At 69.3% G+C, this 56,694-nt stretch carries 54 protein-coding genes (2 of these 54 cut by a window edge); 13 read left to right on the forward strand and 41 right to left on the reverse strand.

Going from position 1 to position 56,694, the window contains the following annotated elements; genetic code table 11:
- Positions 1-304 carry the 5' portion of a Gfo/Idh/MocA family protein gene (locus OG371_RS13170; protein ID WP_329068955.1) on the reverse strand. It extends 671 nt beyond the left edge of the window, so the window shows 304 of its 975 coding nt (coding positions 1-304); the start codon lies at positions 302-304; its stop codon lies beyond the left edge, outside the window.
- A gap of 202 nt (positions 305-506) precedes the next feature.
- On the opposite strand from OG371_RS13170, the gene OG371_RS13175 reads away from it, so the two are divergent.
- Genes OG371_RS13175 through dusB form a run of 3 tightly spaced genes read left to right on the forward strand, consistent with a single transcriptional unit; the run spans position 507 to position 2,279 of the window.
- Complete coding sequence (locus tag OG371_RS13175; RefSeq protein WP_329068957.1) at positions 507-722, forward strand: hypothetical protein; 216 nt, start codon at positions 507-509, stop codon at positions 720-722.
- Positions 719-1,096 (forward strand): hypothetical protein, encoded by a 378-nt coding sequence (locus OG371_RS13180; RefSeq protein WP_329068960.1) that lies wholly within the window; start codon positions 719-721, stop codon positions 1,094-1,096. Before OG371_RS13175 ends, OG371_RS13180 begins: the two co-directional genes overlap by 4 nt.
- 19 nt (positions 1,097-1,115) lie before the next feature.
- Positions 1,116-2,279: a tRNA dihydrouridine synthase DusB gene (gene dusB, locus OG371_RS13185; RefSeq protein WP_329068962.1), complete on the forward strand. Its 1,164-nt coding sequence runs from the start codon at positions 1,116-1,118 to the stop codon at positions 2,277-2,279.
- Between the two features lie 891 nt (positions 2,280-3,170).
- On the opposite strand, the gene OG371_RS13190 is transcribed toward dusB, so the two are convergent.
- Positions 3,171-3,596 carry an Hsp20/alpha crystallin family protein gene (locus OG371_RS13190; protein ID WP_329068964.1) on the reverse strand — a complete coding sequence of 142 codons (426 nt, stop codon included), beginning with the start codon at positions 3,594-3,596 and terminating at the stop codon, positions 3,171-3,173.
- 183 nt (positions 3,597-3,779) lie between these two features.
- Between OG371_RS13190 and OG371_RS13195 the strand changes: the two genes are divergently transcribed.
- Both OG371_RS13195 and OG371_RS13200 read left to right on the forward strand, forming a co-directional pair.
- On the forward strand, positions 3,780-4,247 hold the full coding sequence (locus OG371_RS13195; protein WP_329068966.1) for a cytosine permease: 468 nt from the start codon (positions 3,780-3,782) through the stop codon (positions 4,245-4,247).
- 197 nt (positions 4,248-4,444) lie between these two features.
- The gene (locus OG371_RS13200; RefSeq protein WP_329068968.1) at positions 4,445-4,726 is read left to right on the forward strand and encodes a DUF2510 domain-containing protein; all 282 of its coding nucleotides are present in this window, start codon (positions 4,445-4,447) and stop codon (positions 4,724-4,726) included.
- A 58-nt stretch (positions 4,727-4,784) separates the two neighbouring features.
- Here the strand turns inward: OG371_RS13200 and OG371_RS13205 are convergent, their stop codons facing one another.
- Positions 4,785-5,936: a helix-turn-helix domain-containing protein gene (locus OG371_RS13205; RefSeq protein WP_329068970.1), complete on the reverse strand. Its 1,152-nt coding sequence runs from the start codon at positions 5,934-5,936 to the stop codon at positions 4,785-4,787.
- 72 nt (positions 5,937-6,008) lie between these two features.
- Here OG371_RS13205 and OG371_RS13210 point away from each other — a divergent pair, with 72 nt between their 5' ends.
- From OG371_RS13210 to OG371_RS13220, 3 genes are all read left to right on the forward strand, one after another.
- Positions 6,009-6,236 carry a hypothetical protein gene (locus tag OG371_RS13210; RefSeq protein WP_329068972.1) on the forward strand — a complete coding sequence of 76 codons (228 nt, stop codon included), beginning with the start codon at positions 6,009-6,011 and terminating at the stop codon, positions 6,234-6,236.
- Complete coding sequence (locus OG371_RS13215; protein ID WP_329068973.1) at positions 6,233-6,514, forward strand: hypothetical protein; 282 nt, start codon at positions 6,233-6,235, stop codon at positions 6,512-6,514. Before OG371_RS13210 ends, OG371_RS13215 begins: the two co-directional genes overlap by 4 nt.
- Before the next feature lie 278 nt (positions 6,515-6,792).
- Positions 6,793-7,152, forward strand: a complete 360-nt coding sequence (locus tag OG371_RS13220) for a hypothetical protein (protein ID WP_329068975.1) — start codon at positions 6,793-6,795, stop codon at positions 7,150-7,152.
- 133 nt (positions 7,153-7,285) lie between these two features.
- Here OG371_RS13220 and OG371_RS13225 read toward each other — a convergent pair whose 3' ends face one another.
- The 5 genes from OG371_RS13225 to OG371_RS13245 form a co-directional block, all read right to left on the reverse strand.
- Entirely contained in the window at positions 7,286-8,026 is a 741-nt protein-coding gene (locus OG371_RS13225) for an ESX secretion-associated protein EspG (protein WP_329068977.1), read from the reverse strand.
- A 9-nt stretch (positions 8,027-8,035) separates the two neighbouring features.
- A complete protein-coding gene (locus OG371_RS13230) occupies positions 8,036-9,421 on the reverse strand; it encodes a hypothetical protein (protein ID WP_329068979.1) in 1,386 nt (461 codons plus the stop codon).
- Positions 9,422-9,424: 3 nt separating this feature from the next.
- Positions 9,425-10,063 carry a DUF3558 domain-containing protein gene (locus OG371_RS13235; protein ID WP_329068981.1) on the reverse strand — a complete coding sequence of 213 codons (639 nt, stop codon included), beginning with the start codon at positions 10,061-10,063 and terminating at the stop codon, positions 9,425-9,427.
- Positions 10,060-10,515, reverse strand: coding sequence for a hypothetical protein (locus OG371_RS13240; RefSeq protein WP_329068983.1), 456 nt, complete (start codon positions 10,513-10,515; stop codon positions 10,060-10,062). Before OG371_RS13240 ends, OG371_RS13235 begins: the two co-directional genes overlap by 4 nt.
- A 365-nt stretch (positions 10,516-10,880) precedes the next feature.
- Positions 10,881-11,195 carry a hypothetical protein gene (locus OG371_RS13245; RefSeq protein WP_329068985.1) on the reverse strand — a complete coding sequence of 105 codons (315 nt, stop codon included), beginning with the start codon at positions 11,193-11,195 and terminating at the stop codon, positions 10,881-10,883.
- 207 nt (positions 11,196-11,402) lie between these two features.
- On the opposite strand from OG371_RS13245, the gene OG371_RS13250 reads away from it, so the two are divergent.
- Complete coding sequence (locus OG371_RS13250; protein WP_329068987.1) at positions 11,403-12,119, forward strand: hypothetical protein; 717 nt, start codon at positions 11,403-11,405, stop codon at positions 12,117-12,119.
- A gap of 63 nt (positions 12,120-12,182) precedes the next feature.
- Here OG371_RS13250 and OG371_RS13255 read toward each other — a convergent pair whose 3' ends face one another.
- From OG371_RS13255 to OG371_RS13400, 30 genes are all read right to left on the reverse strand, one after another.
- On the reverse strand, positions 12,183-13,178 hold the full coding sequence (locus tag OG371_RS13255) for a glycoside hydrolase family 25 protein (RefSeq protein ID WP_329068989.1): 996 nt from the start codon (positions 13,176-13,178) through the stop codon (positions 12,183-12,185).
- A 3-nt stretch (positions 13,179-13,181) separates the two neighbouring features.
- Positions 13,182-13,904, reverse strand: a complete 723-nt coding sequence (locus tag OG371_RS13260; RefSeq protein WP_329068990.1) for a hypothetical protein — start codon at positions 13,902-13,904, stop codon at positions 13,182-13,184.
- 254 nt (positions 13,905-14,158) lie between these two features.
- Complete coding sequence (locus OG371_RS13265) at positions 14,159-14,374, reverse strand: hypothetical protein (RefSeq protein WP_329068991.1); 216 nt, start codon at positions 14,372-14,374, stop codon at positions 14,159-14,161.
- A 35-nt stretch (positions 14,375-14,409) separates the two neighbouring features.
- On the reverse strand, positions 14,410-14,928 hold the full coding sequence (locus OG371_RS13270; protein WP_329068992.1) for a hypothetical protein: 519 nt from the start codon (positions 14,926-14,928) through the stop codon (positions 14,410-14,412).
- A gap of 14 nt (positions 14,929-14,942) precedes the next feature.
- Positions 14,943-15,596, reverse strand: coding sequence for a hypothetical protein (locus OG371_RS13275; RefSeq protein WP_329068994.1), 654 nt, complete (start codon positions 15,594-15,596; stop codon positions 14,943-14,945).
- A 26-nt stretch (positions 15,597-15,622) separates the two neighbouring features.
- Complete coding sequence (locus OG371_RS13280; RefSeq protein WP_329068995.1) at positions 15,623-16,762, reverse strand: DUF5047 domain-containing protein; 1,140 nt, start codon at positions 16,760-16,762, stop codon at positions 15,623-15,625.
- Positions 16,759-18,153 (reverse strand): hypothetical protein, encoded by a 1,395-nt coding sequence (locus tag OG371_RS13285; protein ID WP_329068997.1) that lies wholly within the window; start codon positions 18,151-18,153, stop codon positions 16,759-16,761. The genes OG371_RS13280 and OG371_RS13285 overlap by 4 nt, the downstream gene beginning before the upstream one ends.
- Positions 18,150-20,654, reverse strand: coding sequence for a hypothetical protein (locus OG371_RS13290; protein WP_329068999.1), 2,505 nt, complete (start codon positions 20,652-20,654; stop codon positions 18,150-18,152). Before OG371_RS13290 ends, OG371_RS13285 begins: the two co-directional genes overlap by 4 nt.
- Positions 20,654-21,151: a hypothetical protein gene (locus OG371_RS13295; protein ID WP_329069001.1), complete on the reverse strand. Its 498-nt coding sequence runs from the start codon at positions 21,149-21,151 to the stop codon at positions 20,654-20,656. Before OG371_RS13295 ends, OG371_RS13290 begins: the two co-directional genes overlap by 1 nt.
- A 183-nt stretch (positions 21,152-21,334) precedes the next feature.
- On the reverse strand, positions 21,335-21,616 hold the full coding sequence (locus tag OG371_RS13300) for a hypothetical protein (protein ID WP_329069003.1): 282 nt from the start codon (positions 21,614-21,616) through the stop codon (positions 21,335-21,337).
- A 7-nt stretch (positions 21,617-21,623) separates the two neighbouring features.
- The gene (locus OG371_RS13305) at positions 21,624-21,974 is read right to left on the reverse strand and encodes a hypothetical protein (protein ID WP_329069005.1); all 351 of its coding nucleotides are present in this window, start codon (positions 21,972-21,974) and stop codon (positions 21,624-21,626) included.
- A gap of 41 nt (positions 21,975-22,015) precedes the next feature.
- Positions 22,016-22,426, reverse strand: coding sequence for a hypothetical protein (locus OG371_RS13310; protein WP_329069007.1), 411 nt, complete (start codon positions 22,424-22,426; stop codon positions 22,016-22,018).
- Between the two features lie 12 nt (positions 22,427-22,438).
- Positions 22,439-22,801, reverse strand: a complete 363-nt coding sequence (locus OG371_RS13315) for a hypothetical protein (protein WP_329069009.1) — start codon at positions 22,799-22,801, stop codon at positions 22,439-22,441.
- Positions 22,798-23,148, reverse strand: coding sequence for a hypothetical protein (locus OG371_RS13320; protein WP_329069010.1), 351 nt, complete (start codon positions 23,146-23,148; stop codon positions 22,798-22,800). Before OG371_RS13320 ends, OG371_RS13315 begins: the two co-directional genes overlap by 4 nt.
- Positions 23,145-23,366, reverse strand: a complete 222-nt coding sequence (locus tag OG371_RS13325) for a hypothetical protein (protein WP_329069012.1) — start codon at positions 23,364-23,366, stop codon at positions 23,145-23,147. The genes OG371_RS13320 and OG371_RS13325 overlap by 4 nt, the downstream gene beginning before the upstream one ends.
- Positions 23,366-26,443 (reverse strand): phage portal protein, encoded by a 3,078-nt coding sequence (locus tag OG371_RS13330; protein WP_329069014.1) that lies wholly within the window; start codon positions 26,441-26,443, stop codon positions 23,366-23,368. The genes OG371_RS13325 and OG371_RS13330 overlap by 1 nt, the downstream gene beginning before the upstream one ends.
- 57 nt (positions 26,444-26,500) lie before the next feature.
- Complete coding sequence (locus tag OG371_RS13335) at positions 26,501-28,045, reverse strand: terminase (protein ID WP_329069016.1); 1,545 nt, start codon at positions 28,043-28,045, stop codon at positions 26,501-26,503.
- Entirely contained in the window at positions 28,042-28,365 is a 324-nt protein-coding gene (locus tag OG371_RS13340) for a terminase small subunit (RefSeq protein WP_329069018.1), read from the reverse strand. The genes OG371_RS13335 and OG371_RS13340 overlap by 4 nt, the downstream gene beginning before the upstream one ends.
- A gap of 145 nt (positions 28,366-28,510) precedes the next feature.
- Positions 28,511-28,801, reverse strand: a complete 291-nt coding sequence (locus OG371_RS13345) for a hypothetical protein (protein ID WP_329069020.1) — start codon at positions 28,799-28,801, stop codon at positions 28,511-28,513.
- A 10-nt stretch (positions 28,802-28,811) separates the two neighbouring features.
- Entirely contained in the window at positions 28,812-29,072 is a 261-nt protein-coding gene (locus OG371_RS13350) for a helix-turn-helix domain-containing protein (protein ID WP_329069022.1), read from the reverse strand.
- A 138-nt stretch (positions 29,073-29,210) separates the two neighbouring features.
- A complete protein-coding gene (locus OG371_RS13355) occupies positions 29,211-30,608 on the reverse strand; it encodes a DNA primase family protein (RefSeq protein ID WP_329069024.1) in 1,398 nt (465 codons plus the stop codon).
- A complete protein-coding gene (locus OG371_RS13360; RefSeq protein WP_329069026.1) occupies positions 30,605-30,943 on the reverse strand; it encodes a hypothetical protein in 339 nt (112 codons plus the stop codon). Before OG371_RS13360 ends, OG371_RS13355 begins: the two co-directional genes overlap by 4 nt.
- The gene (locus OG371_RS13365) at positions 30,940-31,293 is read right to left on the reverse strand and encodes a hypothetical protein (protein WP_329069027.1); all 354 of its coding nucleotides are present in this window, start codon (positions 31,291-31,293) and stop codon (positions 30,940-30,942) included. The genes OG371_RS13360 and OG371_RS13365 overlap by 4 nt, the downstream gene beginning before the upstream one ends.
- A complete protein-coding gene (locus OG371_RS13370) occupies positions 31,290-31,868 on the reverse strand; it encodes a hypothetical protein (protein WP_329069029.1) in 579 nt (192 codons plus the stop codon). The genes OG371_RS13365 and OG371_RS13370 overlap by 4 nt, the downstream gene beginning before the upstream one ends.
- Complete coding sequence (gene bet, locus OG371_RS13375; protein ID WP_329069031.1) at positions 31,865-32,971, reverse strand: phage recombination protein Bet; 1,107 nt, start codon at positions 32,969-32,971, stop codon at positions 31,865-31,867. The genes OG371_RS13370 and bet overlap by 4 nt, the downstream gene beginning before the upstream one ends.
- A complete protein-coding gene (locus tag OG371_RS13380; protein ID WP_329069032.1) occupies positions 32,968-33,906 on the reverse strand; it encodes a YqaJ viral recombinase family nuclease in 939 nt (312 codons plus the stop codon). The genes bet and OG371_RS13380 overlap by 4 nt, the downstream gene beginning before the upstream one ends.
- Positions 33,903-34,088, reverse strand: coding sequence for a hypothetical protein (locus tag OG371_RS13385; protein ID WP_329069034.1), 186 nt, complete (start codon positions 34,086-34,088; stop codon positions 33,903-33,905). Before OG371_RS13385 ends, OG371_RS13380 begins: the two co-directional genes overlap by 4 nt.
- A complete protein-coding gene (locus OG371_RS13390; RefSeq protein WP_329069036.1) occupies positions 34,085-34,588 on the reverse strand; it encodes a hypothetical protein in 504 nt (167 codons plus the stop codon). Before OG371_RS13390 ends, OG371_RS13385 begins: the two co-directional genes overlap by 4 nt.
- Positions 34,585-34,806 (reverse strand): hypothetical protein, encoded by a 222-nt coding sequence (locus OG371_RS13395; protein ID WP_329069038.1) that lies wholly within the window; start codon positions 34,804-34,806, stop codon positions 34,585-34,587. The genes OG371_RS13390 and OG371_RS13395 overlap by 4 nt, the downstream gene beginning before the upstream one ends.
- Before the next feature lie 318 nt (positions 34,807-35,124).
- Positions 35,125-35,352 carry a helix-turn-helix domain-containing protein gene (locus OG371_RS13400; RefSeq protein ID WP_329069041.1) on the reverse strand — a complete coding sequence of 76 codons (228 nt, stop codon included), beginning with the start codon at positions 35,350-35,352 and terminating at the stop codon, positions 35,125-35,127.
- Between the two features lie 172 nt (positions 35,353-35,524).
- Here OG371_RS13400 and OG371_RS13405 point away from each other — a divergent pair, with 172 nt between their 5' ends.
- Complete coding sequence (locus OG371_RS13405) at positions 35,525-35,962, forward strand: hypothetical protein (RefSeq protein ID WP_329069043.1); 438 nt, start codon at positions 35,525-35,527, stop codon at positions 35,960-35,962.
- Positions 35,963-36,068: 106 nt separating this feature from the next.
- On the forward strand, positions 36,069-36,359 hold the full coding sequence (locus OG371_RS13410) for a hypothetical protein (protein ID WP_329069045.1): 291 nt from the start codon (positions 36,069-36,071) through the stop codon (positions 36,357-36,359).
- On the opposite strand, the gene OG371_RS13415 is transcribed toward OG371_RS13410, so the two are convergent.
- Positions 36,356-37,813, reverse strand: a complete 1,458-nt coding sequence (locus OG371_RS13415; RefSeq protein WP_329069047.1) for a recombinase family protein — start codon at positions 37,811-37,813, stop codon at positions 36,356-36,358. The genes OG371_RS13410 and OG371_RS13415 overlap by 4 nt on opposite strands.
- 48 nt (positions 37,814-37,861) lie before the next feature.
- Between OG371_RS13415 and OG371_RS13420 the strand changes: the two genes are divergently transcribed.
- Positions 37,862-39,001, forward strand: a complete 1,140-nt coding sequence (locus OG371_RS13420; protein WP_329069048.1) for a purine-cytosine permease family protein — start codon at positions 37,862-37,864, stop codon at positions 38,999-39,001.
- Positions 39,002-39,115: 114 nt separating this feature from the next.
- Here the strand turns inward: OG371_RS13420 and OG371_RS13425 are convergent, their stop codons facing one another.
- Positions 39,116-39,712 carry a type VII secretion system-associated protein gene (locus OG371_RS13425; protein WP_329069049.1) on the reverse strand — a complete coding sequence of 199 codons (597 nt, stop codon included), beginning with the start codon at positions 39,710-39,712 and terminating at the stop codon, positions 39,116-39,118.
- On the reverse strand, positions 39,702-56,633 hold the full coding sequence (locus tag OG371_RS13430) for a TcdA/TcdB catalytic glycosyltransferase domain-containing protein (protein ID WP_329069051.1): 16,932 nt from the start codon (positions 56,631-56,633) through the stop codon (positions 39,702-39,704). Before OG371_RS13430 ends, OG371_RS13425 begins: the two co-directional genes overlap by 11 nt.
- A 7-nt stretch (positions 56,634-56,640) precedes the next feature.
- On the opposite strand from OG371_RS13430, the gene OG371_RS13435 reads away from it, so the two are divergent.
- On the forward strand, positions 56,641-56,694 hold the 5' portion of the coding sequence (locus OG371_RS13435) for a hypothetical protein (RefSeq protein ID WP_329069053.1). It continues 558 nt past the right edge of the window; only the first 54 of its 612 coding nucleotides appear in the window; its start codon is at positions 56,641-56,643; its stop codon lies beyond the right edge, outside the window.

Below are 56,694 nucleotides of genomic sequence, written 5' to 3' on the forward strand. Positions count from 1 at the left end.
TCGTGAACGGCTTCTCCACCAGCACGGGCTTGCCCGCCTCGAGCGCCAGCAGGGCGTTCGCGTGGTGCAGGGGATGCGGGGTGGCGACGTAGACGACGTCAATATCGGGATCGTTCGCCAATTCCTCGTAACTGCCGTGCCGCTTGCTGATGCCGAGCCGGTCCGCAAACCGGTCCGCACTGTCCCGGCTCCGCGAGCCGACGGCCGCGACCGTGCCGGAGTCCGTGAGTCTGAGGTCTTCGGCGAAGGACCCGGCAATGCCGCCCGTGCCCATAATCCCCCACCGCACCGGCTTCTCGACCACGTCAAGCTCCTCGACTCTCGGCTGTGTCCTGCCCATCATGCCGCGACCCGAATTGGCTAGTCTTCGACGCCACCGGGCCAGGCCCGTGGTCACTGCCCACTTCTGTCGCCCTGTCGCCGACACGGCGACAGCCCCACTCCATCGAGTCAAACGTCTAGTCCACCATTGACGGTTGCGTCTAGCCCTGGCTAGACATAGAATCGTGAAGAGACGTGAGGTCATCAAGAAGATCGCAGCTAGGGCCAGAAAACACGGAGCGGAGTGGAGCTTGGCACGAGAAGGCGCCAACCACACCGTTTACACGTTGAACGGCGTGCTGGTCCCCATCCCGCGCCACACCGAGCTGGGCGAGGTCTTCGCGGTTGACATCTTCAAGGAGTGCGAGGGAGTCCTGGGAAAGGGATGGTGGAAGCAGTGAAGACTTACCACGCCGACGTCACCCGTGACGGAAAGTTCTGGCTCATCAGAGTCCGCGAGATCGACCGATCCACCCAGGCTCTCCGTTACAAGGACGTCGCAGCGATGGCCGGCGACCTCATCGAGATCATGGAAGATCTCCGCAGCGACGAGTATGACCTGCACCTCACGGTGCAGTTGCCGAACTCGGTGAAGGATCACCAGGCTCGCGCCGAAGTTCTCCGCGAACAAGCCCAGCGCAAGCAGGCGGAGGCGGCGGCCGAAAGCCGCGCCGCGGTGCAAGAACTGCTCGCACTGGGGCTCTCCCAGCGCGAGGCCGGAGACATACTCGGCGTGTCGTTCCAGCGCGTCAGCCAGTTGGCAAAGTCATCATGAAGCCACCCAGTCGCTCGTGATGGAAATCCTCAGCGACAATGGAGGCGTGACCGCGACCCTGAGCAAGCCCGCCCTGAAGATCGGCCCCTACGAGGTCGATCCGCCGGTCGTGCTCGCGCCCATGGCCGGGATCACCAACGTCGCCTTCCGGCAGCTGTGCGCGGAGTACGGCGCCGGCATCTACGTGTGCGAGATGATCACCGCGCGCGCGGTCGTCGAGCGGCACCCCGGGACCATGCACATGATGACCTTCGGCGAGCATGAAAAGCCCAGGTCCATGCAGCTTTACGGGGTCGACCCGAAGACGATGCGCGAGGCCGTGAAGATCATCGTCGGCGAGGGGCTCGCCGACCACATCGACTCCAACTTCGGCTGCCCCGTCGCCAAGGTGACGCGAAAGGGCGGGGGCGCGGCGCTGCCGTTCAAGCGGCGGCTGTTCGCCGACATCGTGCGCGAGTCCGCCTCCGCCGCGGCGGAGGCCGGGGTGCCGTTCACGGTGAAGTTCCGCGTCGGGATCGACGACGACCACCAGACGTTCCTCGACGCCGGGCGCATCGCCGAGGCCGAGGGCGCAGCCGCCGTCAGCCTGCACGCCCGCACGGCCGCCCAGCGCTACTCCGGCCAGGCGGACTGGACGAAGGTCGCGGCGCTCAAGGAGGCCGTGACCAGCATCCCCGTCCTCGGCAACGGTGACATCTTCTCCGCCGCCGACGCGCTGCGGATGGTCGCCGAGACCGGTTGCGACGGCGTGGTCGTCGGCCGCGGCTGCCTCGGCCGGCCGTGGCTGTTCGGCGAACTTGAGGCCGCCTTCGCGGGTCGCGAGGTGCCGCAGGGGCCGAACCTGGGCGAGGTGGCGCGGGTGCTTCGGCGGCACGCGGAACTGCTCGTCGCCCACGACGGCCCGGTCAAGGCGATGCGCGACCTGCGCAAGCACATGGCCTGGTACTTCATGGGCTTCCCGGTCGGCTCCGAGCTGCGCCGCGGCTTCGCGATGGTGTCCAGCATGGACGAGCTGGACGACCTCCTCACCCGCCTCGACCACGACGCCCCGTTCCCGGCCAACGCCGACGGCCCCCGCGGCCGCCAGGGCTCCCCCGGCAAGGTCACCCTCCCGCACGGCTGGCTCGACGACCCGGACGACGACTGCGTCCCCGAGGCCGAGGACATGCACTCCGGCGGCTGATCCACCGGAGTTGTCCACAGACCGTTCAAGTCCGGTACGCCCGATTGTGGGCAGCCGATGAAGACCCTCTGAGACAACGGCGCTCGCGGGATGGGCCGAGGTAGGCCGCCTCGGCGTGCCGGTCTTTCCGACGTTCTCGGGTGACGGCCCGGACTTCGCCCCACGGACGTCGGCACCAGCCTCAGCGACGGCGGTTGAGCTGCGGAAACTGCTCGAGTTGCTCGGGCTGGCGCTGCCTGGCGCGACGCGGAGGGCCTCGTCGCCGATGGTGCCGTCGGCAGGCGATTTTCCCTCTGCTGAAGGGTTTTCTCCCTGATCGCGATGGCGATCGAGAGCTGCCGCGCGGTGCGTCCGCCTCCTACGGTCACCTTCGAGCACCTGTGGACACCGAAGCCGCTATCCACACCGATCGCTCGTCAGAGACGGCGCTGAACACCCCCCTCCGTCGTGTGTCCACAGGTGCACCCGCCGATGTGGGTGACGGCGGTTCAGCGCCCGGCAAGTTATCCACCTACCCACCCGTCCCCACCTGTGGATACTCGAACGAGTGGTGATTCTCCACAACTTGTCCCCAGGTTGTCCACAGGGTCTTGTGGATAACTCGGATGGAGGATGTGGACGACTGGGATGGGCCGCCGGAGCAGCGTCAGAGGCCCAGCACAGCCGGGCGACTCGCGACGGATGCACCACGACGCGGTTCACTCGCAGCCAGCGGGCACAAGGTGATCCGTTCACTCGCAACAGCGAGCACGAAATGCCCCCGTTCACCCGTGCAGCGGGCGCGAGAGACCCCGTCCGCCCCTGCAGCGGACGCGAAACGGCCCCGTTCACCCGTTGCAGACTGACCATAATGGACAGACCACAGTGGACGGACGGGGCCGGGAAACCGGGTCAGGCGTCGAGTTGCTTCGGGTCGCCGTTCACGGTGATCTTGCGGGGCTGGGCCTTCTCGGCGAACGGGATGCGCAGGGTCAGCACGCCGTCGACGTACTCCGCGGCGACGTTGGTGGTGTCGAGGGTGTCGCCGAGGAAGAGCTGGCGCGAGAACTTGCCGCGCGAGCGCTCGGAGACCTGCACCTTGTCGTCCTCGGCGTAGCCGGCTTCGCGAGCCGCCTTGACGGTCAGGACGTTGCGCTCGACGCTCACGTCGATCGAGTCCCTGGCCACACCCGGGACGTCGAACTGCAGCACGTACTCGTCGCCCGAGCGGTAGGCGTCCATCGGCATCGCGGCGGAACGGGCGGAAGTGCCCTGGCCGCGGAAGGCCTGCTGGGTCAGCCGGTCGAACTGGGCGAACGGGTCGGTCCGGATCAACATGTCTGGTTCCTCCTTCGAAGGGTCCTGACCTGCCGTGGTCGGACCTTACAAAGTTGCCAACGACAGACTCAACTTAGTTGTTCCCGTACGACGCAGATCACATTTGGAGTATCGACGACCTGGTCTTTGACGGCACCATGAACGCAGCCGGAGTTTCAGGACGGGTTCGGATAGGCGGTCGGCATGGTCAGGACCGGGCAGGAGCCGCCCGAGGGCGGCGACCCCGAGCGCAGCGCCCACGGACGCCGGTCTCGACACCGGTCAAGAAGCGGTGGCGGCCAAGAGCACAGCGGCAGCGGCAGCACCAGCGGCAACCAAGAACACAGCCACCCTCGCCATCAGCTCGAGGGCAGCAGCCGCGGTCGGCTGAAGGTCGAAACCCACGGCATCAACGTCATCGGCGACGCGGACCGGCGGGGGTGGCCGCGGCAGTTGTTCTGGCCGTGGTTCGGGGCGAATGTGTCGATCCTGGGGCTCAGTTACGGGTCGTTCGCGCTGGGGTTCGGTATCTCGTTCTGGCAGGCGGTGGTCGCCGGGGTGATCGGGATCGTTTTCTCGTTCCTGCTCTGCGGGTTCATCGCGGTGGCGGGCAAACGCGGCTCAGCGCCGACGATGACGCTCTCGCGCGCGGCGTTCGGTGTATGTCGCTAAGGTGCCACTTATCGGTGCCCCGGACCATGATCACGGTGACCGTGCTGTTCGTGCTCGCTGGCGCGTGGTTCTCCGCGTACTCACCGACGGTCTGGGACCACGCGATCTAGGGCGACCGGCTCGCAGGTGCTGTAACGCGGCAGTCGCCCACGGCGACGGAAGATGTTGACCACCTGGACAGAAGGGCGCGCTCCTCGATGGGCATCATCCGCAAGTCACTCATGATCGGCACCGGCGGTGTCGTCCGCGGCTCCTCGAAGAAGCAGCGCGTCGCCAAGGCGCAGCTGAAGGAGTTGCGCACGCAGACGCAAATGCAGTCGGCGGCGCTTCAGCAGCAGTTGTACGAGCAGCGGCAACAGCAGTACGTGGCGCCGGCTCCTCCTCCGCCGGGCTGGTACCCAGCACCGCAGCAGCCCGGCTCGATGCAGTGGTGGGATGGCATGCAATGGACACCCCACTTCGCAGGGCCGCCCCGGTAACAGCGACGAGAAACAGGCCCCGGCAGCCCTCACGGGCGGCCAGGGCCTTCTCGTGCGGTCACGCGGTCTTGAGCAGGCCCATCCGGTCGGCCAACCCTCGAACGTCGCGGGCGACGCTCTCGCGGCGGACACGGTCCAGCAGAGTAGTGACGATGTCGCGCACGAACGAGTTGGTTCGGGTCCGGATGTGGCCGAGCTTCTCGGCTTGGAGCAGCAGGGCCACGACTTCTTCGTCCGGACGGCGGATCCCGTAGAGCGCGCGGGCGTGCTCGATCAGGAACGTCGTGCGGCGCGAGTCGATCGTCAGGTCAGCGGGGTTCATCGTGGCGGCCAGCTGCGCAGCTCGGCCGTGATCACCGTTCTCCAGCTCCACCGAGATCTGCCAGAGCAAGACGTTGGCCGGGCCGAACAGCAGGAAGTTCTTGTTCCCGAATTCGACGTACCGAGCTAGACCGGCAGCTTCCTCAAGCGCTGCACTGGAGTCGCCGCCGAGCACGGATTCCGTGTAGCCGGTCGTCAAGGTCAGCGCACCGCGTACGTCGATGGCGTCGGCCGGGACAATTTCGAGCGCCCGTTCCGCCAGTTTCCCGGCGCGTTTGTGGGCGCCGAGCCCGGACAGCGCTTGCGTCCGCGCGAACTCCGCGAGCGCGATCCACCCGGGCTCGCCGAGCTTGATCGCGGCGTCGTGCCCGCGGTCCGCCGCGATCCATGCCAGCTCGAACGCGCCGAGCCCCTTGGTCAGTAGCGCCGTCGTGTGGGTGGCAGTGACGAGCGAGCGCAGCGCCTCCGGCTTCTCGACGTGGGTGTGGAGCGCGAGCAGCAGCTCGGGCAGCCGCTCGCCCACTTCGGCATCTTGGTTGGCCTGCCGGAGCGCGGCCACCAGCTGCGTCTCGGACAGCAGCTCGGCGAGGTCGCCGGACTGCGCCTCGGTGCCGTCGAGATCGGTCGAGAGCAGCGCGTCCCGGATGGCCGGGATGGCGGTGTCCGCCTGCGGATCTCGGATTTCCAACCCGTCGCCGGTGATGTCGGACAGGCTCACCCGAAGCGCGCCCGCGATCTTGATCAGAGTCGAGCGCTTGTCGATGGCGACCTTCTCGTTCTCGATCTGCGAGAGGTAGCCCTTGGTAAAGCCGGAAAGGCCGGCCAACTCGTCGAGGGTCAGGTCACGCCACCGGCGGAGGCGTCGGATAGTGCGGCCGATCGAGTCCATGCTGACCAGCGTACAGACCGGGTTTGATAGCAGTAAACTTTCTTGACCTGTGAGTTTGTACGGTCCATGACCATGGGTAACGGTCCACGTACAGAATTCGTGACGGAGTGCCGAACACGCGACGGCGGGGCCTCCGCGGTCACGGTCGCCGTATGCGCCGATGGCCGGTTCGAGCTGCTGGCCGCCGCGGACCTGGTCGTTCTCACCGCCGAACAGGTCGCCCGCCTGCGCACCCAGCTCGGCGACGCGCTCACCATCGGCTTACGCGACGCCCGCACATGCCGGGGGCGGTCGGTATGACGGCGCTGATCTACATCGATCCGCTGGCGATCCACCCCGTGATCGACGGGACGTGGCATCGCGCCAGGCTGACCGCGATCCCGGAGCCCGGCCAGGGGATCACGATGCTGTGCGGCGCGACCGGCGCGGCGGCGTTCGAGCCGCTAGAGCGCCGCCGGGACCACGGCGCCCCGACGACGTGCTTCGAGTGCGAGGCCGTCTACATGCGCGAGCACGGCATGCCCGTGCCGACGAGCCACCCGGGCTTCAAGGCTCGGCCGATCAGGCGGCGGCCATGATGGGCCCCGTGGCGACGGCCGCCAGCCCCGTTCTCGGCCAGCTCGACGCTGTCGTTATGCAACTTCGCGAGATCCACTACGCACGTGGCTGGGGTGTTCGGGAGATAGGGCGCATGCTCGGCGTCCACCCCGGACACATCACTCGGTGGCGGGACCGGGCATCCACGACCACCACGCTCCCCACCCTTGACGCCTACGCCCGCGAGCTGGGGCACACCATCCGGCTACGGCTGGTCGAGGACCGGCCCGGCGAACCGCCCCGCCCTTGGAGGGAGCGCATGCCCCACGGAGAAGATCCCCTCGACACACACGCGATGGGCGCGGTCTGGCGTCTCCAGCAACAGCTGCACCAACTCCGCTACGTCACCGGCCGCAGCACCGAAGACCTCGCCGCCGCGCTCGGCCTCCGCCCGTTCGACTTCTGGCAGCTGGAGAACAGCCCCCGCGCCACGGACGCGGCATTGATCAACGTCATGCTCTACGCCCGCTTCTTCAGCTGCCGGATCGTGTTCCAGCTCACCCCGCTCGACAACGGGGAGGTGACGGGCATGGGCAAGGTGGTTCGCGAGGACGGCACCGTGGTCTACGACGGCAACACCGAGACCGGCGACGACGAGCAGCATACGGAAGGCGAGTAGGCGTGGCCGCCGGCCCGTGGTGAGTCTTGGTCGTTCCGTTGTCGCCCTTCGCGACTGTCCGAACGGGACGGCCGGGCCGTTCCGGCAGGCGCAGGCTCCTGCGCCTGCCGGAACCGGTTCACCGGCATCTAGTTCAGTTCAGCGCGTCGAGAGTGAGGTTGAGCGCGTCGATCAGGTACGCGCGGGTACCGGGGTAGACGCTGATCCGCTCGGAGCCGTCCGGGTTGATGTTCAGGAAGCTGAGGATCCGGCCGCGCCCAGTGAGGTCGATCGCCGAGAGCGGGGTGCTGTGCGTGCGGTCGCCGTGATTGTCGCGGATCGCGGCGTGCAGCTCGTGCACCGCGTCCCGCGGCGCGCGCATCAGGAAACGCAGTTCATCGGCCGCGCCGCCCTCTTCGGCCAGCGGGTCGACGCTCTCACCGTCGTAGTAGTCCTTCGGCACGTGCAGCGGCCGAACCTGGGCAGCCGGGCATGCGGGCATCGCGAGGACCAGGCAGTCGGCCAGCTCCTGCGGCGATACCGGGTCCAGCTGCACTGCCTCGCCGTCGGTGATCAGCCGGACCGCGTCGCGTCCGGATGCGGCGACGAGGATCGCGCCATTGTCGTCCTGATGGGTGCCGAAGTCGGTCCAGGCATACACCTCACGCCGAGCACTGGCGAGCAGCTCCAGCGTGGCCCGCAGCGCCGCCGCCGCAGGCGCCCCCAGCTCTGTCAGCAGGTCCCGGGTCCGCTTCGCCCGCTCGGCGGCGCCGTCGGCGGACAGGTACATCGGGGTCTGCTCGACCACCACCGGCACCTCGCCCAGAGCCTCAGCGTGCCAGAGCGCGAGGAACACCGGCCGCGGCATCCGCAGCGGCCTGTCGATGATCGTCATCCGCGTGCCTCAGCCACCGATAGTCGGCGGAGCCGGCGGCATTCCGGTGCGCGGATCGCGCAGCCGGCCGTCCTCGTCGTCGGTGACATCGAAGGCGGAATCGTCATCCAGCCCGTACTTGCGCTGGTGCTCCTTGTCCTCTTCGCCTTTGCCGCCCTTGCCCGCGGCACCCATGCCGCCCATCCCGGACGAGCCACGAGCACCGGCCGCACCGCGCGCCGCCGCGCCGGTCTGGCCACGGCCCACCGCTTCCTCCCCAGCACCCGCACCGGGACCAGCACCCAGCCGGCCCGCGCCACTCCCGCGGCCACCTGTGCCCGCGCCGGAGCCACCGCTCGCGCCGCCCGGTTCACCGCCAGCGAGGCCACCATTCGGGCCGAACCCGCCAACCATGCCGGGTGACCAGCCGCTGCCGCCACCAGTCCCACCTCCGACCGGCTGAGACGACGGCGGCACCCAGCCCGGACCACTGCCCGGGCCGCCGACCGGATTGACCGACGGAGGTGTCCACCCGGAAGTTGTCGTGCCATCCCCCGGCCCGCTCCCGGGCTGGTGGCTCGGCGGTGCCGTCGCACCACCGCCCGAACCGACGGGAGCCGTGCCACCCGGCTGCGTCGGCGAGAACGTCGATGACGGGTCACCTGTCGCGGTCTGCCGACCGGAGTCCCCGCTCTGACTGCCCCGGCTCGTGTTGTGGGACACCGTGCTCTGCTGTGTGCCGGTGCCGGGCTGCCCCGAGCCGATGGTGATGTCTCCATTACCGAGACCGGACACCTGGCCGTAATTACTGTTCAAGCCCTGCCCGTTGGATTGCGCTTGCTGCGCATACACGTTGTAGCGGTCGACGTTCTGTTGCGCGACCGCGTTGTAATCCTTGATCTTCTGCTCGGTGTCGGTCGTCCACGGCACCGACTCGTCGTACAAATTCCGGTGCGGCGGAGTCGCCGGCATCGGCTGCATCGCGGTCTTCATTTCGTTATACCCGTGCGTGGTGTCGACCAGTTTCTGACCGTTCACCGAATACGCCTGTGCGGCCGTAGTAGAGGCCTCGGACAACGGCCGAATACGGGACTGTGCGGCATCCGCGCCGCCACCAGTCCACACGGATTCCAGTGCGGTACTGATCTGCTGTACGTCGTCGCTGTTCTGGTTGTGCTGCTGGGCGATCTTCTGCACCGTGGCGCTGCCCGTGTCCCACGAGGTCGTACCCGGCCCCTGCTGCACCTGCTGCACGATCACCGGCGCCGGCACAGCCTGCTCACCCAGATTGCCGTGATAGAGGTCCGAAAACCAACCCCCGGCATCGTTCAACCGCTGATTCACCCAGTTGTCCGCGTCGCCGAGGCGATCACCGACCCATTTCGCGCCCTCGCCGACGAAATCAAAAAATCCCATCGCTCACGAACCCGCCTTCTGCCGCAGGTTCGTGACAACCATGCCCGCCACCGTCGTGGTGACATCACACGGGTCCTTCTTACCGACCGCCGTCTCACCTAAGCCAACTGATACGTCGACCGTGGTCTGGTCACTAATGCCAACACTGACCTGACAGAACGATTTCGACCCTTGCTGGCTAAAGGTCGAATGAGCAACTGCGGGGAATCCTTGAATGAGCGGAAGCGGGCGCCACACCGTGGCTTTCGGCTTGGTGTTCGCGTAGAGCGTGCTCAATCCGTCGGTCACCTTCGTCGTGTAGGCAACCGTCACCAGAGCGCCCGTCTCGCTGTTGGGCCATTGGCACGCTGGGCCTAGCGAGGGGTCGTCGTTGTGCTTTCCTGGCGGCTGTTGGTTCAGGATCTCGGTCAGCTGCGCCGGCGTGAGAGCACCGTCGCAGGGATCACCCGCCAGCACCGACGCAGGGAGCGGGTTCTCGACCTTGGGTGCGCCGGCGTAAGGAAGCGCCTTCGCTGGCTGTGATGACGACGGCGCGGCTCCGGTGCTAGGCGACGGATTCGGAGCAGGACTTCCGGAACATGCAGCGACGAATGTGGCTGCCGCCAATGAACCAGCGACCGCGAGCAGGGATCGTGTCTTCATCCGGCGAGCCCCTTGCCCTGGTCGCTGTTACCCACGGTCTTCACACCAGCTGCCGCCTGATCGTCCGACTCGCCCACGATGCCGAGCGCCTTCTCCAGGCGGCCGACCAGGTCCGACATGTACTGATACGTGGTGTCGAGCGCTTGCTGCCCTGCTGTAAACGAGCCGACGGCCTGCTGGTTGAACCCCGTACTACCAGGGTCGGCAGCCGGCGGCGTAAGCCGAGTCAGCTGCTCCGCAGCCGGGCGCATCGCCTGTGTGTTGTCCCGGACCCGTTTCGCCTTCGTGAGCAGGCTGTGCGCCTCATCGCGGTTCATGGTGAACCCGGGTCCCGATGGTGCGGGCGCCCCACCTCCGGAGGCAGCGCCTCCGCCTCCGCTGCCGTCCATGATGGTGAGATTCAGACCGGTCAGCCAGCTCGACGAGGCAGCATTCGGCGCAGGTTGAGTCATGTCCTTACCCTCCGTAAGACACGTCAAACGTCCGCGAGCCGACCTGTCCGGGGCCTGCTCACGCCTGCCACGGTAACCGATCACTCACAGCGAGGTGACCGAAACGAGTCAACTCCGCGGCCCGACCTGCTCAAACTGCATGTCGGCACGCTCGATCCGGCTACGGTGGGGTTGCGGGCCCGGCGCCCACCCTCCCCCTCGGGTCGCCGGGCCCGTCTCGGCGGGCGCGAATCGCTACGTGGCGTCGTGTTCGGGGTCCGTGTATCGCGGGCCGTAAACGAGGCTGGTACGCACTCACAGACCTCGGCCGTCACGAGCTGTCAAGAAGTAGCCGCGCCCATCAACATCAGGGACAACGAAACCCGTCACCCGCGCGATGCAGGCTTCGGGGGCTTCGTCGTGCCGGGCCGCCGGCGCGTCTGGCGCAGCTGTGCCTGCCCGGCGGTCTCATAGATCGGCGTGTCGCCGACGCGTCCGTCTGGGCCAGGCAACACCGCAGCGTTGAGCTTCCATGCGGGATTGTGGCTATCACTGAGGATGTCCCAGTCAGTGAGGGTGTCGTGCTTGATGAGCCAGGCTTCCGCCCGGTCGTAGGTGGTCCAGCCGCGGACCTCGCCGGTGACGAGGTGGACACAGCGAACAGCACCGTAGCGATCAACGCCGGGCGGCAGGTTCGACACGGTGCACCTCCTGTAGCTGGCTTCGGCGGGGCCGACACTTCCCCTGCCGGCCCCGCCGAAGGCACGCTAGAACAGGTGTTCGGAGCGCGCAAGGTGACAGGCATCGCTCTACGATGATCGTCGCGGGCCTGGCGGCCTCCCCAGGCAACGACGCCAGGCCCGCGCTCTCGTTGAAACGATCCTCGTCCGACCCGCGACTGAAGAACCATGAGAGCCGTCGTCGAGCTAGCGGCCGATGCACCCACAGCGGCCGACTGGCTGTCCGGCTGGGGAGCAGTCGGCAGCGGAGCAATCGCGCTTGCCGCCCTTGTGGCAGCAGTATTTGCCGTTAGGGCCGCTAATAGAACCAACAAATTGCAGACCGCACAGCTTGACCGGCTCGAACAGGGTCAGAGGCGAGCATTAGCTGCAGAATTTGGCGTATGGGCTAGTCAGCGAAAGCCTTACAAGTTGGAGATTCTGTACAACAACACCGGAACCCAGCCCATGTATCGGGCGTTGGTCCAACTGCAGGTCCCGGGACTGCCTTCCGTAATTATACCTTCCCGATCCCTGGCTCCCACAGCAGGTCCTACAGTCCTTGGGGACGCTACCGAGGCAGCTGCGGATCTAATAGAAGGTGCGATCACCGAAAGACTCGGGCCGCAAACCTCAAAATTTGACGAATTCGGGGACGAGATCGAAGATTTGAATGTGCACGAAACTCGCCAGAAATTTATGTTTGAATTGGATGTATCGACAAGATTTCAAGACGCCAATGGCATTAGCTGGGAAAGACGTGCAGACGGTAGGCTTTACGAAACTGGAACAACAGTCGACGTTGAAGCGACACTTCAAGCTCAAGCGACGTTTACGGCAACAGCTGAAGTCGTCAAGCATTCGACGCGACGACTTCCTCTCATTCTCCGAAAACTCTTCCACTGAATAATGAGATCCCCCGGCCCCTTGCGCGGCAAGAAACCGAGGGACAGTCGAGGACGAGCTAGTTCACCGGAATCCGATGGTGGCGCGGGCGTCCGGCTTGTCGGCCGAGGCCGGGGCAAGCGCGTAGGTCAGCTCAACCGTCAGCGGCTCACCCTCCCGGCGGGCGGCGTCGAGCGGGATTCGCCATGGTCGGCCGCCGTCGAGCCGCTTGGGGGCCGTGGCGTAGTCCTCGACGTAGAGGGTGTTCGTGCCGGCCGCCGGCGACGGGCCGAAGACGGCCAGCTTGGTGACCCACATCGAGACCCACCCGAGTGACACGATCACCTCGGCCGCGGTCTTGGGCACGGTCAGCGTGACCGCGCGCGTGCGCTTGCCGCCGCCGTCGGTGGGCAGCAACTCCCTGTCTGGCATGTCGTCCTCCTGCGGTTCGGGTGTTTCGGCGCCGGTTTTCCGGGCGCCGAGGTGCGCGGTGGTGTAGGACTCGTCGAGGTCGACGCCACGCGCGCTGATGCCGGGCACGGCGCCGGTGGAGCTGTACTGGTGCAGGTCGTAGCGGCCGGCCGCGGCGTCGGGGCGTGCGCCGTAGCGGGCGATCCAGATGACCAGGCCGGGCACGCTCCAGCGGTCGGGGCGCAGGCGCTTAGCGAGCGCGTTGTTCAGGTAGACGCCGGGCCGGAAACCCTTGGCATCGAGCCGGTTCAGGAAGGCCTCGGCGAACCTCTGTTTCTCGGCGTCAGGGATGTTCGGCAGCCGGCTGCCGGGTGGGTTGTCCTCCAGGTCGAGCATGGGCACGCACCCGGTGGCGTCGAGCCGGATCACCTCGCCGAGCAGGACATCGGCCTGGCGCTCAGGCGCGGGGTTGGTCTGCACGAAGTGGTAGCCGCCGACCGGGATGCCGACCGACTTGGCGCCGGCGACCTCGGCGTCGCCCCGGCCGCCGAGGGGCGTGCTGGCGCCGTCGGACAGCTTGACGTAGACGTAGCCGACGCCGTGGCGTTTCACGGCCGGCCAGTCGTGGATGGTCTGGAACGAGCGGTAGATGTCGATCCCGAGTGCCATGGGTCAGCCTCCGGTGGTGGGCGGGTCGGTGGTCGGAGTGTCGGGCGGCGAGCTGCCCGGCGGCGGGGTGCCGGTGTGGGGGTCGATGCACGCTTTGCCGCGGTAGGTGGCGCCGGCGGGGCTGGTGATCACGGCGTCCCGCAGTTCGTACCCGTCGGGACAGGCCGGCCCCGGCTTGCCGTCCGCGCCCGGTGCCCCGGCGGCGCCGGGCGGTCCGGCCGGTCCGCGGCACTCGTCGTGTGCGGCGCAGTAGAGCGCGACCAACGCGGCATAGTCCGGCGGTGGCGCGTCACGCCCGTCCCTGCCGTCGGTGCCGGCGGTGCCGTCCTTGGGGGCGGGGATTCGGGCGAGCACGGCCGCGGTGAGTGAGTCGAGGTCCGGCCCGGCGCCGTTCGGACCGCGGCACTCCTGGTGTGCGGCGCAGTACTGCCCGACGGCGGCGCGGGCGGCGGCGCGCAGCTCGGCCAGGTCGGGTGTGGGCCCGGCGGTGACAGGCGGCTGGTCGGCGACCTCGGCGGCTTTCGCGCACGCCGCGCCGAGTTCGGCCGCGACCGGCCCGCCCTTCGCGCAGGCGTCGGCCACCTGCTCGGCCAGGCTCTTCGCTTGAGTCTGCACCGCGGCCGCGTCCTGGCGCACGGTGTAGGGCTCGACCGTGGCCCACGTCGAGGCGCCGACCGCGAGCAGCGCCAGCACGATCGCGATCACGGAGGTTCGGCTACGACGCATCTCCTTCACCTGCTTTCCGTCGTGCGCGGGCCGCGGAGTCCTCGGCGCGCCACCGCCAGCGCCGTTCGGCGTCGAGCTGATCGGATAAGGCATCGGCGCGTTTCTCCGCCCGGTTCGCACGGCCCTCGGCGCGCAGCCACAACCTGACCAGAACCGTGACGACGACAAGCAGCGCCGCCGACGGCCCAGCCGACTGAAGTAGCTGCCCCACATCGAGAGCACCCACCGTCACCCCTTCCGTACACAGTGGACTTTCACGAACCGGTCTCCGCCGGGGGTGCGGCGTCACGCGTGTAAGCGGCCTCGAACGTGGTGCGGTCGAGGAAGAACGCTTGTGCGGGGCCGTCGACCATGCCCCCGCCGATCTCGACCGGGCCGACGGTCGGCCCGAACCACAACTTGCCATCCTCGACCCACGCCGAGCCCCAGCGGGCTTGCCAGTCGTCGAGGTTGTTCCCGGTCCATTCCAAGAAACGCCACTTCGGGGTGACAGAGGTCCAGCCCATCATTTCCTCCAGATCTTGAACATCGGGGGGCGTATGGCGAACGCCGTTTTGGCCGCGGTGCCGGTGTAGATCCACGCGCGGACCTGAGTGCCGGCCGTGAGGTACACAGTCCCGCTGGTGGACACGTCGCCGTACCCGCTGCTGGTCGACAGTCCGGGAAGGATGAAAGTCCCGTCCGAGTAGGTGGTTCCGGCGAAGTGGATGGCCGGCGACCCGGTCACATTGTCGATCCGCGCGTTCGCGAACAACGAGTACGGCGCGCTCTGCTGCACCGTCCACGTGGTCGAGCCGTCCCACGCGACACCAGCCGGGGAAACGACCACCGTCGGGAAGCTGAGCGCGTTGCCGCCCGGGGAAAGGTTTTGCAATGCGTTCGCGCGCACCTCCCCGCCGACGAACGCCGTCGCCGCGGACAGCGCGGCGTCGGTGGCCGTCGCAAGTGCCTGCAAATCGGCCGGCACGTTCGGCACCTGAGTGCCCGCAGGGTAGGGCAGCGCCCACGTGGAGGTCTGCGGCATGGCGTTGTCCTTTCCTAGAACGGGATTACGGTGAGGTTGCGGGCGCCGATCCGGACACCGTCGGCGGTCTCGGCGCGGTACTTCATCGTGAAGGTGTTGGACCCGACGTTCAGGCCGTCGGTGGCGGTGAACATCATCGCCCGGCTGCCGGTCGCCTGGATTCCGGTGTTCAACGCCAGCCCCGAAATCGTGCGGCTTGGGGCGATGCTGCTAGCCCCGGAAACCTGGACTCCGGAGCGGCCGCCCGTGTACGCGGACGCGTTCCAGGCGAGCGAAGTGAACGTGGCCGACACGAGAACCAGCACACGACGCGAGGACCCGACGTAGACCGTCACCGACGGGCCGAACGTGGGAAGGTCGACGAACGACGTGGACGTTGTGTCCTCGTTCGCGGTGAGATCCTGCGACTGAATTTGCCCGGACGCACCGGCGCCGGGGGCAGCCACCTTGCCCATGATGAAGTACTGCGTTCCCTTGCGCTGCACTATGACCGTGTCGTTCGGCTGGTACACCAGGCCAATGCCGGACTGGATCACGCGAAGGTTCGACATCGGAACCCCGTTGATATTCACGGTGTTCACGCCCGAGGACTCATCCCACGTCAGGATCACGCCCGTGTAGAGCCCGGTGTCGTCCGAGCCGGTAGGCTGGGCGAGCCCGGCGGCCATCAGGCGCGCGATCGTCTGGGCGTCCATCACAGCACCTGCTTTCGGGTGTCCGCGGCCATCGCGCCGTCCGGCGTCAGGGCGTAGGTGATGCGGTCCAGGATGTGGTTCTCGGCGCCCTCGGCGTCGGAGTAGAGCAGCGACACCACGTCGCCGGTCTCCAGCGCCGGGTTCGGCACCGTCTCGAACGACACCGTGTACGGCAGACCGCTGGACTGCGCGAGGATCGATGCCGCCGCGGAGCCGGCCTGCGCGGTGGTGGTGATGAAGCTCGACGCGTAGAAGCGGGGCACCAGCCCGAACGGGCCGTCCCAATAGGTCGGCGAACTCGGGTTGTTGTCGTAGGCGATGCCCTGCACCGGCGGTAGCTCCCCGGTGGCGTCGCCGCGGGCCACGACGGCGTTGTAGACGCCGTCGCGGTCGATCTTGCGGTTCACCGACACCAGCACGCCGCCGGCGCCGCGGTTGACCGTCCACACGGGAGCGCCCGAGGTGGTGGGGGCGTTCTTCACTTGCAGGCGCCCGGCATAGTCCCAGTAGGCGACCTTGCCGCGGGAGGCGACCACGTCTTGCAGGAACGCCAACCGGTCCTCGTCGAGGATCTGGACGGTGCCGATCGTGTCGGTGTAGGCGGGCCAGTCGTAGACCGACACGAGCGTCTGGCCGGTCGGCAGGGCGTCCTGCACCACCTGGTCGATCAGCGCGCCCACCGAGGTGCCGGCGCCGAATTGGGCGGGCTGCCAGGCGCGCGCGTCCCGGACCTTCGCCATCCGGTCCGAGCCCGCGATCCGGATCGACCCGTCCGGGCGCCCGGACTGCTCGGCCGAGTCGATGCGGAAGTACCCGAGTCCCACCCACTCGGTGGTCCCGAGCCCGTATTCCACGCCGCGTTCGACGTAGATCTCTTGCCCGTACGGGGTTCCCGGGTCGGCCGGATGGGTCGGCCACGGGTAGATCGTGGTGAGGTCCAGCGTCGCCTGGACATCGGCGGTGGCGTCCACGGTCACGTCGCCGCCGAGGATCGGGAGCCGGCCGAGATCCGAGACGCCGGGAATCGGGATGCCGATGGGGGTGACGCCGACCTGCCCAGGTGTGACGAGGGTGGCGCGGGCGACCATCTTGTGCGCGCCGCGCAACGTCGCCAGGAACGCGTCGGTGACCGGCCTCATGGGACGATCACCGAGGTGGTGGCCACCAGGTCCATCAGGTTGAAGTAGGACGAGACCGCGGCGGCCATCGCGTCGTAGGTGGCGTAGAGGCCGGGCAGGTCGGCGTAGGTGATGGTGGCGCCGTACACGGTGGACGCGGGCGCGGCGACCTCGGTCAGGTCGAGCGCGTAGAAGCGCCGCCGGCCGCGGTGGCTCGACTTCGAGGCGGTGAGCTGGCGGACGGTGGCGTACAACGTGGGCACCGCGGAGGCGGCTTCGGGTGCCTGGAGGAACACGGGATCACCGGCGGCGAGGCGGGTTTCCAGCTCGTCGGCGGCGTCGAGGTCGCCTGCCATGATCGTGATCGGCAGCGACCGCGAGGACATCACGTCCGACACCACCACCGGCATGGTGCGGCCGATCACGTCGAACGTGCCGGAGCGGGCCTGGCGGGTGATGTCGCCGACCTCGGTGATCGTGACCGGCGTGTTCAGGCTCGGGCGGCGCGGGTTCTTCAGCCACGCCTGGTCGAGCACCGGCGTGATGGTGGCGCTCTGGCGGGTCACGTAGGGCGCGGCGGAGAACGCGAGCGACATGCCGGTGGACACCGCGGCCGAGCCGCCCGCGACGGTGAGCGTGCGCGGCGTGAAGTCGATCTGTGTGGTGCCTTGCACGGTGTAGGTCCACCACAGTCCGGCCCCGGTACCGGCCGCCGAGCTGGTGGAGCCGATGACGGCGAACCCCGCGGGATCGGTCACGCTGGTCCAGCCAGCCTGCTTCCACGCCAGCCACAGGTTGAGCATGTTCGTGCCTGGCACCGTCAGGGACGGGAGGCCGATGTTCTGGGCCGCGGCGTTGGCGACGGTGTTCGTGGTGACCGGGGAGATGTCGAGGTTCTTCCACGCGTTGATCTGCGCGATGGTGTCCGCGCCGGCCGCCCCGCCGGCGAACGCCACCATCGGCGCGGTCTCGGCCGCGGTGGCGCGCTTGCCGAACAGCACGACGTTCCCGCGGTCCAGGACCCGGGTCCAGCCGGCCGGCGTGGCGATCGTCGCCGCGGTCGCACGGATCGACGCCGCGAGCAGCAGCCCATCCCCCTCGGCCCAGCCGGACGGCAACGCCGGGGTGAGCGAGGTGTTATCGCCCGTGGCCGCCGCGCCCGGGGCCACCGCGGACACGATCGGGCCGGAGTCCACGAAGGACACCCGGTAGGTGTTGGGCACGCCGGCGGCGAACTCGTAGTCGTCGAGGAAACCCGGCGTGAGCGGGACCACGTCGCCGCCGCGGATCGTGGTCCAGTTCAGACCGTCGGTGGACCGCTCGATGGTCGCGAAGTCGGCGATCACCGGGGCGCCGGTGAAGGCCACACGGACCCGGGACAGGTCGCCCATGTACGTCGCGGTCACGGTCACCGGGTGCCCCCGATCCCCGCGACCACGTTGCGCGCGGTCTGTCGGCCGTGCTCGTCGATCTCGATCTGTACGCGCTGCTGGATTCCGGCGCCGAGGTCGAACGTCGCGTTGATGATCTGCGGACCGCTGCTGTTCACGGTGCTGCCGGCCGGGCGGGGCAGTCCGGTGGCGGCCGTCGCGCCCGCGACGGTGCGTACGGCGGGGGCGAGGGTGACCGCCATTCCGCTGCCCAGTCCGGAGGACAGCATCGCGTCGTGGATCTGGCCGGCGACCGTGCCGGCGTAGGCGAGTACCGGTGTGAGCCCGGTCCGCAGCCCCGCGTGCAACCCGGACATCAAGGCTTGCCCGGCCGGGGTGAGCACGACCTTGTCGTAGGACAGCGGGCCTTTGTGCGCGGCGATCTGCCCGGCGATGGTGCCGACGAACCCGAGCAGCGAGCCCATGGCCCCGGACATGCCCGCTTTCAGGCCGCTGATGATCGAGTTGCCGATCCCTCGCAGCAGGGAGTCCGAGCTACCGAAGATGCTCTGAATCCGGCTCGGGAGCCCGCCGAGGGTCCCGGTCACCTGCGAGCTGCCCGAGTCGGTGGCGCCGGCGATCTGGCCCATGGCGCTGCCCCAGCTCGAACTGGCGTTGGTGCCGGCGGAGGCGACCGCGTTCGCGCCGTTGCCGAAGTACTTCGTAGCGTTGCCCGCGATGCTGGCGCCCTCGCTGATCGTCTGGTCCCCCATGACGTTCAGGCCAGCGCCCCACGCGGTTTGCAGCCGCAGGGCAGCACCCTCACCGCCCCCGGCCGCCTGGTCCAGCGCGAACCTGGCGGCACCGGCAAGGCTGCCGATCTGCGTGGTGCCCGCGACGTTCATCGCCGAGAACGCGTCGCCCACCGTGGACTGCATCCCGGACATCGTGGTGGCGGTGTTGGTGCCCATCACGGTCAGGCCGCTGGTCCACGCGGTCGAGGTGCCGGCGCCGTAGGTCTGGGCGTCGGACTGCATACCCGACATTGCGTTGAACGTGTCGGTGGCCATCTGGCCCCAGTCGGTTTGCGTGATCGTCTTGAGCGTGCCGAGTTCCGCGGCGCCGCCGTCCTTGAGCGTCTGGAATGCGCCGGTCACGTCACCGCTGAGCGCCTGCGCCATCGCCAGCAGCCCGTACGTCAAGCCCTGCACGGGAATCATCAGGGCGAGGAACGCCGGCGTGGCCAGGATGATCGCCGCCACGAACGGCGCCGCGAGCTTGACCAGCAACGGCAGCAACGGTTTCAGCGTGTCCGCGAGAATCTTGATCACCGGGTTGAGCGCGTCGAACAGCGGGCCCAGGGCCTGGCCGAGGCCGGTGAGCGCCGGGCCGAGGCCGTCCGCGGCGGCCTGCGCGACGTAGGCCAGCGCGTCGGCGAACGGCGTGATCAGCGGCTTCACCGCGTCCAGCGCCGGGCCGAGGATCCGGGACACGGCGTCGCCGACCTCGGCGAGTACGTGGCCGAGGGTGCGGAACGTCTCCTGTCCCTCGGGCGACTGGACGAAGTCCTTCACCGTCTTGATCGCCGGGCCGAGGATCGGCTGCACACCGCCGGCGCCGTCGGTCAGCGCCTTGAACGCGCTGCCCACGATCGTCGCGAGATCCTTGATGGTGCCGAAAAACTGCTTGAACCCGGCGATGCCGTCCTCAATCCAGCCCTTCAGCCGGCCGTCGGAGGCCGCGGCCTGGATGAATGCATTGAAGCGGTCGCCGACCTTGCCGAGGTTCCCGGTCAGCTGAACCAGCACCGGCATGGCGACCTGTCCAATGCGGACGAACGCCTGGATCACCGGGTCCAGGAACTTCCCGACGTTCTGCACCACCTTCGCGGTGCCCGAGAGGATGTCGTTGACTTCCTTGGTGCCCTTGGTGGTGCGCAGGAAGCTCGTCGCCTTGACGACCACGCCGCTCAGCGCGGACGCGATCTGTTGGAATCCCGAAGTCAGCTTCGGCAGGGTGGCCCGCAGGTTGTCCGCGGCAGGCGCGAGCGAGTGTTCGAACGCGTCGGACACCGATTTCTTGAGCGGGTCGAACACGCCCTTGAACGCGGCCTTCATGCCGTCCGCGCCGAGCTTGAGCGTGGTCATCACGCCGACCATCGCGAACAGGCCGGCCACCGCGAGCGGCGCGACGCCGGCGACCGCCTTCACCGCGGTCACTGCGGCGGCACCGAAGTTCGCCGCCAGCTGGATCGCGCCGCCGAGTGCGGCGGCGCCGGTGATCGCCGTGGTGGCGAACGACCCCACCGCTTTCGCGGCCGAGGCGAGGTCGCCGCGCAGCTTCGCGAACCGTTTGCTGCGCTCGTCCTGGAACGCCTGCCCGGCGGCGTCCACCTCGGCCTGTGCCTTGACGATGGCCTTCTGGTGGTCCTCGGCGGCGCGCTGCACGGCGCGCAGCTGTCGTTTCGCCTCGGCCGCCGCGGCGCGGACCCCCTTGGCGTCACCGTCGAACTTGATCTTCGCGGTGCGTTCGGAGTTGGCCATCAGGCGCCGCCCTGGCCGAACTTGCGCACGATCTCGTCGGCGGCGGCGTTCCACTCGCGACTGATCGTGGTCGCCTCGCGGTCGGCGACCGGGAAGAACGCGTAGGCGTTCGTGCCGCGGTGCGGCCGATACTGGCGGCCGGGCGACATGCCGTAGCGGGGACTCGCGTACCAGCCGGACCGCCGCGACATGCCGAAGATGGAGCCGAACAAGATCCCGTACGCCGGGGCACGGTGCCGGCCGAGGCGACGCGATCCGCCCACCTGGATCGCCGGCACCCGGTCGCGCACCACCTTGACGGTCGTGGCGAGGTTCGGGCCCTGCCGGCCGCCGTGCGCGGCAACGTCGGCCGAGGCCTTCGGGGCGAGCTTCGCGGCGATCTTCGCTGAGCGGTCGCGGATCTCGGTCTGCGCGTCCTTCGGCAGCTGTGTGAGCGCGCGCAGGATCTCCCGTACGCCCTCGATGCGCACCGTCACGACGAGCGCCCGTTTCGCCATCGTGGTGCACCTCCTCGCGTCAGCCGGACAGTGGGACGGGACCGCGTGGGTCCGGGCCTTGTCCTGGCCCCGAGGCTTGCTCTCGCAGCACGGCGGCGACGGTGTTGATGCCGCGCAAGTCGAGTGCTGCGATCTCGGAAGGGGCGATGCCTGTGGCGACCGCGAGCGCGATCACCAGACGGGTCAGGCTTCCCCGCGGGTAGGGTCCTCGTCGTCCTCGTCGTCGCCCGGCACCAGCAGCACGTCGTAGCCCTCCTCCAGCTCGGTCACCTTCGCAGGCGCCAGCTCGGGATAAGTGCGTTTGAACGCGAAGAACGCGATCTTGTAGACGTGCGCCATGGAGAGGCTGGATTCCAGCGCGTAGAACGACACCTTGGTGGTGCGCTCGAACAACAGGATGTCCCGCGGCTGGGCGACGATGGTCTCGTCGAAGCCGTCGTCTCCTGTGATCTTGAGTGTCAGCATGTCTCTCCTAAAAGGACAGAACGGATCGTTTGATGTCGGCGGGGGTGCCGGTGTAGTCGACGAACGCGCGCTTGGCGTTGGCATCGCTCGGGCCGAAACCGAACGTGGCGCTCGACAGTGGCCCGATTGCCTTGGTCGCCCCTGCCGGCAGTGCCACGGTGAGGTCCGAGACGGCCAGACCGTCGTAGGTGGCCTGTGTCTTCACCGTGACCGTGGCGGGCGCGGCGCCGGTGTTGGACACGAGCAGGAACACCGTGCCGCCGGTGTCGACGATGTCGCCGTCGGCGTTGGGCGAGGCCGCGGTGGGCGCGGTGCCTGCCCGGGTGATGGGCTGGGTGGCGACGGACTGGCGAGCCATGATGGGTCCCTTTCCTGACTGCCGCGGGGTTTCGGTGTGGCTTACGGCCGGGAGTAGGCCGGCGGGCCGACGAGCTGGAACGTGATCTCGGTCTGCTCGTTGTCGCCGCGGTCGCCGCCCACCGGGGCCGGCTGCACCATCAGAGATCCGGTCCAGCGCACGTGCTCGCCGGTGATGTTCGGGTGGTGGTCCAGCTGGAACTGGGCGACGGTGCCGCGATTGAGCCACAGGAAGTCTTCGAACCCGCCGGCGGTCCACTTGGCGTAGGTGGTGGCGGCCAGGGTCGGCTGATCATCGGTCTCGCCGATCGCCGCGCCGTCCGGGCAGTAGGTGTAGATGTAGTCGCCGGTCTGGACGCCGGGGTCCAGGGTCCAGCTGGCGAGCTGGCATTCGACGGAGATTCCGCCGATGGTCAAGGTGATGACCTTGAGACGCCGCACGGTGAGCGCCATGGTTTCCTCCTCCTACAGACCCACGTCGACCGTGATGGCGTATGTGGGAAGCTGAGTCCCGCCCTGCTGCAACAGGCCCGGGGATGCCGCGGCCACCGCGAACAAGGCGTCGCCCTCGATGGCTGCCACCACCGGCTCGACCAGTTCGTAGAGCCGGGCCGTGGCGTACTGGTCGAACGGCACCACCAGGTGCACAACGAAACTCGCCTCCGTCGGCGCGGAACCGCCGTAGCTGCCCCACGTGACCGTCGGTGGCGTGATCACGGCGCCGGTGCCCTGCACCGTCGCCCCAGGGTCCTGGTAGACCCGCAGACCATCCACTGTGGACAGAGCGGTGTCCAGTGCCGCGGCGGCGGCCTGCATGCTGGTACTCATCCGACGATCGCCCGGGTGTGCCGGCCGATGCGAAGCAACCGGTCGATGTCGGCATCGAACGAGGGGACGCGTGCCGACCCCAGCTCGGCCATGTCCACCAGTGCCTCCGGTGAGCGGCGGCGGGTGAACCAGCGCACGGCCAGCCTGATCGTCCCGAGCACCAAGTCAGCCGTAGGAACTTTCGCCCCCGGAACCGGGAACTGTCCGTAGTCCACATCGGACCGGACGCGCTCGACGAAGGACACCGCGGCATCGAGGTTCGCCTGGAGAAGGACATCATCCCGCGCGTCCGGCACGGCCATGTCCGCCTTCAGGTCCGCGAGCCGCGGCGGCCAGACCACCGTCACCTCTGCTCGCCTCCCTCGGCGTGCTCGTCGTCCTGGTGCTCGTCGGCGGCCTGGTCTTCCAGGACCCATCCGCGATCGGTGAGGACCCAGCCGCCGGCGCGGCGGGTGTAGTCGGTGGTGGTGTCGCTGCCCTCGACCGCGGCAGCCTCGGCCGCCGCGGTCTGCTCGGCACGGGTGTCCTCGGCTTTCTTCGCGGCCGGCCGCGTGGCGCCGGCCATCAGGCGGCCACCGTGTGGCGGATGGCGTGCAGGCCCGCGGGGCGCAGCAGCCGCACCGCGACGTAGCCGAACAGCGCGAGGTCGATGTTCGCCGGGCCGCCGCGCTCCTCGAACCGGAACGTCAGCAGCGGCGATTCCCACGCCCACACGTCGGTGCGGTTGAAGATCAGCACGTCGGCGTCGCCCGCGGCGTTGCCGCTCATGGACCAGGTCGGCAGGTTCGGCAGGCCGTCGACGTACCAGCCCTGTGTGACCGCGTTGCCGACGCCGGCGGAGTTCTGCGCGCCGATGCTGGGCAGCAGCGGCCGGCCGTTCCCGTCGACTGCCGAGGCGTAGGCGGTGGTGGCCTCCTGCGACAGGTGCGCGATCGACGGAGCGGCGAAGCGGTGGAACGGGTACTGCGCGAGCACCTGGCGTTCGCCGGCGAGCAGCTTTTCCCCGCCGTAGGTGCCGGCTGCGACCGATCCGCCGGTGGTGGTGTACACCCACGCGCCCGAGGGAACCTGGCCCGCGGTGATGGCGCCGCCGGCGCCGTTGGCGCCGTTGAGTTCGGCGTACAGCTTCGCCTCGGTGTTCTGGCTGTAGGCCTCGCTCATCGCCTGCGTGGCGATGGCGTCGATGGCGGGGTTCGAGCTGTCGGCGATCTCGCGCGTGATGGTGAACAGGCCCGACACGGCGTTCGGGGTCACCGTCTTGGTGCCGATGGTCAGCGCCCCGGACGCGGGGTTGGTGCCCTCGGTATGGGTGCTGGCCATGCCCGTGCTGGAGGTGTACGCCGGGATGGTGAACGGGGTCGCGTCGGTGAGGCTGCCGCGGGACACCGAGCCCCACAACGGCCGGCCCTGCAACAGCTGTGTGACGTAGAGGTCCGGGCGGTAGCCGGGCGGGATGATCGCCGCGGTGTTGCCGGTGTTCGCGGCGAACGCCGCCGACGCGGCCCCGCCCGCGGCGCGGCGCTGCGAGTCGGCCAGCTGCAAGGAGAATTTCTCCAGCCGGCCGCGAGCGTCCACGTCGCCCTCGGTGCGGGACTTCCACGCGTCCTTGATCATCGACGGGCCGTGACCGTCCATCTGGTACACCAGCGGCTCACTGACGACGGTGGCCGCCTGGCCGGCCGGGATGACCTGACGGCCTTGCGGGGCCGGCAGCTTCGCGAAGGCCTCGGCGACCGCGGTCCCGATCGCCTCGGACAGGCCGGCGGTGAAGGTGGCGAAATCGGGGGCCGCGCCCGCGGCCGGCGGGGCGGGGGTCTGCGGCTCGGCCGTCGGTGCGGTCATGGTGGGTTCCTTCGTCTCTCGGGTGGCGGCGACGGACGCGACCCGCGCGCCGTCGAAAGCGGGCATCGCGGTCAGCGCGACCGCGCGCAGGGTGGCGCTGTAGACCAGGCACACGGTGTCGTCGGCGGGGTCGGGCTCCCACCCGTCGCCGGGCTCGAAGTCCACTTCGATGGAAAACCCGTCGTAGACCCGGTCTTCGGCGAGCGCGAGCATCGCGTCACCGTCGGTGCCGCGGCCGATCCGGAACGCGGCGGCCAGGCCGGCGTCCGTGCTGGCGAGCGTGGCAGCGTAGCCGAACGACTGGTAACGGTCGTGGTCGCGGTTGAGCTTGATCCGGCTGGAATCCCCGCCCCAGTGCAGGGAATCCTTGGCGAACTTCCATGCCCGACCACCGGAGCGGGCGACCGTGCCCCAGGGCACGGCGACGCCGGAGACGGTCCGCTTCGCACTGTCCACGGTGAACTCGGCGGCGGCCGGGTCGGCAGCGAACCCGAGCGTCAGCGTGCCGGGGTTGTCGTCGGTGAACCGGACGGTGGGGAACGTGGCAGTGGCGGACACGGGCGGCTCCTGCACGGTGGGGCCCGGCGCCGGTGGGGCGGGGGAAAGCGCCGGCGCCGGGGGCTTCGGGACGGTCGCCGTGGGGATGTTCTCCAGCACGGCAATGCGCTCGTCGGTGTAGACACCCACCTCACGGCCGGCTTTGTAGGCCTGCATCCGGGTCAAGGTGTCGGACTTGAGGAAGTGGGCGTACTCGTAGCGGGCGGTGTAGCCGCGCGGCAGGACATCGGCCATCGACATCCGGTCCTCGACCGCGGCGGCGAACGCGCGCAACGTGAAGTCGATCAGGTCAAGGCGCCGCTGCTCGGCGTTGGCGTAGGTGCGGCTGGTGGTCGACACCCCGAGGTCTTCGGGGTCCAGCCCGGTCAGGCGGGCGATCTCCAGCACCGCGTAGTCGCGGGCCGAGGAGAGTTGCAACTGCTCGGGCGACCACTGCAACACGTTCGCCTTGAGCGCCGCGCCGACGTAGCCCCACGCGCGCTCGCGGTTGGCCTGCGCCCACTCGTCGAGGATGTCCTGGACCTCGTCCTTGGTGGGGTCGGTCATGCCGTCGGCCGGGGAGAAATAGCCGAGCGGCAACGGGTCCGACGCCGAGCGCGACGCGGCGGCGTCGAGCAACAGCGCGATCCGGATCGCGCGGGCGCCGGCCACCAACAGCGGGTCGTTCGGCGAGTCGATCCGGATCAGCTCGGCGTCCGGGATCGGTTCCCACGCCGAACCCTGCGGCATGCCGGTGGCCGAGGAGACGTACACCCTGTAGTCCTCGCGCACCGTCACCGATCGCGGCTCCAGCCGGCGGACCTGGACCGGGTAGCCGTGCCACCCGAACTTCGTGACCCGCCACCACGACACACCCTCGAACAACAGGTCTTCGATGGTGCGGGTCATCGTGACCGAGCGGGCCACGTCCGGTTCCGGCTGCTGCAACAGGATGTAGGTGTCGGCGACCACCGCGCGGGACGCGTCATGGGTCTGCAAGGGCAGCGCGCCGAGCGTGCCGCAAATCAGGTCCCGGGCCCGCTTCACCGCCGGGACCGACATCGCCAGGCGCCGCGGCACCCGGGTGGACAGCAGCCCGGCCGGCGGCGCGCCGCCGGCGGCCATCTCCGGCGGGATGTCCAGCTGGAAACTCAGCGGCCGAGCCCACCTCGGCGTCTGCGCCAAGTCGGCCTGCGCCGCCACACGCTCAGGGGCGGGCGCAGGGCCGTTGCCCCACGACACGATGTCCCGCCACAGCCCCATGCCGTCAAGCTACCGTCGGTATCTGGATACCGTCAGCATCTAGAGGCTTGGTGTGGGTTACTCACCACGGGGGCGGGCGGCCACCACCAGCGGGCGCGCCGGCGGAGGCGGCAGGGTGCGCGCGAGGTGCACGGCACCGGCGGCGGCGTAGGTCGCGTCGCAGTGGCCGGCGCCGCGGCGGGTGAAGCGCCAGGCGTCGCCCTGGCGAAGCTTCTCCGTAGCGGGGACCTGCGCGTCGAGCAGCGGGTCACCGGACTGCGCGATCTGGCCGGCGTCCACCAGTTCGGCGAACCCCATGCACACCGCGGGCACCTCGGCGCGGATGCCCGCGACCTCGACGCGCTGGGGCGGCCAGTCGGCTTGCTCGTTGTCGTCCAGGTCGGCGGCGTACGCGGCGGCCGGGCCCGAGGGGAACCAGCCGAACCGCCGTGGGACGACGCGGCGGACCCACCCGCGCATCTCGCGGTGCATCCCCCGCATGTCGTCCCACGCGGCCACCACCTCGACGCGCACCCTGCCGTCCGGCAGCACGGCCGCCGCGGCGAGCGTGGCGTGACGACCGTCAATGGACACGTCGAAGCACAAGGCGACCCGGCCGCGCGCTGCTCTCATATCGCCGGGATCCAGGCACTCGGCCCAGTTTTCCGCGTCGATGGCGGGATCGAGCATCGGGACCCGCATGCACATGCTCTCGGTCTTGAATCCCGCCAGCTCCTCCCCGCCGGCGGCCTCGGCGCGCCGGGCGTCACCGAGCAGGCTCGACAAGGTCAGCCGGTAGCCGAGGTTTGGGTTGGCCTGTTGCAGCGCGGGTACGTCGGTTGGCCGCGACCCGTCGGGCGCGCTCCACTCCAGCAGTCCGAGCCGCTCGTCACCCTCGCCGCTCTCGATGAAGGCGAGCGCGGCCGTGCGGAGGCTGTCGAGCACGACGGATCGATCGTCGCCCTGGTTGGAGATTGCCCAGATTTGGGCGTCCGGCACGGCATTCGTTGCGGGCACGGCCGCGTTCCAGGCGGTGAAGTCGTGGTGCTCGCGAAGCTCGTCGAGGACCAGGCGGTGGATCGTCAACGACCGCCCGCCCTTGCGGTTCGACGCCGCGATCCGGTAGCGGGCCTTGTCGGTGGTGCGGAGCACGTTCTCGCCGTTGGTGCGGCGGACGCCGTTGGGCGGGATGTCCTCGGCGAGCGCGTCGCAGGCCTCGGCCAGCTCGACGGCCTTTTCCCACGACTCGACCGCGTACACCAGGTTCGTGCTGGTGCCGAGCACGAGCTTGCGCACCTCGATGAACAGCCAGTACAGCGTGAGGATCACCAGCAGCTCAGTCTTGCCGTTCTGCCGGCTGATCAGCAGCAAGATCGTGCGGAACCGCGGCCACCCGTTCGCCAGCAGCTCGCCGCCGTGGATCGCCGCCCACCGCTGCCACGGGTCCAGCGGCCGAAGCAGCGTGTCCCGGGCGAACTCCTCCACCTCGAACCCGTACGACGTGTCCGGCGTCAGCGCGCATCCACACCCGCACGGCCCAGGCGGGCCCTGCACGAGCGGGCGGGTCCACAGGCGCGGCATGGTCGAGCCGTAGACGACTTCGGCCGACTCGGCGGCGGTCACGAGGCGCCTGCCCGTGCCGCGCGCCGGGCCCTGAGGTCGTCTTTCGCCTTCTGCTGGGGGCTTCGCTCGGGTGGGCCGCCCTTGGGGAGCACGGCCTTGCGCGCGGCCGGCGTCGCGCCGAGGTCGTTCAGCACTGCGAGCAGCTTGCCCGCCAGCTCGGCCAGCGTCCGCCCGGAGTCCTCGGCGTCGATCGCCGACCCAAGCCGCAAAGCAAGCGCGATAGCGGCCTGGTCCTCCCCGTCCAGGTCCAGCTCGGCCAGCGCGACCCGGACCGCGCCCAGCACGTCCCCCGGGTCGCCCAGCGCACCCGACGCGCTCACCGCGCGGCCTGTGGGGAGCCGGGGAGAGAGACTTTGACAGGGACGTGGATCAGCCGGCGGGCCCCCTCCGGGAAAAACCGCAGGTCAGCGACAGTGTCCACTGTGTACTCGCGTTTGCGCTGGTCAGAGGCTTGCGTGTGCATGGTCACCACCTGGTCATCGGTCGGGGTTGAGGGTCGGTCGTCTTGGCTGCCTCGCGGGCGGCAGTGCCGGCAGCGCGGTTGCATCGGCGGTGTTCGGGGCCGGCGTACTCGCGCTTGCCGGTGCCGTCGCGGTGGCCGAGGTCCCAGGGCGCACCGGGCGGGATGAGGTGGCCGCAGCGTGCGCACGACACCGTGCCGCGGGCGACCGCAGGTGCGAGCTGAGCGCGGAGGCGCTGGTGGTGCGTGCCGTAGCCCTTGCGAGTGGTGTCACCCGGTCGCTGGTGGTCAGCCATACCCACGATTCTAACTGGCTTTAGCGGTTAGATCGGCGCCTTCGTCGGTGACGAGGTCGGGTCGTCCGATGTAGACGCGGGCGCCGATGGCGTCGCAGTAGCGGCGGATGGTGGAGATCCGCGGGTCATGGCGTCCACCTTCCAACGTGGACACGACTTCGCGCCGGAGACCGGACCGGCGTGCTACCTCGGTCTGGTTCATGGCCGCCTGTTCGCGCAGTCTCCGCAGGTGCCGGCCAACGCCGGTGATGTCGTTCCCCATGGCGTTCATTCGCTCCAGTCTTCGAGTGTCCGTTGTGGACTGTTGATGGTGAAGGGTGAACGATGGTGAACCTTCGTCCGTATACCCGCGCACACACATACATAAGGAGTTACCGGCACACGGTTCACCATCGTTCACCCGCGCAGGTCACAGCGGTAGACCGCCCGCTTCGTCCTCGTCGGCGGCTAGCCCGATGCCGACGTACTGGTATGCGCCGCCGTGCCCGCGCTTCTTCTCGAACCCGCGCTCGGTCAGGCGCAGGCCGAAGTCCTTCTGTGACATCGAGGCGATATCGCGGCGCAGGCACCACGTCGCCCACGTCTGGTACAGCACGGTGGCCTTGATCTTCGCGTAGGGCTGGAGGGTGCATTCCTCGTCGAGGAACTGCGCCAGCGGGTCGGACGCGTCCCGGTAGGACTCCGTGCGCTCCAGCACGGCCGCAGGCGGGTTCAATCCCACCCGCTGATAGTCCTGCCACCCCCCGAACACCCACGCCAGCACCGCGGGCAGCTGGGCCTTGATCTTCTCCGGCAGCTTCACGTCCGGCTCGGTCACAGTCACGTCGAACGGGACGACGCTCAACCTGCGCCACATGGCCTTGTCGTCGGCGGAGACCTGCGGCTTGTGGTTGGTGACGTAGATCAGCGAGTGCGACGGCTCGAACTCGAAGGCGTTTTCCCGCATCCGGTTCGCGCGGATCTTGTCCCCGCCCGTCAGCCGCTTCACCGTGGCCGCGGCGATCACGTCGCCCTCGTCGGTCTCGGAAGTGACCACGATGCGGGCGCCGTGCAGGTCGGCGAGGAATGTGCCGTGCCGCTCGTGCCGCGTCTTCATGATCAGCTTGGGGTCCACGGTGATGCCGTAGTCCCCGAACGCGGCCAGCACGGCATCGATGCACACGGACTTCCCGTTGCCGCCAGTGCCAGTCAGGATCGGCAACGTGTGCTCCCGAACCTTGCCCAGCAGCGCCACGCCGAACACGCGTTGCAGGTAGGCGCGGACCTCGGCGTCCGGGAGCACGGTCTCCAGAAACGTGTTCCACAGCCCGGACCGCGCGCCGGCGGCGGCCTCCGTGCCGGCGCACTTGGTGATCATGTCGCGGGGGTCGTGCGGTTGCAGCTGCCCCGTGTCGAGGTTCAGCGTGCCGTTGCGCGCGTTGAACAACCAGGGTGCGGCGTTGATCTCCTCGGCCGCGACCGTCATGGGCCGCAGGTGTTTCGCGATCTCCAGCACGCCGGTGATGCCGCCGGACGACTCGCATTTCTTCACGTCGACGATCAGCCCGTCACGGTCCTTCGCGGACAGCTCCACGGACTCGTGCCGCAGATCCTTCAGCAGCGCGACGACACAGCGACGGGCCTCCCCGTCGCGGTCCTCGATCCAGTGCGTGCCGCACCACCGATGCCACCCAATGCCGTGCACGTACAACAGGTGATCGGCGTAGGCGCTCACAAACCGCTCGGCGATCCGCAGTTGCCCGGAGTGCATCTCCTTCAGGAACGGCACGACGCCGGCGGTCTCGGCGTCGGCGTACGTCGTGGTCATGCGGACCTTTCTTGGTGGTGCTGCTCGAAATGCGCCCACGAGGCCGCGGTTCGAGCACGGATTTCCCGCGGCGTCAGCTCAGGCCGTGTGGCCTCGGCACGCCGTCGGCGTAGTTCGGCGTAGGTGGGCACGGACGCCACCTGGCGCCAGTCCGCGCCGGCGGAGAACGCGGCCGAGATGTCCCGCTGCCCGGCGCGGTAGGCCCATTCGACCCATTCGGCCAGCAGCTCGGCAACGTGCGGGCTGGTGTTGAGCAGCCGCCAGGCAGCCGCATCGAGCACAAGGAAGTCGTACTCGACGCGGTCCACCTCGACGGTGCGACGGTCACCGCTCACGCCGCTTCGTCCGCGACGCACGCGTCGGCCGCGGTCCAGCCGTACACGTGGTCCGGGTGGGTGTGTTTGCCGTCGTGCCCGGCGTCGAGGTAGCAGCGGTACCGCGTGCCCGCGATGCCCTGGTACTTGACCGGGTCGTACTCGACGAACGGCCTGATCACGCTGGTGCACCGTGCGGCGTCCACATCGGACCACTCGCCGTCGCCGTCGCCGGTGACCGGCCATGTGGCGCCGCAGTAGGCGCACCAGAAACAGGTCCCGTCGCCGCTGGTCTCGTCGCAGCAGAGCGGGCACTCCGGGTTCCGGTGGATCAGCGGCGGGGGCGCCGGCCGCGTTGTCCCCTCGGTCATCCGGTCACCTCCGGCGTGCGCAGCGCGGCGCCGAGCAGCGCGCGGAGGTCGGCCACGCGCAACGCCGCGGCGTGGTGGTCGAGGCCGAACGCGTGGATCAGCGCGAGGTCGAGGGTGCTGCCCGCGCGCCGCTCCAGCTGGGCGAGGTACGCCGCGACGCGGGCCGCCGCGGTGATGACGGACGGGCGGCGCTCCACCACCAGCTCGTCGAGCACATCGGCGTAGAACGAGGTGCCGTGGCGGGGGTTATCGGGGTTGACCAGCCCCACGCCGGGCCGCCCGTAACGACCGCGATGCAGGGTGTCCACGCGCCATCTCTCGCCGGATCGCAGCGTCAGCAGCTCACCCACGTGATACACCCGCAGGTCTGCGGTGCCGCCGATGACGCGGTCCACCAAGCCGTGACCGTCGGCGGCGGCCATGACCGCCAGGGCGTCGCGGACGATCGCGGCACGCTCGGCGGTGGGGCAGACTGCGACTGGCCAGTGCGCGCCGAGGTTCACGACGGTGACGACGTGGTCCCACTTCGGGTACGGGTGGCCGGCCTGGATGGTGGTGACCTCGACGTGCGTCACGCGGTCACCCCCGGAGTCCATGCCGCGCACGCGTCCCGCACCGCGTCGGCCATCTGGCCGGCCTCGGCGAACCGCGCGACGGTGTCGAGCACGTGCGCGGCCTCGGACCGGGCCAGGTTCTTCGTCGTGCCGATCGGCGCGCCGACGAGGAACGACACCACGGCCAGACGGTCCTCACGGTCCTTCACGCCGTGCTCGCCCAGCGCCGCCGCGATCGCGGTCAGCTGTTTCTCGGTCGCCCGCGGCTCGGGCGCGTCCTCGACCACGTCGGCGTCGACAGGTTCGGCCGAGGCCTCGGCCGCCTGCGCGGCTGCCTTGCCGGCCGCGGCGATCCGCTCGGCCAACGCGGCGTTGTTCGGCTCCACCCCGCGCGCCATGTTGTAGAGCTTCTGCAGCGCGGCCACGTCCCCGGCGGCCTCGGCCAGCGCGGCGTCCCAGTCGATCGCCTCGGGCTGCTCGCGGCGGGGCGGCTCGGGTGCCGACTGGCGCTCAGCCTCGGCCTGGACCGCGTCAGCCTGCGCCATCTCCTCCTCCGTGTACACCCCGGCGAGATCTTGCGGGAAAGCCTTACGCAGAGCCAAAGCCTCCGCGCACTTGGCGATCATGAGCGCACCCTTGCCCTGCCACATCGAGGTGAGAGCACCACCGCTCTTCGTCACCGAGTACTCGCCGAAATGAGCCGTGGCGTACATGACCTGCGACCAGTCCTTGCGGATGACACCGACACGCGCGGCGACCGGCGGGCCCTTCTTCAGCCACACGTCCGACCACACGCCATCCGGGCCGCACCACTGCGGGCCGACCTGCCCGCCGTACTGGCCGTGCCGCTCCGCCACGATCCGCAAGCCGTCGATAGCCGCCTGGATCGTGTACTTGTTCCGCCGGGCCTGCGAGTCCCACCGCGCGATCATGTAGAGCTGCCGGGCGAACGGGTCCAGCCCCGTCCGCTGCGCGAAGTGCAGGAACACCGCCAGGTCCGCGTCCGGGGCGTCGTCGAGGCCGAGCTGGACCAGCGCCGCGCGCTGGACCTCCGTCCACCCGGTCTGCGCCGGGTCCAGCGCCAGCGACCCCGCGGAACGCGTCACCATCTCCTTGCCCGTCATCGGGCCACGTCCTTTCGCGTCGGAATGTGCAGCCGCCGACCGCTGCTCGCCTTCACCGTGAAGGCGGCGCGCGCGACGGTCTTGTACGTGAGCACCGGTCGGCCATCGACGGTCAGCACCTCGGCATCGCCGACGAACACCCGCAACGCGGCCTCCACCTCGGCGATCCGTGCGCCGGTCGCCTTGCCCGCGGCCTTCAGCTCGGCGCGCTCGGCCAGCAGCGCCTCAACGTGCGCCGGGTACTGCGCCTCCACCGCCGTGCCCGAGACCGCGGCCGGCCACCGCAACGCCAGCTCGGCGTCCGTGATCGCGGCCAGGTCGACCTCGGGCGGTGTCTCGGAAATGACGTGCTCTGTCCAGAATTTGTCTACTCGCGCGGCAATGTCGGCGATCACCGCGTCGTCGCGCTGCACCGGGCCGCGCAGGTGCGGCACCGGGTCGATCCACGCGACAAACCACGCGTGACTCCGCCCCGTGACCGCAAGCTGTTGCTGCGCCTGCAAGTACGCCCCGCGGGAGATCCCGCCGTCGCGCCACTCCTTCGCCACGTCGGCGTAGACGCTGTGCGTCTTGATCTCCAGCACGCCGCCGTCGTCCACCAGCCGGTCCGGGGTGGTGCGCAGGTGGTCCCGCTCCCGCGAGGCGAGCAAGCCGGCGCGGGCCACGTCGAGCCCGGTCTGATCGGCGAACCAGTCCGCGAGGTGCGGTTCCAGCCAGTTCCCGCGCAGCATGGCGTAGCTCGGGTCCTCGTCGGCGAGCTGGCCGGTCTTGTCCAGCCACAACCCATACACGGACTGGTGTTTGGACTCGCCGAACAGCACCGGAATATCGGACCCGCCGATGCCGCGGCGCCGCTCGGCCAACCACGTCGCGCGGTCGATGTCGGCGGGCAGCACCTCCCGCGCCGCGGGGGTGTCCCAGAAGTTCGAGATCATGCCGACACCTCCACGTCCTCGACGAGGGCCAGGCCCTCGACGCGCTGCACTGCGGCAGCAACGGCGGTGGCGATCCGCTCAGGGCGCCAGTCGTAGCCGTGCCACCCCGGCGCCACCGCGACCAACACCGTCACCTCCACCAGCTGCTCGCCGTCGAGGCCGGCCACCACGCGGGCGGTCATGCCACACCGCCGCTGGCCCGCCGGTACCACGCGCGCCCCTCGGTGGTGGCTTCCCACACGGTCCAGGCCGTGCCGTAGTGCTCACGGACCAGACCCGAGGCACGGATGTACCCGCCCTCGACCAGCTCACGACGCCGCGGCCGGACCGAGTTGTCCAACATGGACAGTCGGCGGACCAGCTCGAAATCCGTCGCGCCGCCCTGCTCGACAAGGCCGATCAGGACGCGCCCGCGCTGGTTGCCGGTGCGCGGCGCAACGATGCGCGCCGCACGCGCCGAGGTGAGCACCGGATCGGAGGTGGTCTTGCCCGGGGTGTTCGCAGTGACCTCGGCGTCCCGGAGCGCGGCGGCGGCGCCCTGCTGCGCCTCGTACCCGCTCAGCGCGCCCATGATCCGGGCCTCGGCATCGGCAAGGCTGCACTCTCCGGTCCGGACGGCCGCCAGGTTCGCCGTGACGATGTTCCGGACGCGGCTCACGGTGTAGACGGAGGTGCCGGTCATCGGGCACCCGCCGCAAGCGCGGTGACCATGACCGGCTTGTCCGGCGACACCGCGCGAACCGCGGCGGCGAGGTGGCCACCGCACGCGTGCTTCGCGCCGCCCTCGTCGAACCGCTGGGCCAGGAACGCGGCGCGGCGACCACACGACATCTCGCAGTACTGCTTCTCAGGTGCGGGGGTGATCGTTGCGATATTTGTGAGGTGTTCGATGCTGGTCATGGGAGGTCCTTATCCTTCAGCCCTGCTCGTTCCACGCAGGCCACGGAGCGGCTTTCCTTATGCGGCAGTCGTTTCACGGGCCGCCCGTCGGGCGAGCGCCGCGCGGACGATGCGAGCGGCGCGGGCGAGCGTCGCCGGATCGTCGAGTGCAAGGACGTGCTCAGGTCCCGCCGAGCGTTCCCATGCCGCCACATCCGGGGCACTGTCGATCGCCCTGCCGTCTGTCGTGCGGGTCGACGGGCACGGTGCCTGAGCCGCCGCATGAGCGGCAGAGGTAGCGATCGGGGCACTGTCGCTGGATCGCTTGCCGGACACGGCTCACGCCGCCGCGACACTGGGCTCGTCCACAGTCAGCTCGGCCGGGGTGATGCGCAGCGCCTTGCACAGCGCCCGGAAGTTGGCCCCGACCGGAGAGCGGTTGCCGATCTCCCAGTGACCGACAGTCGAGGGTGCGATGCGCAGGATCGCGGCGAGCTTGGCCTGAGTGAGGCCGGCTACCTCGCGGGCTTGACGGATCTTCTCTCCGTCGATCTCTCTCGTTCGCATGGCAGCCACGTTATGCCCTGTTTAGCCACGTGGTCAAAGATCAACCTGTCATTACGGGCCCTATTACGTGGCAGTAAGTGGCGAATCGATGACGCGAGGTGCGCGAACGGTGCATTGCGTGACCCCGGACACGCCTAGACTTGCCACGTTTTGCCACGTTACTATGGTGGTCGTGAGTGAGCACGCAGAGAAAAGTCTCGGTTGGTGGATCGACCTCCGGCGCAGTCAGCTCAGCCTGACGCTCGTCGAGCTGGCCACACTCGCCGACATGTCGAGAGAGACGCTCAGGAGTGCCGCACAGGGGCGCCGGATGCGCGCGGCGAACAAGCGGCGCCTTGAGGGGGCGCTGCAATGGCAGCCGGGCGCGATCGACGCCATTGCCCGCGGCAGTGACCCAATACCGGTCGCCGAGCCCGCGCCAGTGCGACGCGCAGACGGAAGTGTCGACGCGATCGCCGCAGTGCGGACCCTGCTCGATCTGGCCGTGTCGCTCCGCACTGGCGGAGACGATGCCGAGGCCGAGGACACACTCGAAATGGCGACACGCCTGGCCCGACGGCAGGGCGTGCTCGCCCAACTGGCCGACGAGATCACAGCCGCCAGCAGGTGAACTAGCGCGTTCGAGTGAAGATCTTTCACCTTGGCTAACACACCGTCGCAACGGCCATATAGAACGTATGTACGAATCCGGTTGGGGGAAGACGGGAGGGGCGGGCATGCAAGGCCGCGTTTGGGTGGGGTCGGTATTCGCCGTGGTCACAGCGTTCGTGGTGGTACAAGCCACCTACTTGCTGATCATCGGAACTCAGCTGATCGAACCCGCGATTTGGGACCTGTCGATCGCCACCCTGATCCTCTCCGGCGTCACGACCATCAGCCTGTCCGCACAAGATCGAATCGTGCGCGCCCTGACGCGGCGAATCGATCTAGCCGAACGCCGAGCGATCATCCAGCTGGCGGCCGAGGATAGCGACGACCCCCGCCAGTCGTTACGCGTCGTGCGCTAACGCTTCCGCCACTCGATCTCGACACGGCGGTGGTTGAACACCCTGCCGCCCTGCCTGCCCGTGGGCCGCACGACGACGCGCTCGACGAACATGCGGACGACCTCCCGTTGTTCGTCGAGCGTCATGTCGGGCCACGCTTCACGCAAGAGCGCAACGTCGGGGGTACTCCTGGTTGACGCCGGCAGCTGGGCAAGCTCGTGCTGCAGCGCCTGCTCCTGCGCGTTGAACGCGTCGCGAGCAGCCTTCCACTCGCCCATGGTCAACTCTCCGGGCTTCGCCCACGCCGCCGCGAGCTCGATGCGTCGAGCGTCCAACGCGGCAAGGTCGCGGGTGATCTCCTCGCGCCGCCCGGCGTGGTCGTCGCCGGCGAGGTGTTCGAGGAACTCCGGCTTGTCGAGCTCAGTCCACATGCGATCAAGCACGCACTTGTCGACCGGCGCGATCGTCGCAGTCACGCCCCCGCATCCCCCTTTCGCCCGGCGGCAGGCCAGTTGGGGCGTGGGGGCAGGCTTGGGCTTTCCTGGTTGCACCATCCGATGTTTCGGAGCCCCTACAAGCGGCGTGCCGCAGACGCCACAGACCGCGAGTCCGCTGGTCAGCAAGTACTTTCGCCCCGCACTGACTATAAACATCGACTCGCCGACGGCGTAGCTGCCCTTCCCGTCGCGTCGCTCAACCTGGCGAGGACTCGACAGCTTCGCGCGTACCGAACGCCACGTCACCTCGTCGAGGATGGCCGGCCAGTTTCCCGCGCCGACGACCTCGCCGCGGTACACGCGCAGCCCCGCGACGGACGGGTTTGTGAGCATGCTCTTCACGCTGCTAGCGGCGAACTTCCCGCCACGAGCCGGGCGCACGCCGCGCTCGTCCAGGTCGTCGACGAGGTGCGTCAGCGACCACCCGGAGAGCACACGCTCGGCGGCCTGCCGGATCTCGGCGGCCTGCTCCGGCACGATCTCGTAGGACTTGCCAGCGCGGACGTACCCGAACACGATCGCCGCCGGCGCGTTTCCCCGCGCGGCGTTGGTCGCGAGCTTGTCGTTGACGCGCCTGCGAAGCCGGCGCACCTCACCCGCGCCGAGCACCGCCCGCAAGCTGGCGATCTCGTCCTCGACACGCACGATTCCCTCACGCCGGGTATGCAGCTCAGTCACGCCCCCGTCGACGAGCTCGGCGCGCAACCGAAACCAGCGGACCTCGTTGCGCTCAAGCCGGTACTGCTCGGCGCACCACAGGCGCGCGACCTCGCCCCGAGCAACAGCCGCGCGCAGCAGGTCGTACGCCGGCCGCACGACGTCGTCCTTCTCGCCGCTGAACCCGTCCTCGGCGTAGATGACGACCGGCACGCCCGGCCACGTGACGGCCGCGTACTCGCGCCCCTGCATCTCTTGATCCGCGATGCTGTCGGCGCTGGTCTTGGATATGCGCAGGTAGAGCGCAACATGACGGGTCATCCCGCCAGCTTGCCTGATGAGGCACCTTTGCGGAATACGCCATTCGGCGTGCGGGGGAACCTCTTGCCGTCGGCGATTTCGTGGATGCTGACCGTCGGGTGGGAGACCGTCCTGACGGCGCTGGCGACCATGGCCACCGCCACCGTCTTCGAGCGGCTCGGCTGGGGCGGCGGGACGACGACAAAAGTGGTGGCGCTGGTTGTGGTCGCCGGGCTGACCGTGGTCAGCGGCGTGCTGGGGTTCGACCTGATCATGCGGCTGCAGACCGTCATCACCTGGGTGACCGGCGTGCTCACGGTCGTCTACGTGGTGCTGGTGGCCGGGCACGTGCGCTGGCCGGCCGTCACGGCGGTGCCGGCGGGCTCGGCGCAGGAGTTCATCGGCGCGCTGGTGTTCCTGATGACGGGCTTCGGGCTCGGCTGGGTGAACGCGGCCGCGGACTATTCGCGTTACCTGCCGCGGCGGGCGTCCGGGCGCGGGGTGGTCGGGTGGACGACGTTCGGCGCGTCCGTGGCGCCGGTGGTGCTGCTGGTGTTCGGGCTGTTGCTGGCCGCGTCCTCGCCGGAGCTGAACCAGGCCGTCGCGGCCGACCCGATCGGCGCGCTGACCACGATCCTGCCGGTGTGGTTCCTGGTGCCGTTCGCGATCGTCGCCGTGCTCGGGCTGGTCGGCGGGGCGGTGCTGGACATCTACTCGTCCGGGCTGTCGCTGCTGTCGGCCGGGCTGCGGATCCCGCGGTACGCCGCCGCGCTGGTCGACGGCGTGATCATGATCGGCGGCACGGTCTACCTGGTCTTCTTCGGCGGCACGTTCCTCGGCCAGTTCCAGGGGTTCCTGACCACCCTCGGCGTGCCGGTGGCCGCGTGGTGCGGCGTGATGCTGGCCGACGTGCTGCTGCGCCGCCGCGACTACGCCGAAGCCGACCTGTTCGACCCGCGCGGCCGCTACGGCGACGTCCGCTTCGGCCCGATCACCCTGATCGTCATCGCGACGGCGCTGGGCTGGGGACTGGTGACCAACGCGTCGGCGAGCTGGCTGCACTGGCAGGGCTACCTGCTGGAGCCGTTCGGCCTCGGCGGGTCTTGGGCGTTCGCGAATCTCGGCGTGCTTGTCGCGCTGGTGCTCGGTTTCGTGGTGACGCTGGTGTTCGGGCGGTCCCAGGTCCGGGCGCAGGAGGCGGCCGCCTAGCGCGTGTCTGGCAAAGGTTGTGGGTCGTTGTGTGGGCTGGCTCGGTGTAGCGGATGACGCTTTCACTGCACTCAGTGCGGGGGAAGCGTCATCCGCTGCCCGCGGCCGCCTAGCTCACGAGTCCGCGGTGACGGCCTCACGGACGGTGTCGGCCAGCAAGCGCGTGCAGCCGGGAGCACCGGGGTTCAGCAGCAGGTCCGTGCCCTCGCGGGCAGCCAGCAGCGGGAGCAGGTCCTCGGCCGACGCGGGCAGCCAGCCGGCGGCCCGGACCCGGGCGCGGTGGGCCGGCGCGGTCGTCACGAGCAGGCACGGCACGTTGTCGGGCGACGGGGCGATGAGGGGTTCCTGGTCGACGTCCAGCGCGACCGAGAACGCCGACTCGCGCAACACCGCGGCGACTTGGTCGAAGTCCGCCTCCTCACGCGCGGCCAGGCGCAGCGCGGCATCCAGCGGGTCGGTCGGCGAGCCGGGGCCCGACGGTTCGTAGGCGGGATTCGCCTCGAACCGGCCGACGGAACCATCCGCGCGGGCCAGCCAGCCGCCGACCACGGCCGTCAACGGCGGGGCGGTCACCTCGGCGCCGTCCTCGAGCGAGGCGGAACCCGAGGTCTGGTCCGGCGCGGAAGCCGAGCCCCCGGCCGGTTCCGGACCAGAGGAAGAGGCCGCCTGCCATACCGGGTCGACGAGCAGTACCCATTGGTCATCGGTCATCGCCGGCGCCCCCTCCGGTCAGTTTCGCGAGTTGGGCCGCCTGCTGAGCCGACGCGACCCTCTCCTGTTCTTGGTAGCGTCGCACGGCTGCGGCGATGCGCCACCGGTAGAGCCACGCGAGGTTCGTGACGCGGAAACGCCGCATCAGCCACAACGTCTCGCGAGTCCGCTCCACGCGCTGTTCAAGCGTGCCCTTCTCGCCGACCTCGTCGCCACGCCAGCCGTTCAGCGCGCCTCGCACCGCCTCGCGCACCACGTCCGGCGAGAGCGAGCCCGGCGCCAGCTTGCGGATGGCCGTGGCGAGGTCGCGGGCGTAGCTCTCGGCGTCGGGGCGGCCGAGGATGCCACGGAAGTGCCCGCGCAGCAACGAACGTCCACCGGGCGCGGACAGTGCGGCATCGAGAGCGCCGTGCCGTTCGAGGATCTCGACGGCGTCGGCGGCCTGACCGACGTCGGCGCCATCAGCGACCTCGGTGGCCAGGTCCAGCAGCGCGCCGACGGCGGCCGGGTTGTCCTTGCCGAGCAGCGTGTCGGTCACGCCGTGTAGTTGCAGCAGCGTGAACTCCTCCTCCAGGCCCACGGCCATCGCGGTCTCGGCAGGCGACAGCGTGGCCGGGGAAGGCGTGAGCGGCAACGAGATCGTGGCCACGGCCGCATCACCAGGCGCGACGGTCACCAGCTCGGCGGCAGCGGGCGGCAGCACTCCGCCAGGCATCAGCGCAGCGAGGTCGGCCTGGATTCGGGCGACGAGTCGGTCCCGCACCTCCGTCGGGCCGGTCACGGTGACGTGCGGCGCGGGCAGGCCGTCCGCCAGACGCTCCACAGTGGCCTCGGCGATCCAGCGCGCGACGGACGACTCGGCGTGCTCGTCAGTCAGCGGGGTCGGCGCGGGGGGTTGCTCGTCGCGGTCTCGCGGGCCGGGTTCGGCGTGGAGGCGGGCTGGGCGGTACACCGCGCCGTTCTGCCAGATTGCCTTGCCGGTGGCAGTAAAACGCGAGCGCGCGGACTCGGGCAGCTCCACCCCTGACCAGCGGCCCGTGTCCGGGTCCAGGCGGCGGTCGATGATGTACTGCGTGTCCCGGGTGACGGTCTCCGACATCGTCACCAGCTCCAGCGCCGCGGTCCAGATCAGGTCGGGACGCTCGTGGCGGGCCACGTCGGCGGACGCCGCGGTCAGGTCCAGCGCCGGGTGGCCGAGTTTGAGCGGACGGCGCAGTTTGCCGAGGACCCCGCTCAACAGCTTGAGCGTCGCGGCGCGGTCCTCGAGCCGCACCGGAGCCGTCGGCGGCTGCGGTTGGTACCACCAGTCCAGTTCCGCGGCGCGCACCAGCTCCGTCAGCACCCGCTTGTCCTCGGCGGTCGCCGGGCGGTCGCCGGACACCAGGTACGAAACGCCGGGGAGCTGGTCCATCGCGTCAACGAGGCCGGGATCGGGGGAATCAATGCCGAGATGCTGGGGCAGGTCGAAGCCGTTGGTACGCAGCTGCTCGGTGAAGTCGCGCATGAGAGCCGTGCCTTCGCCGCTGACCCGTGGGAGCGCATCGAACGCCGTCACCACGAAGGGCTGTTCGCCGGGCGTTGTCCCGGTGTAGTGCACGCCGATGGTGCGGCCCTCTTGCTGCCACGGGCGGGCCACTGCGTCGGCAGGCTCGCTGAGGCCGTGGTACACCGAAAGCCTCGGCACACCCAGCTCGACCTCAACCGTCGTCCCGTGTTCCGGCCGGAACGACACCGAGTCACGCTCGCCCGCGCGGATCTTCACCGGCACGCGCGCAAGCAAATCATTGCGGGACTCGCCGAATTCCCGGCCCAGGTGCCCGGCCAGCTCCCGAGCGACCTCCGTGGCCCGCGCGCGGGCGTCGGGACCGGCGCCGGTCACGTGGATCGTGGTGAGCGGCTCGCCCCGGTCGTCGGCCTCGATCAGAGCGCGAGCCAGACGGCCGGCGGCGGTTTCCAGCGGAGTCTCCACATCAGACACCAGCACAGCACCCGGTGAGCGCATCGTCGCGACGCGCTGGACCTCGCCGAGGTTGCGGTGCACGCGGCTCGGGTCGACGTTCAGCAGGGCGCGCGCAGCGGGCGGCAACTGTACATCGTGGACAGTTCCGGTGTAGCTGCGCTGATCGGTGACCGTGCGCACGAGCGACGCCAGCGATGGGTCCGCGGCCAGGTAGGAAAGCGCCGCGTGCCAGACCAAATCGGGTTCCGGATGACGGTTCACAGTGGACTCGACGGCCGTCAGGTGCAGGTCACCGTCGCGGTTGTACAGTCCCCGCACCAACGTCTGCACCACGCGCTGAGTCAGCTCCAGCGTCTCCGCGCGCTCCGGCGACGGCGGCGCCGACGAGCCCGCGAGCGGCGGCTTGAGCCAGCTGGCGTCGCTGTTCATCCGGATCTCGGACATGCCCGGCAGCTGCTGCGCGGACGCCAGTCCGATCCGCCGCGCGGTCATCGAGAGCGCCTCCGGACCGGTGCGGTGCATGATCGAATTCCGGTGCACCCGGCCGAGCGGGGTGGCGAAGAACTCCTGCCCGAGCGAGTTGACCGTCGACGGCATCAGGTTCTTCTGCGTCTTGCCGTAGTTCTCGCGCTGCTGGTCGAGATAGGCCCGGGCGAACGGATGCCCCTTCGACATGGTGAACGCCGAGTTCGCGATCTTGGTCCCAACGCGGTGCGTGGCGTACCCCTCGTCCGACTGCGCGGCCAGGATCACGTCATTGAGGTTGTGCACCACGTTGTCGCCGTCGGTGTACAAGCCGCCGAAACGGTGCAGCAGCTCCATGCGCAGGATGTCGCTGGCCGCGGCGTAACCCGGGCCGGCCTGCTTGAGCGCCTCGGAGTTGTAGAACTCCTGCAGCAGCATGGGGTTCTCGCTGGTGAACACCTCGTCGACGTTGGCCAGCCGGATCCCGTGCTCCTGCGCCCAGCCCACGAAGTCGCGCACGTCGGCCAGCGGATCCGGACCGTCCGCGGGCGGTTCGGTGGTGAAGGCCAGATCGGTCTGCCACCGCGGGACGTCCGTCCACAGCACCGGCACGATGCTCTCGTTCAGCCGATCGGCCGCACCGCCGAAGTTCTGCCGGAACGTGTGCATAGTGCCCGCGTCGCGCAGCGGGCCGCCGAGCCAGATCGCGTGCATCAGCAACGGCGTCGCGGTGACCTTCCCGAGCGGCTCGACGTCGCCGGGCGCCCACGCGGCCAGCTTTTCGTCCGGGCGCTCGGTCTCGATCGTCCATTCGCGATTGTCGTCCAGGTTCGCCGGGTCGGTGTGCTCGGACGCGAGCTGGTAGCCCTTGGCCAGGTCGAGCAGGTTCAGCAGCTCGATGCCCTGGCCCGCGGTGATTCCACGATAGTCGTGGCCACGCAGGAACTCCGGCGGTTCGGGCGCGCGGTACAGGCCGAACAGGTCCGGGCCCAGCAGCGGCGCGTGCTCGGGCGCCGGGCCGCGGCCCGCGGCGGCCACGTGCAGATCCGCGACCAGCTCGTTCGCCGAGTACGAGTCCTGCGTGAGCACGGAACCCGGGTGCGCAGGCTCGACAAGGGTCTCGGCGTACTCGCGGGCGTCGGGGTGCTCGTACCGGGCCACCTGATCCTCGTCACCGGGGCGGCCGCCGAACGTCCGGAAGTGCCCGCCGTCGGTCACCGCGGTGAACCCGCCGATCGAGCCCACGGCCTTGCCGAGCGTCGAGGTGTCACGGCCGAACAGCGCGGGCTTGGTGGGCGCGTGCACGGTCACCGGTCCGTCGAGTTCACTCAACGCGCGCTGGAAGTCGTGGGCGACACCGCCGGGACCGTCAGTCTGACCGGTGCTGCACGCGATGAGCGTGACCGACGACTTGGGCCCAGCCTGCCCGAAAGGCGCGGAATTCGCCACGATCCGCGCGAACGCGGCACCGTCCACTCGCACCGTCCGGCCGCCGAGCAACGTCAGCTTCACTGACTGCGGACGGCCGTGGGCGAACACGAAGAAGTTGTCCTCGGAACGCTTGCCCCACGGCGCCGCCGACTGCTCGGCCCACTCACCGAAGCGGCGGCCGTTGAGGTCCGGCGTGGTCCCGTTGTCGCGCGCGTCCTTCAGCGCCGGGTCGAACCGGTCCGGCGTCACGCCCTCGTCCAGAGTGCTGACGGTGCCGGAGTTGTCCGCGACCCAGTCGTGCTCGACGCCGGAAGTCTGCCCCGAAGCGGGCAGGAACGAGACCGCGACTACCTTCCCCGAACGGTCGGTGACCTGGTGCAGCTCGATCTCGGAGACGTCGAAGTCGTACGGGCGGCCGGAATCGCCGTCCCAGCCGGAGATCGTGGCGGGCCCGGTGTCACGGGCCTCGACAGTGCCGTCGCGGTGTGGGCCGTCGCGGTGTGGGCCGTCGCGATGTGGGCCGTCGCGGTGCGGCTCGGTCGACGGCCCCGCGGCGGCATTCGGCACGGGCTTGCGCGGAATCACATGAGCCGACGACGACGGCACCGGCTTCCGCGGAATCACGTGCGCAGTCGACGATGGCACCGGCTTGCGCCGAATCACCTGCGGCTGCACGTTACCCGTCCGAGCCGCATTCGGGTCCAAAGTAGACACAGCTCCCGGCCACCGATGCGAATCAAGCCGCCGATCGACCTCCTGCTTGGCGTCCCACCACTTCTGCCGCGCCTCGTCGGCCTTCTCCCGAGCCTGCCGAACGTCCTCGAGCGAGCCATCGCGCCGGGCCGTCTGATCGGAGTTGTCGTTGCGATACTCGTCAAGCACCCCAGCCAGCCGCGCGGCCCGATCCTGCGCCGCCTGCCGTTGCTGGACCAGCGCGGGCTGCCCAGCGCGGATGTCCTGGATCCGCCGTTCGGCCTGGGTGACCTGGTCCAGCAGCGCCTGCCGCTCGGGCGAGCCCTCGTCGGTCGCCGCGGCCAAGGACAGCGCCTGCTCGGCGATGTCCTGCTGCCGGGCGATCTCGGTGTTGCCCTCGCGCAGGGTCCGGCCCGCGTCCCGGGCGTCGTTCTCGGCGTCGGTGAGGGCCTGGCGCACGTCGCGCGCGGGATCGGCGGTGACGTTGACCTGCAGGTCGCCGGCGCCCTTGGTCAACGTCTTCACGCTGTCGCGCTGGTCGAGCCACCGGTCGTCGGCCTCGCGCTGGGCCGTCTCGACGGCCTCCTCCGCGGTGCGCCAGTCGGTGGCCGCGTCCTTCACCGCGTCCTGAGCCTTGGTCAGCGAGTCCGGCAACGCGCCGCCCAGCAGCTTTTCGAGGTCCGTGTCCGACATCCGCACCAGCGCCGAGGCCGGCACCCGCACCTCGACCGCGCCGGTCCGGCCGTTGCCGAGGTCGGCGACCACGCGGTACTCGACGTCGAACCCGACCAGCCCGGTGCGCCCCTTCGGCTTGCCGATCACGGATCGCTGGCCGCCGGAGGTGCCGGCCGTCGGGTCGGAGATGCCGACCGGGGAACGGCCGTCGACACCGCCCCACGAATGCGCGTTCCGGTCCGGGTCGGTGAGGCCGCCGTTGCCGAGGTTGTACTGGTTCTCGCCGCTGACCGTCTGCTTGGCCTCGCCGGTGAACGTGCTGGTCGCCTGGTCCGAGCGCTCCAGCTTCACCGAATCGCTCAGCCCGGTGAGGTCCGGGTTGACCAGCCGCGCGTACACCTTCACGCTGCCGTGGCCGTTCTTGAAGATCGCGGACTCGTGCAGGTCCGGCGCCTCCAGCGGCCGTTCGACCATGCCGGGCAGGTTGGCCTGCAGCATCTCGTTGGTCACCGACGAGACGAGGGTGTTGTTCGCGCCGGTGCCCGGGCCGGTCAGCCCGTCGCCCGCGCCCGCGAGCCGCAGCGCGCGAACGGCGCCGGCGCGGACGGCCCCCGCCCCACGCAGGCCCTCGGTGAGCGCCGAATGCGGCAACGGGCCCGTGCCCTGCTGCTGCCACGCGGTGAGCCGTTCCGCGGTGGTGTCGGCGGGGGTCAGCTCGGTGGTCCGCGGGGCGTACGCGGTCCGCGCGGGCTGATTCTGGGCGCTGATCTTCTGGTCGTCGGCCGAAGAACGCACGGTCAGCTGGGTGTCCTGGTGAGCGATCGGGTACGTCCGACCGCCCCGCTGCACCACCAGCTCGAACCGCACCTGGTGCCGGTGCCGCACGGCCGGACCGCTGGCCGACGCGGTGTGCGCCGTGGCCGTGGTGTCCGTGGAGACCGTCTGGTCGCTTTTGGACTTCGTCCCGGAAATCCCGGCGTACGCGCCGTCGTAACCGCTGGTCTTCGACGGCGTGCTCTGGAACAGGCCGCGCCCGGCGCCGCGGAACTGGCCGCCGTACGACGAACCGTGCCCGGAGTTTTCCTTGGCGGTGCTGCCCGAGTTGACGACGTGGTCGACCTCGCCGCCGTCGTGGACCACGTCGAGGAACTCGCTGCTGGTCACCGTGCCCTTGAGCAGCACCTGGTAGCTGTCGGTGGACAAGATCCCCGCGTCGTGCAGGACCAGCGGGACGCCGCCGTCGAGCGAACTATCCACAAGGGACGTCACGCTCTCCGGTGAGGCGAGGTCGAGCATCCGCTGGAGGTTGTTCATCGAGTCGTCGAGCACCGACTTCGGCAGCAGCTTGTCGCCGGTCCGGCCCAGCTGCGTGCGGGCGTCGCGCACGAGCTGCGAGAGGTCCGGCGCGTTCTCGACCACCGCCGCGCCGAGCGAGCTGGACTGCGCGCCGACCAGCGCCGGGCTGGTCAACTCGCCGGGCGGGGCCGTGCGCGGCTCCAGCGCCGGCAGCAGGCCCTGCTCACGGGCCTGGTCCTCGGTCATCCGCACGAACACCGCGCCGGGCAGCTTGACGTCGGCGCCGGAGCGCGAGGTCGAGCCGTTGACCAGGCTCTCCTGGCGACTCTCGGCGACCAGCCGCACGTCGGCGTCGTACTGCACCAGCACTGTGCGGCTCTTCGACGGCGCGCGGTTGACGTGGTCGACGCTCGCGCTCAGCTCCTTCGAGCTGCCCGAAGTGCGGACCCACGGGCTCCACTTGAGCGAGCCGTAGATCTGGCCCTGGCCGTGGGTGTCACTGCCGTCCGGCCGGATCGTGAGGCCCAGCTGCGCGTTTGCCTCGACTGCCTGCTTGCGCGAGCTCTCGTACCCCGCCTTGCCACCGCCCGCGTACGTGGTGTCGCTGCCGCCCGCGTCGGACGTGACGACCAGCTTCGGATTGCTCAGCGACATGCCCATGCCGAGCCCGCCGACGCGGTCGGCAACCCGGCGCTCGTAGCGGAATCCGCCGGACTGCGCGCCCTGGCTGAGGAACCGCGGCAGTCCATTTCGGAACGTCTCGGGCGAGAACATGCGGTCCACGCGCTTGCGGGCCTCGCCGCCGGGCAGCCCGAGCACCGCGTCGCCGCCGGCCGCGTGTTGCAGCCGGCGCAGCGCTTCGTCGCGCAACGCCTCAGTGTTGGCGAAGGCCTCCACGTGCAGGAACTTCGGCGGGTTCGGCTGCCGCGAGCCGGCCAGGTCGTCGATGCTCGGGGTCTCGGACGGGCTGAGCGCGACGGTGCCCGACTTACCGGGCGCGAACTCGGCCGGGTCCTTCTTCAGCGCCGAGCCGTCGTTGACCCACAGGTCGACCTTGCCAGAGATCTTCGGCAGCGAAACCCCGCCGCCATCACCGGTCTTGGCCACTGTGGACACTGTTGGCGTGACGCGGAACGGCGAGCCCGGGGTCAGCCGTTTCACCCACGGCCGGTTGCGGGTGTAGCTGGTGATCTCGACCTCGAACTCGACGTCGTGGCTGAACACCTGCGCGTCCGGGCTGCCGCCCGCGGACCGGGTGGTGGTGACGGTCGGGCCGCCGGTGTTCTTCCAGGTGCGGGAGTCGGAGTACTGCACCGGGGTGACGGTCGGGCTGATGCCGAGCGAGGTGATCGCGGTGGCGCCCGGGATGATCATCCGGCCTTCGAGGCCCGCGGACCAGCCCTTTTCCGTGGTAGTGCTGCTGTTCAGCGACGGGCTGCTGGCGACCGAGCCCTTCACCGAGCGGCCGGAGGCCTGGCCGAGGTGCTCGCCCGGCCCGACCTTGGCCTTCACCGTGACGTTGATGTACTCGTCGGTGAACAGCCCGCGCCGCTTGAGCTGCACCGAGACGCCGGGGCCGAGCAGACTGTCCATCTTGGACTTCAGTGCGGCCGGGGAGAAGGCCGAGGTGAGCCTGCGCAGGTTCGCGAGCCGCTCCGCGACGTCGCGCGTGGAGCCCTTCGCGTCGCTCTGGAACTTGTCCCACCGCGGCAGGAACTTGGCGAACCCGGGCCGGTCGCGCAGCGCGTTTTCGATCTGCGGCTGGACCTTCGCGGCGGAGCTGAACGAGCCGGCGCGCGCCTGCCCCGCCGCGACGGCCGAGGCGAGGTACGGCGGTTCGTGGCGCTTGCCGACGTCGGTGAGCTTGTCCCGCGTGCCGTCCGGCACCGGCAGGCCCTGCGCCTTCGCCTCGGGCAGTCCCATTCGGACATACGCGGTGACTTCGACGGTCGCCTTGTCACCACTGGCGGTGGTGACCTCGACGTCGACCTTGACCTTGTACAGCCCGACGTCGCCCTTCGCGTTCATTGAGGACTTCGTCGTGACGCTGGTCCCGCTCGTCGAGGTCTGCGTCACCTTTGCCGACGCGCTGCCGCTCACGCCGCCAACCCCGCCGACGGCACCGGGAATGTAGGCGCCGCCGCCGAAGATGGCGTTCACGTCCACACCGGACTTCGAGTTCGCCGCGGTGCTGCCGCCGTTCACCGAGGAGTCGTTGAACCGCAGCTCGGAATCACCCGGCACCACGCCGACCAGCTCGACGTCCTTCGGCCGCGCCTGCAACTGGACGGCGTCGCGGTGGCTGCCGTGCGGGCTCAGCAGGTCGTTCGACACCACCGGACTGCCCTGCAACGCCGTGCCCAGCACCCCGCGGATGCCGCCGCCGCTGACGAAGTCCTGCAACGCGGACCGGCCGGGCGCGCCGAACTTCGTCACCGACGGGTGCAGCAACGCGCTGACCTGGTTGAACAGGCCCTGCTCGTCGAGCAGCACGGCCTCGGGGGTGAGGAACTCGATCTGCTCGTGCCAGTCGGCCTTCGGCGGGGTCGGCGGGCCCTGCGTCACGTGCGGCTTCAGGTTGGCCAGGTCCTGGGACAGCAGCAACGAGACCTGACCGTCCACTGTAGAACCGGTCATGCCGCCGTTCTGATCGGACACGGTGATCGTGTACTTGACCGGCACGTCGGCGCGGTCGACGTCGCCGGCCGAGCGGATCACCCGCTGCTCGGTGCCGGTGACGGTGGACGTGTGCTCCGCGGACGGCAGCGCGAGCTGTGCGGTGGCCCCGACCGAGGCGTACGGCCCCGCCGGGAAGAGCCCGAAGTAGGACGAGCCGACCGTGCCCGTGGTCGAGTCGGTCTGAGGCTGCGCGTGGGTGGTCTGGTTCTGGTCGTTGACGTCGGCGATCGTGGGGTGCGGCTGCTTCGTGACCTGGTCGGCGCCGACCACGGCGAGGTCCGGCTCCGCCTTGACGTGCACCTCGTACCACTTCTCGCCCACCCGCACCATGGACTTGCGGCCCGGGCCGAGGAACGACTCGAAGCCGGGTCCGTTGAGCGTGCCGGTGATGGCGTCGATCCCGACCGGCTTCGGCGGATTGGTGCGGGCCGGGTCCAGGTTCCGGATCAGCCGTTCGATGGTGGTGCCGACGTCCTTGGTGCCCTGCACGTCGACCGGGACGAGCGCGCCGAGTGCCTGGCCGTCCTTCGCGTACTCGGGCAGGCGGTCACGCAACGCGCGGTCGTCCGGCGGGTCCTGCTGGTGGTCTTCAGCGTGGTTGTCGTCGGCGACGAGGACGGTGTCGGCCGGCTTCTTCCAGTCGTTGACGAGCTGGTCGAAGAACGCCGCGCGCTGGGGAGCCTCGGCGCGTAGCTTGTCCGGGTCGAGGAAGTAGTACTTGGCCGTCTCGGCCATGTCCTCGTTGAGGTTCGTCGCGCCGTACCTGGTGATCGGCCGTTCACCGGCGAACGACGGGAAGCCGTCCCGGTCCCAGTAGCCGGTGTGCTCGTTGAAATCGCCCTGCCGGTCCTTCAACGCCTGGTAAATGCGCTCGACGCGTTTGCCGATCAGCTCGTTGTCCTGCCGCGTGAACAGATCGGGGTTCTGCTGCTCCAGCTGCGCGACGAACTCGGCCCGCCGCGGCGCGCGCTTTTCCAGCCCGCTCGGGAACAGCAGGTGCGACTTGAGCGCGGCCTGGAAATCGGCCTGGCCGCTGCGGATGTTCGGGATGCCCGGCGGCTCGGCGCCGGGCGGGTGATTCCGGGAGCCGTCCTCGTTCCACGAGCCGACGTGCTTGCCGTAGTCGTCGAGCGCGTACTTGAGCAGACCGTGGGACAGCTCGTGGGTGACCACACCCTCGAGCGCCCGCTGCCCACCGCCGAACTCCTTGCTGAGCATGGACATCGCGTACAGGTTCACCGTCTGGTGCGACGGGATGTACTCGCCGCCCATGGCGTACGCGATTTCGCCGCGTTCCAGCCCGAAGTTGACCGCGCCGATGTGGCGCACTTCCTGGTCGACGCCGGCACGGCTGGAATTCGCGCGTTGCTCGCCGATGATCGGCGCGTAGTGCACCAGGGCGTCGTTGATCCCGCCCTTTTCGTCCTCGGTGAAGTCGCGCTTGCGCACGCGCGCGATCGCGGCCGGCTTCCCGTTGGGGTTGCTTTCCTTGACCGCCTGCACACCGCGGTCCGAGTTCAGGCCGACGCCGGTCTTGGGGTCGGTGCCCTCGTCGTCGTTCACATAAACGACGCGCTCCTGCTCCTCCTTCGCCACGTCCTTGTCGAAGCGATCACGCAGGTCGCGGTACTTCTGCTCGTACGACTGCTTGGTGCCCTTGCCCTTCTTGTCGTCGAGGTACTCGAACCGGTGGCCGTCGTCGGTCGTGACCAGTTTGCCGTCCGGGCCGGTCTTCAGGCCGGAAAGCGCCGACTTGCCGAACGAGCGGACGTCACCGTGCTGCTCGTGCACGAAATGGCTGTCGGAGAAGTACGAGGAGAAGTCCGCCTGGTAATACTGGTGGAATTCGTTGAACAGATTGCGGACGTCGACCGCGGTCGGAGCGCCGCCGCGGGGGCTGCCGACCTGGTGGGCGAGGCCCTTGATGAACGCGTGCACCCCGTCGACGTCCAGGCCCTTGCCCGGACGGAAGTAGAAGCCGAACGGGTCGGCGTCCACCATGGCGCGGGCGATGCGGAAGTCGCGGCTGTTGTCCCACAGGCCTTCGTGCCGGTTCATCTGGTCGACCGCGCCGCGGTGCTCCGGCTCCCGGTCGTGCTGCCCCTGCCCGTCGCCGAACTGGTTCTTGGAGTTCACCTTCTCCATGTCGTGGAACAGGATCGCCTTGGCGAGCGCGTCCCGGGACACGAAGCGCCCGTTGTCGTTCTGGCCCTGGGTGAGGCGCAGGTACTGGTTGAGGACCATCTGCGCGTGCTCGCCGAAGGTGTTCGGGCCGGCCGTGTCGCCGGCGCGGTACCGCGGGTTCTTCGGGTCGGCCTTGACGACCTCGTCGAACTTCCGGCGCAGCGAATCGTGCCGATCCGGGTTGTCGCGGTCGGCCTCGCGCACCAGGTGGTCGAGGATGGTCTTGGCGGACCGCTCGTCCGGCCGGGCCAGCTGGTCGCCGATGGTGGTGCCGAGTGAACGGCCGATCTGCTGGTGCCGCTCGAACACCCCGGCCGGGTGCTGGCGCGTGTGGCCCTGGACCGCGCCGGCGCCCCAGTGGCCGTACTCGTTCTCGAACGTCTTCGACTCGACCTGGGTGCGGGACGGGTCGAGCTGGTTCTCCCGGGTGTTGAAGTCGGCCTTCGCCCGGCGCTCGTCCGTCGCGATGGCCGCGCCGATCTCGGCCTGGGTGGCGTAGTCGGGCACCTTGTCCATGAACGCGTCGGCCTGCTCGCGCGTGACCGGCGTGAAGGTGATCCGGTCGACCGTGCCGGGGTCGTTGATCACCTGCGCGGCCGCGTCGCCGAGGCGGGTGCGCTCGTTCTCCACGGCGAACTTGAGCACGGGGTCCTCGTTCAGGCTCCCGCGCAACCGGTCCGCGCCGCCCTTCAGCGCGTTCCTGAAGGTGTCCTTGAGCTGGTCCGGAGTGGCGTCGACGAGGTTCTGCTTCGCCACGTCCGACACCGCTTCGGGCACCACGTGGTCGGAAAGGCGCTGCTTGACGGTGTCGCGGTCGAGGCCGAGGCCGGTGTTGTGGACCAGCGTCTCGATGTTGCCGTCGGCCTTGAGGTGCTTGGAAACCGCGCCGCCGATGACGTCGACCCGCGGCCCGGTGAAGTAGCCCCGCTTCGACCCGGTGGTCTTCTGGAAGCCCTTCTCGACCTCGGGGCTGAACTTGCCGTCCTTGAGGGCGAACTGGCTCTTCACCGCGTCCTGGACGATCGTGTCGAGCCCGGCGCGGAAGTCCTGCGTGCCGTGCGTGGCGCCGATGGTGGTGACCGCGTTGTCCACCATCTGCTCGGCCGCCCGCTTCGCCACCTCGTCCACAAAGGACGGGTCGCTCATGACGTCCCGAAGGCCCTCGATCGTGTCGATCCGGGCGGTGGGCGGGACGAAGCCGTTCGGTCCCTTGGCCCGTTCGCGCACGAGGTTGGTGACCGCGGTGGTCAGCGCGTTGTTGAGGTTCTTCGCCTCGATCAGCACGTGGTCGCGGACGGCCGGACCGTCGAGCGGCACGGTGTGCGGGCCGGCGTCGACGGCCGAGCTCAGCGCGTGGCCGATGCCGTCGGTGAGCTGCCCGACGACCTGTCCGGACGGGCCGTGGGTGTTCAGGAAGACGTTCAGGTCCTGCTGGCGCTGCTCCGGGGAGCTGCTGCTGACGCCCTGGGCCGAGTCGGCGGGCGGGGTGAAAAACGCCTCCGGCGAGCCCTTCCACGTGTGGTAGTGGTCGCCGAGGGTCTTCGCGAGCGCGCTGAGCTTGGCGGGATCATTGCTGAAGTACTTGCGGTCCTGGCCGTTTTCCTTGCTCCAGTCGAACCACGGGTCGTTCTCGCGGCCGAGCCCGGCCGAGTCGAAGTCGGGGCTCAGGCCGAGGCGGACGTACAGGTCCGAGATGTCCTCGCGGCGTCCGGCCAGCTCGGGGAGCTTGATGTCCTTGCCGCTCGGGGCGTACGTGACGAGGGAGCCCTTGAGCGCGTTGTCCCGCATCTGCTCGAAGTGTTTGCCCCGCAGGCCGAACTGGTTGGCGTCGCCGGCCTGGTCGACGTTCATCGCCAGCGAGTTGTCCTTGGACAGCGCCTCGACCGTGGCCTCGCGGCTGACCTGGTTGAACGTCTTGAGCGGCACCAGGAACGAGCGCAGCACCGGCTGCATGTCGCTGCTGCGGTTGACGTCGTGCTCGTACTTGGCGGCCCATTGGATCGCGCGCATCGGCCTGCCGCCGCCGACCCAGAATGTCTGCGCGGTCCCGCCAGCGAAGACGTCGACGGTGCCATCGGGGCCCTGGTGCACGTCCTTGAAGTCCGACTGGCGTTCGGCCGGGTCGAGTACGGCGGTGTACATCCGGACGTAGTGCTCCCCCCGCACGGTCTCGACCTCGAACTCGCCGCGGTGCACCACTTTGCGGTCGGTGTCGAGGACGGTGGGGCCGGGGTAGCTGACGCCGGGGCGTCCGATGTGGACGTTTTCCTTGGTGCCGAGGTAGGTCTCTTTGTTGTCTACCGTGGATTTGACAATGTGGACTGGGCGGCCGGTTTCGGGGCCGTGGCTGGTCCAGCCGCCGCCGGGGTCCAGGACGTGTACGCGTACGCCGGCGTCGTGGGCGATCCGGTCGAGGTCGGTGTGGTGGCTGCTTTCCAGCTGGGAGGTGATGCGGGCGCGTTCGCGGGGGGTGTTGTCGGGCAGGCTTTGGGCGATGGCCTGGCGGAAGTTGTCGTGGCGGGTGTCGCCGCCGGCGATGACGGCGTCGAGGCCGTGGACACCGAGCATGGTGTGCTGGTCGGGGTTGAAGGCGTCGCGTCGGACTACGGTGCCGGGGTTTGCGTTTACGGTGTGGGCGCCGTTCACGGTGACGGTGGTGGGAGCTTCGGTGGGGTAGTGCAGGTTGGGATTGGGTGTTTGGTGGCCCGGGTTCTGGTTCTGGCTTTCGTGCTGGTGTTGGTCCTGGTTCTGGTTTTCGTGGTGGTGCTGGCTTGGGTTGCCGTGCTGGTTTTGGCCGTCGTTGGTGCTGTGGTCGGTGTTCGGGCCGTGGTCCGGGCGGGGCGTGGTCGCGGCCGGGTCACCGAAGTGGTGGTCACGAATGTTGGTGGTGTTCGAGACGTTCTCGAGCTGGCTGAGGTTCTGCGGCGTCAGCGAGGAGTCCGTCCATGCGTCCGGCCCCATCACCCCGGGGCTGTCCTGCCGGTTGAACAGCAGCCGACTGTCGCGATAGCCCTCGCCAAGCCCGAGGAAGTGCATGACTTCGTGAGTGAGGCCGGTGCTGGCGTCGTGGACGTCCCAGTTGAGCTGGTTCGTGGCCGGGGTGTTCTCGTCCACAGTGGAATCGTGGATGTTGACCGGCACGCCGCGGGAGGAGTCGGCTTCCCAGCTGTCGTCATTGGGGTGAATATCGTCGGTGGCGTTGGCATCCACCCGGACGTGCAGCTGGTCACCGCCGGGCAGCCGGTAATTCTGGTTGACCGTCGCGTCAAGGTGACTCTGCAAGTCGGCGGCCAGCTGATTACGCGCCTCGATCGACACCGAGCCCGAATGCGAGGTCAGGTCCAACGGAACGGTGAACTCCCGCACCCAGTTCCCCGGCGACTCCTCGAAACGCCGCACGTCGTACCGCATCTGCGTGATCGCCCCACCGAGCTGACCACCCTGTAGCCCGTCGCGATTACCCGCGAACTGCTGCGAAATCGACTTCGCCGGATCGAACCGCTCCGAGGTGAACCGGGTGACCGGGGCGGAATCACGCTGGTGCGACCAGTCCTTCTCGCCGGGAAGATCCTTTGTGGACTGCCCTGCCTGGGGCTTGGGCTCCGCACCCGGGTTCGCGGACGTCGAAGGCTTCGGCGGCGCGGACGACGTCTGGTTCTGCTCCGGTCCCTGGCTCCGCTCGTGACCTTGTCCCTGGTTCTGGCCCTGATCCTGCCCCTCGTTCGGCGCCGCGTTGGTGTTCGGCGTTGTGTTGGTGTTGCCAGTGTTGCGGGTGCCGATGCTCTCCTTGAGTGCGTCGTAGGCGCTGCCGTCCGGGTTGGGGTCGTGCTGGCGGTGCGGCCGGCTGTTGTCGAAGTCGGTGCGTGAGTCGGTCTTGGCCTGGAAGTTGTAGGAGCCGTATTCGGCGAGGTCGTCGAAGCGCTGGCCCTTGACCAGGTCGCTGAATGCCTTGCCGTTGGGGCCGAGGGGGCCGTCGGAGTCCAGTGAGACCATGTGGAAGCGGTCGCGGAACTGGTCGCGCTGGGCGGCGCGGTCGGGGTGGAGCATGCGCTCGTAGGCCCAGCCTAGGGTGGACTGGGCGTCGCCGGTGATGGCCGCGATCGTGCGGTTCAGGCGGTCGGTCTCGAGTTGCTGGTGCATGGCCAGCGCGTGGACCTCGAGCTTCGGCCCGGGCAGCCGATCGAGCCGCTGCTGCAGGTAATGCTGCGCGGCGAGCAGCGATTTGGCGCTCTCGGTGTAGTCGATGACCACGATGTTCTTGGTGCGCGGCAACCCGTTCAGGAATTCGGCGAAGTGCTCGCCGAGCATGTCCTGCTGCTCCTTGGTGAGCCCAGGATCGCCCTCGAACGCGGTGTTGAGCACCGAGTCGTCGGTCGAAGGGCCCGGCCGGAACTTCGACAGCGGCACCGAAACGGCGTCATGCCCGTTCGACTGCAACGCCGCCAGCACCGGCGCCGGACTACGCCCGAGCCCGACGTAACTGAACCGGTCCGGCGGATACTTGCCGGTGACCCAGTCCGCGAAGTCGTGCACCGCCCCGGTCCACGCCTGGTGATGCTCGATCTCGCGCGCGCCCGCCTCGGTGGCGACGTCTTTGAGGAAGCTCCCGATGTCGTTGACGTCGTACGTCCGCACGGGGGCGCCGTCGCGTTTCGGGTAGATGAACTCGTGGACGTTCTCGGTCCGGAACGGCTTCAGCGCGTCGGTCTGCCCCTGATCAACCTGCCACTTCGCCGCAATCAGCGGCGTCAACCCAACGGTCGACCCGTCATCCTGCTTGAGGAAAGCCCGGTCGGACGGAGCGTAGTCCCGCCGCGGTGGGGCAGCGTCGCTCTGCGGACCGCTGGTGTCCCAATAGGACTTGAACCGCGAGTAGTCCTGCATCTCTTTGCGGCTGGAGGGGTCGATCTTGCCGTAGGACTCGATCCGCTGGGCCGTCGTGCGCTGGTCGGGATTCAGGTTCGGCTCGGTGTTGGGGTGTGTGTTGGGCTCGGTGTTCGTGTTCTGGCTTGTACTCGGCGTCGCGGTCGTCTCAGTGTTCGGGTTCGGCGCAGGGTCTGTCCCCCGCGGCCGGGGCGCGCTGGCCGGCGTGTGGAGATTCTTCGCGACGGGTGCGTCGGTGGCGGTCTTGATGCCAGTGTTCTGATCGTTGCCGGTCTTGACGCTGGGCTTGCTGTCGCTCTTCGGGTCGGTTTTCGAGGCAGTCCGGGTGTCCGGCTTGCTGTCGGTGTTGACCGCGGGCTTGTTGTCGCTCTTCGGGTCAGTCTTGACGGCCGGGTTCGGAGCAGGCGACGTCTTCGGATCGGAACTCGGGTTCGGGCCGGCCTTGACGTGCGGGTTCTGATCGGTGTTCGGGTTCGGGGCGGCCTTGACGTCCGGGTTCTGATTGGTGCTGATGTTGGAGTTCGGCTTGTGGTCCGTCTGAGAGCTGTTGTCCTGATGTGGCGCGGGCTTGGTGTGACTGTCCGAGTTCGGCGCGGGGCTGGGGTCGTGCGAAGTCGTGGAGGTTGTCGGCTTCGGGTTGGCCGACGGTGTCACTTCGGTCTTGGTATCGACGTTGGTGTTCGTGTTGGGGTTGGTCTCGACCTTGCTGCCGACG

The sequence above is a fragment of the Amycolatopsis sp. NBC_01480 genome (genome assembly GCF_036227205.1).
GTDB lineage: Bacteria > Actinomycetota > Actinomycetes > Mycobacteriales > Pseudonocardiaceae > Amycolatopsis.

Excerpts from the sequence above, each read along its gene's own strand:
- OG371_RS13200 (WP_329068968.1), top strand. The coding sequence starts at position 4,445 with ATGGGCATCATCCGCAAGTCACTCATGATCGGCACCGGCGGTGTCGTC.
- OG371_RS13230 (WP_329068979.1), bottom strand. The coding sequence starts at position 9,421 with ATGGGATTTTTTGATTTCGTCGGCGAGGGCGCGAAATGGGTCGGTGAT.
- OG371_RS13295 (WP_329069001.1), bottom strand. The coding sequence starts at position 21,151 with ATGGCGAAACGGGCGCTCGTCGTGACGGTGCGCATCGAGGGCGTACGG.
- OG371_RS13205 (WP_329068970.1), bottom strand. The coding sequence starts at position 5,936 with ATGGACTCGATCGGCCGCACTATCCGACGCCTCCGCCGGTGGCGTGAC.
- OG371_RS13345 (WP_329069020.1), bottom strand. The coding sequence starts at position 28,801 with ATGGCTGACCACCAGCGACCGGGTGACACCACTCGCAAGGGCTACGGC.
- OG371_RS13315 (WP_329069009.1), bottom strand. The coding sequence starts at position 22,801 with ATGAGTACCAGCATGCAGGCCGCCGCCGCGGCACTGGACACCGCTCTG.
- OG371_RS13410 (WP_329069045.1), top strand. The coding sequence starts at position 36,069 with ATGCAAGGCCGCGTTTGGGTGGGGTCGGTATTCGCCGTGGTCACAGCG.
- OG371_RS13190 (WP_329068964.1), bottom strand. The coding sequence starts at position 3,596 with ATGTTGATCCGGACCGACCCGTTCGCCCAGTTCGACCGGCTGACCCAG.
- OG371_RS13305 (WP_329069005.1), bottom strand. The coding sequence starts at position 21,974 with ATGGCTCGCCAGTCCGTCGCCACCCAGCCCATCACCCGGGCAGGCACC.
- dusB (WP_329068962.1), top strand. The coding sequence starts at position 1,116 with ATGGAAATCCTCAGCGACAATGGAGGCGTGACCGCGACCCTGAGCAAG.
- OG371_RS13385 (WP_329069034.1), bottom strand. The coding sequence starts at position 34,088 with ATGACCGCCCGCGTGGTGGCCGGCCTCGACGGCGAGCAGCTGGTGGAG.
- OG371_RS13260 (WP_329068990.1), bottom strand. The coding sequence starts at position 13,904 with ATGCGTCGTAGCCGAACCTCCGTGATCGCGATCGTGCTGGCGCTGCTC.
- OG371_RS13310 (WP_329069007.1), bottom strand. The coding sequence starts at position 22,426 with ATGGCGCTCACCGTGCGGCGTCTCAAGGTCATCACCTTGACCATCGGC.
- OG371_RS13350 (WP_329069022.1), bottom strand. The coding sequence starts at position 29,072 with ATGAACGCCATGGGGAACGACATCACCGGCGTTGGCCGGCACCTGCGG.
- OG371_RS13395 (WP_329069038.1), bottom strand. The coding sequence starts at position 34,806 with ATGACCAGCATCGAACACCTCACAAATATCGCAACGATCACCCCCGCA.
- OG371_RS13275 (WP_329068994.1), bottom strand. The coding sequence starts at position 15,596 with ATGGCCGCCGGGCTCGCCCAGCCTACCGGCTCGGACGACACCGGGCTC.
- OG371_RS13380 (WP_329069032.1), bottom strand. The coding sequence starts at position 33,906 with ATGATCTCGAACTTCTGGGACACCCCCGCGGCGCGGGAGGTGCTGCCC.
- OG371_RS13300 (WP_329069003.1), bottom strand. The coding sequence starts at position 21,616 with ATGCTGACACTCAAGATCACAGGAGACGACGGCTTCGACGAGACCATC.
- OG371_RS13425 (WP_329069049.1), bottom strand. The coding sequence starts at position 39,712 with ATGACCGATGACCAATGGGTACTGCTCGTCGACCCGGTATGGCAGGCG.
- OG371_RS13240 (WP_329068983.1), bottom strand. The coding sequence starts at position 10,515 with ATGACTCAACCTGCGCCGAATGCTGCCTCGTCGAGCTGGCTGACCGGT.
- OG371_RS13280 (WP_329068995.1), bottom strand. The coding sequence starts at position 16,762 with ATGAGGCCGGTCACCGACGCGTTCCTGGCGACGTTGCGCGGCGCGCAC.
- OG371_RS13390 (WP_329069036.1), bottom strand. The coding sequence starts at position 34,588 with ATGACCGGCACCTCCGTCTACACCGTGAGCCGCGTCCGGAACATCGTC.
- OG371_RS13355 (WP_329069024.1), bottom strand. The coding sequence starts at position 30,608 with ATGACCACGACGTACGCCGACGCCGAGACCGCCGGCGTCGTGCCGTTC.
- OG371_RS13235 (WP_329068981.1), bottom strand. The coding sequence starts at position 10,063 with ATGAAGACACGATCCCTGCTCGCGGTCGCTGGTTCATTGGCGGCAGCC.
- OG371_RS13270 (WP_329068992.1), bottom strand. The coding sequence starts at position 14,928 with ATGCCGCAGACCTCCACGTGGGCGCTGCCCTACCCTGCGGGCACTCAG.
- OG371_RS13255 (WP_329068989.1), bottom strand. The coding sequence starts at position 13,178 with ATGGCACTCGGGATCGACATCTACCGCTCGTTCCAGACCATCCACGAC.
- OG371_RS13400 (WP_329069041.1), bottom strand. The coding sequence starts at position 35,352 with ATGCGAACGAGAGAGATCGACGGAGAGAAGATCCGTCAAGCCCGCGAG.
- OG371_RS13210 (WP_329068972.1), top strand. The coding sequence starts at position 6,009 with ATGGGTAACGGTCCACGTACAGAATTCGTGACGGAGTGCCGAACACGC.
- bet (WP_329069031.1), bottom strand. The coding sequence starts at position 32,971 with ATGACGGGCAAGGAGATGGTGACGCGTTCCGCGGGGTCGCTGGCGCTG.
- OG371_RS13415 (WP_329069047.1), bottom strand. The coding sequence starts at position 37,813 with ATGACCCGTCATGTTGCGCTCTACCTGCGCATATCCAAGACCAGCGCC.
- OG371_RS13220 (WP_329068975.1), top strand. The coding sequence starts at position 6,793 with ATGCCCCACGGAGAAGATCCCCTCGACACACACGCGATGGGCGCGGTC.
- OG371_RS13330 (WP_329069014.1), bottom strand. The coding sequence starts at position 26,443 with ATGGGGCTGTGGCGGGACATCGTGTCGTGGGGCAACGGCCCTGCGCCC.
- OG371_RS13290 (WP_329068999.1), bottom strand. The coding sequence starts at position 20,654 with ATGGCCAACTCCGAACGCACCGCGAAGATCAAGTTCGACGGTGACGCC.
- OG371_RS13195 (WP_329068966.1), top strand. The coding sequence starts at position 3,780 with ATGGTCAGGACCGGGCAGGAGCCGCCCGAGGGCGGCGACCCCGAGCGC.
- OG371_RS13250 (WP_329068987.1), top strand. The coding sequence starts at position 11,403 with ATGAGAGCCGTCGTCGAGCTAGCGGCCGATGCACCCACAGCGGCCGAC.
- OG371_RS13365 (WP_329069027.1), bottom strand. The coding sequence starts at position 31,293 with ATGACCGAGGGGACAACGCGGCCGGCGCCCCCGCCGCTGATCCACCGG.
- OG371_RS13325 (WP_329069012.1), bottom strand. The coding sequence starts at position 23,366 with ATGGCCGGCGCCACGCGGCCGGCCGCGAAGAAAGCCGAGGACACCCGT.
- OG371_RS13215 (WP_329068973.1), top strand. The coding sequence starts at position 6,233 with ATGACGGCGCTGATCTACATCGATCCGCTGGCGATCCACCCCGTGATC.
- OG371_RS13225 (WP_329068977.1), bottom strand. The coding sequence starts at position 8,026 with ATGACGATCATCGACAGGCCGCTGCGGATGCCGCGGCCGGTGTTCCTC.